Below are 54925 nucleotides of genomic sequence, written 5' to 3' on the forward strand. Positions count from 1 at the left end.
ATGGGGCGACAGGTCGCAGCAATAAGATTGTCGCGGATTTCTGCGTAAGAATAGCGGTGTAGAAGGGCAACCCGATTGATGGCATGGGCGTGATCGGGATGTTGTTTCGTGAATTCCGACACCGGCACCGCGCCATTCGTGAGATCGGCATAAAGCTGTGCAACCCGGCGGGCGATATCCAAAGGGGTTTCCAACTCAGCCCCCGGCTCGGCAAAACGATCGCCCAGTCGCGGTTCCAGCTTGGCCTCGCTCACATACCAGAACCGCCGACATTGATCGGCGTCCTCATAATCATGCGCAAGCGCCCAGCCCCATTTGGTTTCGATGGCCATCTTGAGTGCTTCGGTGTCCGCAAAAGGCACAATCAAAGGCCCGAACCGATCCCCCATATCTTGCGCCAGGTCATCCACATCTTCGGGGCAGATTTCGATCAGTATAGAGGCCAACAGTTCCTGCAGCGTTTCACTTTCATCTGCCGCCGCGTGCCACAGCGCTGCAAAGGGTCTGTTCGCGGGCACGGTATCAAAATGGGGTAGAAAAGACGCCCAGTCGGACTCCAGCTGCCGCAGGATGTCGTTGTGATCCTCAGCCGGTACAATCCAATCCGCCAAATGGTGCTGTGCCCGCCGTGCCAGCGTTCTCAATCGCGCGCCCTGCGCTTCGGTCATCGTCTCGCGCGCCAACACACGAGCCAGAGCCGTTTCGCGGGCCTGCATCCAATTGTGCAGCAGGACCGGGTGGTTGACCAGGAAAGGCGCCATGCCCAGCCCGGTCGCATTGCCAATGCCGATATGGCGCGCAAGGTCTGGATCAAGGGTGCCGCCGCCCACATGCTGCACCAGATCAAGCGTGAAGTGACGGATCAGGTACACAGTTAGCATCTCGGCAGCGAAGGGACCTTCAAGCCCGGGGCGATCTGCAATCAGCGAGCGATCTGCAATCCCGAACTTGCCATTTCCATAAACCGCAGTCGTTCGCATCAGGTAACCGATGTCGCAAACCATCCTGAGGTCGGGCTGCGCCCCTGCCCGCAGGGCTGCAACGATTGCGTCCCACATGCGTACGGATTTGTTGGCACGGCTGAGCACGAGGTCACGCGGACTGAACCTGCCTGCCTCCTGCTTTGGGGCCTGCCCTGCAATGCGGGCAATGTCATCCGGTGACGCAACCCCGTCAAACAGGACAAAGGCGGCGTCCCATGCGGTTGCGATCACCCGGTCACTGCGTTGGTCTGCAGGCAGATCATTCGAAATCGCGACCAGTGAATAGGTGTGCCCACCCAGATCCACGGCGTAGGCGGCCTGACCATGGCCTTCCGCCGACATGACCCAATGAATGCGTCGGACCTTGGCCCGTTCCGTGCACAAGCGGCGGACAAGCACGCGCAAAAAGCTCAGCCGTGTGGGCATCATTTGTCCCATACGCGCAAGGCGCATCACCGTTTCCGGCGGGCGCAACGGCTCTGTGCTTGGGACATGATCCTTCATGTCTTCACTAGGGCCAAGACTTGGCCTTGTGGCAAGTTATTTTGTGCAACTCGGCCTGTTCATGCAGACGACTGCACGACTTTGGCAATCACATTGGCTGTTGCGTGTATTTCTTCAGCTCGGCGCGAGCCACCTGACGGCGGTGCACGGCATCAGGCCCGTCAGCAAGGCGCAACGTGCGTTGATGGGTCCATGCAATGGCCAGAGGCGTATCCTGACTGATCCCCTGCCCGCCATGCATTTGCACAGCCTCGTCAATGACCTTGAGCGAGACACGCGGGGCGATCACCTTGATCTGGCTGATCCATGGGGCCGCGGCACGCGCATCGCCCTGGTCCATCATCCACGCGGCCTTAAGGCACAAAAGCCGCGCCATCTCGATTTCCATCCGGCATTCGGCGATGATGTCATAGTTTGCACCGAGTTGCGCCAGCGGCTTGCCAAAGGCTTCTTTGGACAGCGACCGTTTGCACATCAACTCCAATGCCGCTTCGGCCTGCCCGATGGCCCGCATGCAGTGGTGGATGCGGCCCGGCCCAAGGCGACCTTGGGCAATCTCGAACCCCCGTCCTTCGCCCAGAAGGATGTTTTCGGCAGGCACGCGGACGTTCGTAAAGCGGATGTGCATGTGCCCGTGCGGTGCATCGTCATGGCCGTAAACCATCATCGGGCGCAACACCTCGATCCCGTCTGTCCCCGCGGGGACAACGATCATCGACTGGCGCTTGTGCTTAGGCAGGTCGTCACCACCCGTTTTCACCATGACGATGTAAACCTTGCAGCGCGGGTCCCCCGCACCGGAGGCCCAATATTTTTCGCCGTTCAGTACGTAGTCGTCGCCATCACGCACGCAGGACATCGAAATGTTGGTGGCGTCTGACGAGGCCACATCGGGCTCCGTCATCAGATAGGCTGAGCGGATTTTCCCCTCGAGCAGAGGCGCCAGCCAGTCGGCTTTCATCTTGTCGGTGCCGTAGCGCTCGAATACCTCCATGTTTCCGGTGTCGGGGGCCGAGCAATTGAAGACCTCAGCTCCAAGAGGCGTCTTGCCCATCTCCTCGGCGAAATGGGCGTATTCCACGGTGGACAGGCCAAAGCCCTTGTCGCTGTCGGTCAGCCAGAAATTCCAAAGCCCCGCCGCTTTGGCCTTGGCCTTCAACCCTTCCAGAATTTCGGTCTGTCGATCCGTGTATTGCCACCGGTCGCCCTTGGCGACTTCACCGGCGTATTCCTCTTCGAGCGGCATGATCTCGTCCCGGATCATGGTGGCCACCCGGTCCAGAAGGTCGCGATTCTCGGGGCGTAGCGTGAATGACATGTCCATGATGATCTCCTCCTGATTAGAGGCAGGGTGGCGGATCAACCGGACCGTGTCCACCGGGTCACCGACGTGACGCTAGGGCAATTTGATCATGCGGCCCGCAAACCAAGGATTGCACGGGTCTGCGTTGGGGTCGCAACCGGGCGGTCATGCTCGGCGCAGACATCGACCAACCGCTCGACCAACGCCGCGTTCGAGGGTGCCAACGTGTGTTTGTCGAGACGCACATTATCCTCAAGCCCGGTGCGCGCATGCCCGCCAGCAGCCACCGCCCACTCGTTCAACACGATCTGGTTCGCCCCGATCCCCGCCGCGCACCACGGCGCATCTGGAAACAGGCGCTGAACGGTTTGCACATAGAAATCAAAGACATGCCGATCCGCAGGCATGGCATTCTTCACCCCCATCACGAACTGGATGTAGGGTGTATCCTTGATCTTGCCCTTTGCATGCATCTCGGCTGCGATGAGGATGTGGCTCAAATCGAACGCCTCGATCTCGGGCTTTACCTCATAGGTGATCATCTCGGCCGCAAGCCATTCGACAAGGTCCGGCGGATTCTCGTAAACCCGTGTCGGAAAATTGTTCGACCCCACGGATAGCGACGCCATGTCAGGGCGCAACGGCAGCATTCCGCCGCGCGCCTCACCTGCCCCGGACCGCCCTCCGGTAGACAATTGCACAATCATACCGGGGCAGTGCTTTTCCACGCCCTCTTTCAACAGCGCGAACTTGTCAGGATCAGATGTTGTCGATCCATCATCATTCCGGACATGGGCGTGGCAGATGCTTGCCCCGGCCTCGAACGCGGCATGGGTGCTTTCGACCTGTTCCGGCACCGAGATCGGCACTGCAGGGTTGTCCGATTTCTGGGGGACCGAGCCGGTGATCGCGACACAGATAATGCAGGGGTCAGACATAGGGCGCCTCGTTCTGAATACTTCGCAACATCGTCCCTGAAACCCGGCAAAACGTCCAGTGCACCTGCGCACGGAATCTGTGTGTCAATTGCGGCCCAATCTGACGTCAGTAACTCACGCAGCACAGCAAATGCCTGATTATGCGACGGGATTTCAGTCCATTCCCGGCTTTTGTCCCGTTTTAGTTGCGACATTGCGTGGAATATGCAGGCTAAAGAGTATGTCTGAAAGACCAACGTATTTCGACGAGATGTTTGGCCACGGCACGGCCGCACGTGCCCCCTATGCCGACTATTCCAAATGGTTCGCGGACGAAGACACCGCCCGCCTGCTCTCCAAATCAGAAGAAGCCGAAGCGCTGTTCCGATTGATCGGCGTGACCTTCAACGTCTACGGCGATCCGGACGCAACCGAACGGCTGATCCCTTTCGATCTGGTGCCTCGCATCATCGCTGCCCGCGAATGGGCCAAGGTGGCCAAGGGGATCGAGCAACGCGTGCGCGCCCTCAACGCCTTTCTACACGATATCTACCACCGACAAGAGATCGTGCGCGCCGGCCGCCTGCCGGCCGAGATGATTGCACGCAATGACGCCTTCCTGCCGGAGATGATCGGCGTCTCGCCCCCCGGCGACATCTATACCCATATCGTCGGCACCGATCTTGTACGCACCGGGGACGACGAGTTTTTCGTTTTGGAAGACAATGCGCGCACCCCATCGGGTGTGAGCTACATGCTCGAAAATCGCGAGACGATGCTGCACATGTTCCCCGAACTGTTCAGCAAGATCAAAGTGCAGTCTGTCGGCCAGTACCCTCGGTCGCTGCGCAAATCGCTTTCGGCCTGCGCACCGGATGCCTGCAACGGTCGCCCCACTATTGCGGTGCTGACACCGGGCATTCACAACTCGGCCTATTACGAGCATGCCTTCCTCGCCGATCAGATGAGCGCCGAGTTGGTCGAAGGGCATGATCTGCGCGTCGTGGACGGGCGTGTGGCGATGCGAACGACGCGGGGCTACAAGCCCATCGATGTGCTCTATCGCAGGGTGGACGATGAGTACCTTGACCCGCTGAACTTCAACCCGGACAGCGTTTTGGGTGTGCCGGGGATCATGGATGTTTATCGAGCTGGCGGGATCACAATCGCAAACGCGCCCGGCACAGGGATCGCGGATGACAAAGCAATCTACAGCTACATGCCGGACATCGTTGAATTCTACACCGGCGAAAAGGCGATCCTGCAAAATGTCCCAACGCATCGTTGCTCGGAACCGCAGGACCTCAAGTACGTGCTCGACAACCTCGCCGATCTGGTGGTGAAAGAGGTGCACGGCTCGGGCGGCTACGGAATGCTTGTGGGCCCTGCAGCATCGAAGAAAGAGATCGAAGATTTCCGCGCCAAGCTGGAGGCAGCGCCCGGCAACTACATTGCCCAACCCACGCTTGCGCTGTCTACGGTCCCTATCCTGACCGATGCGGGCCTTGCGCCGCGCCACGTGGATTTGCGCCCCTTCGTCCTTGTCTCACCTGACCGGATCGACATCACGCCCGGTGGCCTGACGCGCGTGGCCCTGACCGAAGGGTCGCTGGTCGTGAACTCGTCCCAGGGCGGCGGAACCAAAGACACTTGGGTGCTGGAGGAGTAGCGCGATGCTGGGCAAGACCGCAGGCGGGCTCTTTTGGATGTTCCGCTACCTTGAACGGGCCGAAAACACCGCGCGTATGATCGATGCGGGGCTGCGCATTTCCCTGACACGCTCAAGCGCGGCAGAAAGTGAATGGACGTCCATCCTGTCTTCGACCGGCCTTAGCCGCGCCTATGCGGATGTTCATGGCGCGCCCGATGGTCCAAAGGTCATCGATTTCCTACTGCGCGACCCGAACAACCCCGGCTCGATCATGGCCGGAATCGAGGCCGCGCGCATGAATGCGCGTGTCGTCCGTACGGCGCTGACGCGCGAGGTGTGGGAGGCCGTAAACGAGTGCTACATGGTCCTTAAAAGGCTCTTGGCCCAACAGGTCGAAGACCGCGATCTGCCGCGTGTGCTGCAAGTGATCCGACAACGCAGCGCCTTCGTGCGCGGTGCGCTGCACGGTACGATGGTGCGCAACGACATCTACAACTTTGCGCGCATCGGTACTTTTTTCGAACGCGCAGACAACACGGCCCGAATTCTTGATCAGAAGTATTACATTCTTTTGCCCTCGGTCCGGCTGGTGGGCAGCCCATCGGACAATGTGCAGTGGGACACGATTCTGCGCGCCACGTCTACGACGCGGGCTTACCAAACCCTGCACGATGGGGACGTGGACCCCAAAGCCATCGCCGAGTTCCTGATCCTCGACGGTCGCCTGCCGCGCAGCCTTGCCTTTTGCTATGGCAAGATCGGCGACAACTTGGGCTACCTTGAGCAGGAATATGCAACCCGGCACACCTGCCACTCCCTCTCTGACGCGCTCTGCTCGAAATTCAAAGCGCACGACATGAACGCCATCTTTGACTATGGTCTGCACGAATTCATCACGGACTTCCTGCGGGACAGCGCGGCATTGGGCCGTCAGATCGAGATTGATTACCGCTTTATTGAATGACCACATGCGCCTGAACGTTCTTCACAAAACTCACTACACCTATGACGCGCCTGTTCCATACGGGCTGCAGCAGGTTCGCCTGCGCCCCAAGTCACGCCCCGGCCAATTGGTCGAAGACTGGCGTATTGATGTGACCGGCGGACAGGTCGAGGTGTCCTTCGAGGACGAACACGCCAATGCCGTTGATTTGGTCAGCTTTGCCCCCGGCCAGACCGAGATTGAGATCACCTGTGCCGGTATCGTCGACGTTGAAGACAAGGCTGGTGTCGTTGGGCCGCAAGGTGGTTACGTTCCCCTGTGGCTGTTTCGCCGCAGCACCGCACTGACCAAGCCGGGAGAACGTGTTCAGAGACTTGTGGACAGCACACCGGGAAATGGCGGTGATCTGGACCGACTGCATGGCCTGTCCGCCCATGTTCTTGAACAGGTGCCCTATTCAACCGATCAGGCTTCCTCGGACCTAACGGCGGAAGACGTGATGGAGGCCGGTCACGGCGTATGCCAGGACCATGCCCATGTGTTCATCACGGCCGCCCGCATGCTCGGGTTTCCGGCACGGTATGTGTCGGGATACCTTATGATGGATGACCGGGTCGATCAGGACGCCAGCCATGCCTGGGCAGAAGCCCATGTCGAAGGCTTGGGTTGGGTGGGGTTCGACATCTCAAACGGTATCTCGCCCGACGCGCGTTATGTACGTGTCGCCACGGGCCTCGACTATCGCGGGGCAGCCCCGATTTCCGGTTTACGCTATGGTAACGCAGGGGAAGATATGTCTGTGACCTTGCAGGTACAGCAGCAATAGCGCAGATTTGCCGCGACTCGGGGCGGGGACACACAAAATATGACCTATTGCGTAGGGATGCGGTTGGATGCCGGACTGATCTTTATGTCCGACACGCGCACCAATGCGGGCGTCGACAACATCTCGACCGTGAAGAAGATGCACACCTGGGAGGTGCCGGGGGAACGCGTGATCGTGATTATGACCGCCGGGAACCTCGCAACCACGCAATCGGTGATCTCGCTTCTGGATGAGCGGTCAAAAGCTCCCGAAGATCGCAGCCCCTCGATCCTTGAAGCACCATCGATGTTTCAGGTGGCCCGTGAGGTCGGGCGCACTCTGAAAGAGGTGATCGCATCCAATGCCACGACGGGCATGGAGGCCGATGGCGCGTTTGGCGCGACCATGATCATTGGTGGGCAGATCAAAGGGTCGGACCCCCGCCTGTTCCTTGTCTATCCGGAGGGGAATTTTATCGAAGCGTCAGATGACACTCCGTTTTTCCAGATTGGGGAAGCCAAGTACGGCAAACCCATCATCGTGCGCGCGCATGATCCGGCGATGCGCTTCGAGGATGCGGTGAAGTTGCTGATGGTCAGTTTTGATTCGACCATTAAGTCGAACCTGTCCGTGGGCCTGCCGCTTGATTACGTGACCTATGATCGAGACAGCCTGTCCATCACCCATGCCGAACGGATCGAAGCTGATGACCCCTATTTCCAGACGGTATCGAATGGATGGGGGCAAGCATTGAAAGTGGCCTTCGATCAGTTGCCCGAATTTGCCTTCGAGTGATCCAGCGGACGCTGCGCGACAACATGTTTTAGGGGGCTCCGCCCCCGCCCTGCGGGCTCCCCCGCAGTATTTCCAGTCAGAAGAAACTTCTAGTGCATGTCCGGCGGCAAGTAGCTGCGGATCGAGCTGGTTTTGCGGCTGTGGTTTGGGTCGAGCTCTCGAAGCTCAAGCGACAGCATGAAAGGGTGATGCGCCATGTAATCTGCGGTGAAGGCCTTGGCCGCCTCAAAGACAGCATCTGTTGCCAGAGTTTTCTGCTCCTCAGTCCGCCCCTCAGCCAACCGGATCACGATATCGATGAAACCGTGTTTTGTATCGCCGTCGGCGATCACGCTGTATTGTGCAGCATGCGCGCGCACCCGAATGCCCGCGGCGGGGAACACACCAGTCGCCGCCGCCGCATTTTTCAAAGCAACGCAGAGGCCATGCATGTCCAACTGATCTTCGAGATTGGCAGAATAGTCGATCACGATATGAGGCATGTGCCAACTCTGTGCCTGCGCCCTATCGTGCGCAAGCCAAAAGCGCGTCGATGTCGAGATGGGTTTCGAGATGATCCGCCAATGCATCAAGCGTTGTTTCCACGGTATCGGCGTAGGACGCGTTGCCGTGGCTCACGCCAAAGCCCGCAAGCCAGGCCCGCCGAAAACCATCGTCGCGGAACATGCCGTGCAAGTAGCTGCCTGCAATCCGCCCATCCGCGCTGATGGCACCTTCGTCCTGCCCCGCTACCTGCGCGAAGGGGCGCGCGCGATCAGGTCCTTCGCTGCGTCCGATGTGAATTTCGTACCCTTGAAAGGCTTGTCCCGTGGGCACATGAACCGCCTCTACGGTGGTCAACCGCTTATCATCGGTCATCGTGGTCTGGACATCCAGCAGTCCGATCCCATCCGTGGCGCCGGCCGGCCCTTCAATGCCTTCAGGGTCATCCACCACGCGCCCCAGCATCTGGAACCCGCCGCAGATCCCCAGCACGGCCCCACCGCGCCGCGTGTGGGCACGGATATCCTCGTCCCATCCCTGGCCCTTGAGAAACTGCAGATCGCCCCGTGTTGACTTGCTACCCGGGATGATCACCACATCCGTATCCGCTGGCAACGCTTGGCCCGCATGCAACATGGTCAACCGCACACCCGGTTCCTGCGCAAGCGGATCAAGGTCATCGAAATTGGCGATGCGTGACAGTTTGAGGCAGACGATATGTAGGCCATCAGCCCGACGTGGTGTCGCGATATCCAGCGCATCCTCTGCTGGCAGTTTCCAGGCATCCGAAAACCAAGGCACCATGCCAAAGCCACGCCACCCTGTGTATTTTTCAATCAGGGCGTAGCCGTCGTCAAACAGGCGCGGATCACCACGAAAGCGGTTGATCAGGAAGCCCTTGATCAGCGCCTCGTCCTCCGGATCGATCACGGCCTGCGTTCCAACAACCTGTGCAATCACCCCGCCCCGATCGATGTCACCGGCCAAGACCACAGGGCAGTCAGCGGCGCGGGCAAAGCCCATATTTGCAATGTCGCCCGGGCGCAGGTTCACCTCAGCCGGGCTGCCCGCCCCTTCAACCAGCACCAGATCATGCGCCTGCTTCAACCGGCCAAAGCTGTCGAGGACATGTTCCATGAGCTGCGGCTTTAGCGCAGCGTATTCCCGCGCCTTCACCGTGGTCAGACGTTTGCCCTGCACGACGACCTGGCTGCCCACGTCTGTTTCGGGTTTCAGCAGCACGGGGTTCATGTCCGTATGGGGTTGTAACCCGGACGCCATGGCCTGCAGCGCCTGGGCGCGACCAATTTCGCCGCCGTCCGTTGTCACGGCGGCATTGTTCGACATGTTTTGCGGCTTGAACGGGGCCACTGAGAGGCCTCGGCGTTTTGCCGCGCGGCACAGTCCGGATACCAGCATCGACTTGCCGACATTGGAGCCAGTGCCTTGAAACATGAGGGCTTTCGCCATGATACCTCCATCCTGACATCGCAGAAATGCCAGATTCGTCGCGCAAGCTGATGCGACGATCACTTACATGACACCACGCAAAAGAAACGGAAAGATCATGTTGGATTTCACAAACACACCGGAACGCCGCAAGCGTGCGGCCAAGGCGCGGGCGCGCAAAACGATGATCCTTATGGGGCTGGCGATTGCAGTACCGGCTGCTGCTTGGGCAATTGACCTTGGAACAGTTGCAACACTGCTGAACTGAGCATCTAAGAATCAGGTTGGTAACGGCAATACTCAACGTACTTGCTAGCAGCGCCTTTAAAGCAGTTGCCTAAGCGACTTGAACACATGCGGGTTCAACACTTCGCAGATTTGGGAAACCGACCTGCCGCACCCAAAATCCGTCGGTACAACCAATTTTCCCACAGGCATTGTGAGGAAGCGTTTTGCGAAAACGCGACTGTCGCAGTCCGCGGCTGCGCGCCAAATGACTACGGATCGTGGTGTTTGGCTACAACATCGCTTGGAAGCATTGCGCTTGCATACTTCGCAGCCGTCGCAATTCGCCCGTAGTAGTCTCGCGCAATCCTTTGAAAATCCTGCAGCTCGTTGGACTCTTGGTGCATCAAATATCTCAAGTCGCTCAGCACCCGATAGATTTCCTCTAGTTTTTCTTGATCACTGGGGTCGCTCACAACACTTCCTTGCTTGACGCTTCTTCAAAAGGCGAACCATCTGCTTCGGTAGCAGAGGCTCCAAAACCGCCATCGTCTTACTACTCAACGGCCGAGATTGGCCCTTGCCTGTCAGAACTCAACGCCCTTCTGCGCTTTCACACCCAAATCTTTGAAAGGGTGCTTGACCAGCGTCATCTCGGTTACGAGATCCGCCGCCTCGATCAACTCGGGCTTGGCATTCCGACCCGTCAGCACCACGTGAGTCATCTCGGGTTTCTTCGTTAGAAGAAACTCAACCACTTCGTCGATATCCAAATAGTCGTAGCGCAGCGCGATGTTGATCTCGTCGAGCAGAACAAACTGGATTTCGGGATCGAGAATCTGTTCCTTGGCAATCTTCCAGCCGTTCTGTGCCGCCGCGATGTCCCGCTCGCGGTCCTGGGTTTCCCAAGTGAACCCTTCTCCGGACACAAAAAACCGGCACTCATCCGCGAACCGATCCCGCAGAAACGTCTTTTCCCCGGTGTCCCAGTTGCCCTTGATGAACTGCACCACCGCGCAAGGCATCCCGTGCGAGATACACCGCATGATCATCCCGAACCCGGAGGATGACTTTCCCTTGCCCGGCCCGGTATGGACCATGATCAGACCCTTCTCCTCGGTCTTGGTCTCCATCATCTTGTCGCGGGCGGCCTTGATCTTTTTCATCTTGGCATTGTGGCGTTCGGTGATGTCGTCCATGGCGTCCTCCGGTATATTTCGGCCAAGTCGTGCCACTATTTGCGCCGCGCGACCAGAGGCGTTTCTTGCAATCAACCCAAGCGGTCCAGAAACGCCCCAAGACCATCGCGTGTGTCATCCACAAAATGGTAGGCCAGCCAGCCGCGCGCCCGCACCGCCTCAACGTTTCGTTTCGTGTCGTCCACCAGCACGTGCATAGACGCAGGCGCACCTGTCCAATCCTCGATCTGCGCGAAATAGGCCTCCTCGGGTTTTGCGCACCCCATGCGTCCGGAGGCAAAGATCCGTTCGACCCGATCGGCAAACCCCATCTCCGTCTCGATGTAAGCTGCGCGACGCGCCTCGTTATTCGTGCCGATGACATGTCGGAATGCTGAACGCTCTAGGTGCGGCAGGACAGCCAGGTCAGGACGGGCATCCTTGGCAAACCAGTAGGCCAGAAAGGCGTCCACATCGATCTCTTGCTCCAACCCGGCGATCCACTCTGACACGGCGTCGCGCAAGTCCCGCTCGCCCCGGATGATGGGGCGAATGCGTTCGGGTCGGAACAGGTGCGATTGCAGGCTGTCCAAGTGCACACCCCAATCGTCAAACAGGTCATCCGCCCAGACAAATCGTCCATCCACGATGTTTCCGTTCAGAACACCGTCAAAATCCCAAACAATGACTCGTTCCGTCATGACAAGCTCCAGCCTCCTGAATTTGGCGCACCGTAACGCGACGCCCTGCTGTTCTCCATCGCGTTCCCGCTTGACTCTGTTTCCTCGCCCGCGCACTACGGTCGGGCTGGTGCCCGGGGTCCGCTTCGGGTGAAAAGGGAATGCCGCGCAAGATTTTTCGACGAAAAATCTCGCCAACGCAGCCGCCCCCGCGACCGTGACCGGAGAGGTCGCCCCACGCCACTGGCCAAAGGCCGGGAAGGCAGGGCAACCGCAGAGGCCAACAGCCTCGGAATCCGCAAGCCGGGAGACCTGCCAGCAGACGTGACGAAACCGGACGGGGTGTGCCGGGTGTCGGGAAGCCACGGCCCCCAATTGTCTTGGGCCGCCCGTCATCTGCCATGCTGTCCCTAACAGGGAAAGAACATGGCCAATTTGCCCCCCGTGGAACTCTTGGTCTGCGTGAAATGCCGCCGCGAAATGGACGTGCCCGAGGGCGGTACCCGCCCCGGCGAAGCGCTTCATGCAGAGCTTGCCAATCGCACCATGCCCGAAGGCGTAACGCTCAAGGCCGTGGAATGCTTGTCCAACTGCTCCTCCGGGTGCTCGGTCGCCGTGCGCGGTGGCGCGCAGCGCTGGACCTATGTCTACGGCAACCTGATGGAAGACCGGGACGCCGACATGGTCGTTGACGGCATCGGCAAATATGCCGCCACCACCGATGGCATCGTGCCTTGGCGCGAGCGCCCCGAACATTTCCGCAAAAACTGCATCGCCCGCATCCCCCCGCAGGAGTTTTGATCCATGACAAACCTGAACAAAGTCCCCGTCACCGTCATCACCGGCTTTCTCGGCTCGGGCAAGACGACCCTTGTGCGCCACCTGATGCAGAACCCGCAGGGCAAGCGCCTTGCCGTTGTCGTCAACGAATTTGGCGACGTGGGCGTTGATGGCGAAATCCTCAAGAGCTGCGCCATCCCTGATTGCCCTGCCGAAAACATCATGGAGCTTGCCAATGGCTGCATCTGCTGCACCGTTGCCGATGACTTCATCCCGACGATCGAGGCGCTTATGGCACTTGATCCGCAACCAGAACACATCCTGATCGAAACGTCGGGCCTCGCCCTGCCGAAACCGCTGCTCAAGGCGTTTGACTGGCCCGATATCCGCAGCCGCATCACCGTTGATGGCGTGATCGCGCTGGCTGACGCCGAAGCTGTCGCCTCGGGCCGTTTCGCCCCGGACGTGGCCGCCGTCGATGCCCAGCGCGAAGCCGACGACAGCCTTGATCACGAAACACCGCTGTCCGAGGTGTTCGAAGACCAGATCAGCTGCGCCGACATCATCCTGCTGACCAAACCCGACCTTGCGGGCCCGGACGGTATTGCGAAGGCTAAGGCAGTGATCGAAGCAGAAGCCCCTCGCACCCTGCCTGTTGTTGAAGTCGCCGAAGGTGTGGTTGATCCCCGCGTGATCCTCGGGCTTGAAGCCGCCGCTGAAGATGACATGGACGCGCGGCCCAGCCACCACGACGGGCATGACGACCACGAACATGACGACTTCGAAAGCGTCATCATCGACATCCCCGAAATCAGCGACCCCGCCGAACTGGTTGCCCGCATCGAAGCGATGGCCAAGACGCAGAACATCCTGCGCGTCAAAGGCTACGCCGCCGTCATAGGCAAACCCATGCGCCTGCTGGTCCAGGCCGTCGGTGCCCGAGTCCGTCACCAATTCGACCGCCCTTGGGCCGCGAATGAGGCGCGACAGGGTCGTTTGGTCGTGATTGCAGAACATGACGACGTGAACGAAGCAGCCATTCGCGCCGCTCTGGTCCAAGTCACCGAAGCTGCCGAGTAACAAAACCGCACCAGGCCAACGCCATGCACGTCGTCTTTCGCGAAAGCCACGGGCTCGAAGAGACCGAAACACCCACCGATCTGGGGCAGACGCCCGCAGATCTGGTGGTGCTGTCGTTCTCCGACAGCGACCTCGGGGCCTTCGCGGCGGCGTATCACCGGGCGGACGGCAAACTGCCGACGCTGCGGCTGGCCAACCTTGTCGGCCTTAAACACCCGCTTTCGGTCGACACCTATGTCGAACAGACGCTGGAGGGGGCCAAGGGCATCCTGATCCGCCTGATTGGCGGCGTGCCTTATTGGGCCTATGGCTTGCAACAGGTCGAGGCCCTGTGCCGCCAAAAGGGCATCGCGCTCGCCGTCCTGCCGGCTGATGGGCGGCCCGATCCACGGCTGGATGAAGTCTCTACCCTTCCAACCTCCACACTGCGGCGCCTTGCCCACCTGTGCGACACAGGCGGCGCCGTCGCCGCCCAAGCGGCACTGGCGCAAATGGCCCTCGCCTCCGGCCTCTATGCAGGCCCGGTCAAAGGCTGCAAAGCTTTACCGACGGTCGGTGCATGGACGCCCGAAAATGGCGTTGCCTGCCCCCTGATCCATGGCGCCGACAACAAACCGCTGATCCTCGTCACATTCTATCGCGCCTACCTCGCCGCCGCCGACCTGTCCCCGATCGAAGCGACCTTCCAAGCTCTGCGCGCTCGCGGCTTCCGCGTCCTCGGCCTCTTCGCCCCATCGCTCAAGGCGCCCGAGGCCGCCGCGTGGATGGCCCGCCAAGTCGCACATCTGAAACCTGCCGCCATCGTCAACGCCACCGCCTTCTCCGGCATCGGTGCAAATGGCGCGTCACCTTTGGACGCAGGCGATGTCCCGGTCTTCCAGATCGCCCTTGCCACCTCGACCCGTGAGGCGTGGGCTGAGGCTGAACGCGGCCTGTCACCCGCCGACCTTGCCATGCACGTCGTGCTTCCCGAGGTCGATGGCCGCCTCCTTGCTGGTGTCGCGTCCTTCAAGGAACCCCAACCGCAGGACAAGGCCCTGCAATTCGCGCGCTACGCCCATGCCGCAGACGCCCAGCGCATCGACATGGTGGCAGATCGGGTGAAGGCGTGGACCGACCTCGCTGCCACCCCCGCCGCCGACCGGTCACTTGCATTGGTGCTCAGCACCTACCCCGGCAAGGACTGGAACATGGCTCATGCCGTGGGACTGGACGCGCTTGCTTCGACCGAGGCCATACTGTCGGACCTCAAGGCGGCTGGTCACACCACCGATCCTACTCCTGTTACATCTGCGCTCGAAACCGAAACAATCGAATGGCCGCTTGAGGTCTACAAGGCTACATTGGTGCAGCTTCCCGCGAGCTTGCAGGATGATCTGCAAGCCGCTTGGGGAGATCCAGCCGCTGACACCATTGACGGGGTATTCCACTTCCCCGCCACACGGCGCGGCAAGGTTTTGGTGGCCCTGCAACCCGAGCGCGGCACACCGGACGCGCGGGATGACGACTACCACGACCTCAGCCGAGTGCCGCGCCACGCCTATGTCGCCTTCTACCTCTGGCTTCAGACCCAGACACAAGCGCTGATCCATATCGGTGCGCACGGCACGCTCGAATGGCTGCCGGGCAAGGCGGTTGCCCTGTCCGACACCTGTTGGCCCGAAGCGCTCACTGGCACACTGCCCGTCATCTACCCCTTCATCGTGAACGACCCGGGCGAAGCCGCGCAGGCCAAACGCCGCATCGGCGCTGTCACCCTCGGCCACCTGCCGCCCCCGATGAAGGACAGCGCCACGCCGGACCGCTTTGTCCGGCTTGAGTCGCTGCTCGACGAGTTTTCGAACGCCGATGGCCTCGACCCGAAACGCCGCGACCGGCTGCAAGAGGACATCCGCGCCGAAGCCCAAGCAATCGGCGTCGAAAACGACCTCGGCCTTGACCGCGCGGCGTGCAGCGCCGAGGCGATCACCCGGATCGACCGCTTTGTCTGTGACATCAAGGAAAGCCAGTTCGGCGACGGCCTGCACATCTGGGGCCAGGACGCCGACACCGAACGCACCGCCCTGATCGACGCTCTGAACGGCAAACGCATCGCCGGTGGCCCTTCCGGCTCTCCCCATCGCGGGCGGCGTGACGTACTGCCCACGGGCCGCAATCTCTACACCACCGATCCGCGCGGCGTTCCCACCCGTGCCGCCTACGCCCAAGGCTTCAAGCTGGCCGAGGAACTGGTGCGCCGCCATCTGCAAGAAGAAGGCGACTGGCCCCGCGGCCTGATCGTGGACCTCTGGGGATCGGCGACCATGCGCACGGCGGGCGAGGAATTCGCCATGGCGCTGCACCTTCTCGGCGTGAAGCCGGTCTGGGACCAAGGGTCAGAGCGGGTGTCAGGCATCGAAGTGTTGCCCATCACCGACCTCGACCGCCCGCGCATCGACGTGACACTGCGCGTGTCTGGCCTGTTCCGTGACGTGTTCCCAACGCTCTCAGCCCTGTTCGGTCAAGCTGTCCGTGCACTGTCCGCCCGCGACGAAGCACCGGATTGGAACCCTTATGCAGGCCAAGCGCCTGCCGCCCGCGTCTACGGCCCGGCCCCAGGCAGCTTTGGCCTTGGCATGGGTGCCGACATCGAAACCTTCACCGACGACGCCCGCGCAGCGGCGGGCGAGGCATGGCTTGCCGCCAGCGCATACGCCTTAGACGGAGACAAAACGGAAAAGGATGAGGCCGGTATCCGCGCCCGCGTGGCTGCAGCCGATAGCTTCGTTCACTTGCAAGACCTGCCGGAAACCGACGTCCTGCTGGCCTCTGACTACGCCGCGCACGAGGCAGGCTTCGCCGCAGCCCAAGCCGTGACAGGCGGCAAGGCCGCCCTCTACCATCTCGACAGCACGCAACCCGACCGCCCCCGCGCACGCACCCTACCCGAGGAAATCGCCCGTGTTGTTCAGGCGCGCGCCACCCAGCCCCACTGGCTGCGCGGCATGATGCGCCATGGTTTCCGTGGCGGGGCCGAGATTGCCGCGACGCTCGACCACATGGCCTCTTTCGCGCATCTGGCAGGCGTCGTCGGCCCGCACCTGTTCGACGCCTACCACGATGCGACATTGGGCGATCCGGAAGTCGCCGCCTTCCTCCAAGACGCCAACCCCGGCGCCTACCAAGCCATGCAAGACCAGTTCGCCGCCCTCGACGCTGCTGGTCTCTGGCACACCCGCCGCAACTCCATCCGCGCCTCACTTGAGGCGGCCCAATGACGGTCAAAGGCTGGTGCCCTGGCGCATGGCGCCCCATGATGTCAGGTGACGGGCTGATCATGCGTATCCGCCCCCGCCTTGGGCGGTTGGACCGCGCACAAATCCTGGGCCTCTGCGCGCTGTCACAGTCCGAGGGCAACGGCATTCTCGATCTTACTAGCCGCGCCAACCTGCAGATGCGCGGTGTGCAGGAAAGCCGTCACGAACAGGTCCTGAGCGCCCTCTTTGATCTTGGCCTGCTCGACGGCACGGCTGAGGAAGAAGCACGACGCAACATCGTCGTGACACCATCATGGGAAACCGGTGACCTCACAACTAGACTGCACGACACTCTCTTGTGCGCACTGCCAGAGATGCCAGATCTGCCCGCCAAGATGGGAATCGCGATCGACACCGGCCCCAATCCGCTTCTGTCCGACACATCAGCCGACTTCCGGTTCGAACGCACCACCGCTGGCACCCTCATCCTGCGGGCCGACGGCGCGGATAAAGGCAAAGAGATTACGGCAGCAAACGCGCCAGCCGCCCTTATCGCGCTTGCCAACTGGTTTGTTGCCTCAGACGGACGCACCGCCGGGCGCATGTCAAAGCACCTGAAAACAACCACCCTACCCCCGGAATGGACACAGCAGCCCCCCGCAGCGACAGCCCTGCGCGTTTCCCCCGGTCCAGTGGGTCAAGGCCACGTCTACGGCGCACCCTTCGGCAGCATGGATGCGAGCGCCCTGGCCGCGCTGATCCAAGACAGCCAAGCCACCGCCCTACGCGTCACACCATGGCGCCTGCTCCTGCTGGAAAACGCACAACACTGCGACGCCCGCGACTTCATCACCCAAGCAAGCGATCCGCTGCTGTACACCCACGCCTGCCCGGGCGCACCCGCCTGCGCTTCCGCCACCGTGGACACACGCAGCCTCGCCCGCGCCCTCGCCAAACCCGGTTTGCACGTCTCGGGCTGCGCCAAGGGATGCGCGCACCCCCGCCCCGCCACCACCACGCTTGTGGGCCGTGACGGCGCGTATGACCTTGTAGAAAACGGTCATCCATGGGATGCCCCGCGCGCGACCGGCCTCACAGCCACAGATCTCCTGACGCCAGCGAGCTAAAATGCCCTACGAATACGAAACCGATGGCGCGGCCATCTACCTGCAAAGCTTCGCCACGATCCGCGCGGAAGCCGACCTGAAACACTTCGACAAGGACGAAGAGCAAGTGGCCGTGCGCATGATCCACGCCGCTGGCATGGTCGGGCTTGAACAGCACTGCCGCTTCTCCCACGGCTTCGTCCCTGCCGCCCGCACTGCCCTCGAGAACGGCGCACCCATCCTTTGCGATGCGCGCATGGTCAGCGAAGGCATCACGCGGCCACGCCTGCCCGCAAACAACGAAGTGATCTGCACGTTGCACAATGACGGCGTGCGTGAACTGGCCGCCCAAATGAGCAACACCCGCTCCGCCGCCGCCCTCGAGCTTTGGCGGCCCCATCTCGAAGGTGCTGTCGTCGCCATCGGCAACGCCCCCACAGCACTCTTTCACCTTTTGAACATGCTCGAAGACCCCGTCTGCCCCCGCCCCGCCGCCATCATCGGCTGCCCTGTAGGTTTCGTGGGTGCTGTCGAAAGTAAGGACGCACTCTGGGCCGACCAACCCGTCCCCTGCTGCATCGTCCAAGGGCGGCTGGGCGGCAGCGCAATCACCGTTGCCGCCGTCAACGCCATCGCGAGCCGGAAAGAATAACTGCGATGCGCAGCTCAGATACCCCTGGAACCGTCCACGGCGTCGGCCTCGGCCCCGGCGCGCAGGACCTGCTCAGCGTCCGCGCAGACCGACTGGTGCGCAACGCCAAACACGTGGCCTTCTTCCGCAAGGCGGGCCGTCCGGGCCAGGCCCGGCGCATTATCGACGGGATGCTGGCGGATCACGCCGTCGAATTCCCCATGGAATACCCGGTCACCACGGAAATCCCGCTGACCGACCCGCGCTACAACGAAATCCTCAGCGCCTTCTACGCCGACTGTACCACCCACCTGCGCCAACTGGCCGAACAGGGCGAAGACGTGGTTGTGCTGTGCGAAGGCGACCCGTTCTTTTATGGCTCGTTCATGCACCTCTACACGCGGCTCGAACCACACGTTCCGGTGCAGGTTGTGCCTGCGATCACCGGCATGTCCGGCGCATGGACGGCGACAGGCGCACCGATCACATGGGGCGACGACATCCTCACCGTTCTGATGGGCACGCTGGACGAAGACACGCTTGTGCAGGGCATGGAGCAAGCCGACGCGCTTGTGGTGATGAAGATCGGACGCAATATCGACAAGGTGCGCAACGCCCTGCGCTGCGCCGGGAAATACGAAGACGCCTACCTGATCGAATTTGCCGCCATGCCAAACCAGAACGTGCAAAAACTGTGCGAGGCTGAAGGGAAAGTAACGCCCTACTTCTCGATCATCGTGGTGCACGGACAGGGCCGCCGCCCATGACCGGCTGGGTGCGCATCGCGGGCCTCGGGCCGGGCGATGACGCCCTGATCACGCCCGAGGTGTCGGATGTGCTGACCGAAGCCACGGACATCGTTGGCTACATTCCTTACGTCGCCCGCATCACGGAACGGCTCGGCCTGACACTGCACGCCAGCGAAAACCGCGTCGAAATCGACCGCTCCCGCCACGCCCTCGAAATGGCAAGCGACGGCAGACGCGTCGTCGTCGTGTCCTCCGGCGATCCCGGCGTCTTCGCCATGGCCGCTGCCGTGTTTGAAGCAGTCGAGGCCGGCCCCGATCACTGGCGCAATCTCGACATCTCCGTTTTGCCCGGCATCACCGCCATGCTCGCGGCCTCCGCCCGCTGCGGCGCACCACTGGGCCACGACTTCTGCGCCATCAACCTGAGCGACAATCTCAAACCGTGGAGCCTCATCGAAAAACGCCTGCGCCTCGCGGCCGAGGGTGACTTTGCCATGGCGTTCTACAATCCGCGCTCCAAGTCGCGGCCTGAAGGGTTTGTGCGGACTTTGGAGGTGCTCAAAGACGCATGTGGTGATGACCGCCCTGTCATCTTCGCCCGCAACGTCACGCGACCGGATGAAGAGATCAGAATTGTTCCCCTGCCCGACACGACGCCAGACATGGCCGACATGCGTACCATGGTCATCGTCGGCTCGTCCCGCACCCGGATCATCAAACGGGACGGCGCGCCAATTGTCTACACGCCAAGGTCGACGCCGGAATGACGCAACCAGTCCATCACCTCGGCCACGCTATGCGCCTCTTGCCGGTCCGGCACAGCCGGTCGGTCGATCATGATCACCGGCAGGCCCAATGCGCGGGCGGCGGCGATCTTGGCATAGGCTCCGGTGCCACCCGCATTTTTCGACACAACCAGATCAATGCGATGCTCTTGCATCAGCGCGCGGTCGTCCGCCTCGTTAAACGGCCCGCGCGACACCAGCACATGGTGATCGGGAAAGGGTGGCGGGTCCTTGGGCGGATCAACCAGACGCAACAGGTAAAAATGCTGCGGATTGGGCGCAAACTCTGCCAGATGCATGCGCCCGACGGCCAACATGACGCGTTTGGCCGGTTGGTCCAACGCATCCACGGCCCCCGCGATGTCGGGCACATGGGTCCAGCGATCTCCATCCTGCGCCGTCCACGGCTTTCGGGTCAGTGCCAGCAGCGGCACATCCGCCTCTGTGCAGGCTGCAACCGCATTCCGGCTCATCTGTGCGGCAAAGGGGTGGGTCGCGTCGATCACATGTGTGATTTGCTCGGCACGCAGATGCTCAACCAATCCATAAACACCGCCAAAGCCCCCGATGCGCTGCGGCAAGGGCTGACGCTTGGGCCGGTCCACGCGTCCGGCAAAGCTGACCGTGCCAGCCACACCCGCCTCTGCAGCAGCATTGGCAAAAGCCGTGGCCTCGGTCGTCCCGGCGAGGATCAGGAGGTTGGCGCGCATGTCTGACCCTTGGTTGACGATCATCGGAATAGGCGAGGACGGGGTTGCCGGTCTCAGTGCCGCAAGTCAAGCAGCCCTTTCCAAGGCAGAGGTCATCATGGGACCGCAACGCCACCTCGATCTTGTGGTTAACAACCCGTTAAGCACAAGTGTCCCCGCGGGGACAGATCTCATCCCATGGCCCGTTCCCTTCGCTGACGGCATCGCCATCCTCGCCTCCCTGCGGGGCCAAAGGGTTGCGGTGCTGGCCTCCGGCGACCCGTTCTGGTTCGGTGCCGGCTCAACGATTGCGCGCAGTTTCGGCAGGGACGAATGGACCGCTTTGCCTGGCCCATCGTCGTTCACATGCGCTGCCAATCGGTTGGGTTGGGCGCTGGAGCATGTCATCTGCCTCGGGCTGCACGCCGCCCCGTTTGCGCGGATATGCAAACACCTCGCACCAGCGCAACAATTGCTTGTCACGGTGCGCGACGGTGCGGCTGTTCTGGAACTTGCAAGATACTTGACTGAATTGGACTTAGGTCGTAGCGATGTACACGTGATGGAACGGCTTGGCGGCCCACTGGAACGTGTCTCGAGCTACCGCGCAGAAAGTATCGCCGGCACGTTCGAACACCCCGTGCTGGTTGGCCTGTATATTGCGGGTAATGGTCCAGTTCTCACGACGGCGACCGGGCAGTCTGATGACACGTTCGACCACGATGGCCAGATCACCAAACGTCCCATCCGTGCCATCACGCTGTCGACACTTGCGCCCCGACCTGGCGAGCACCTCTGGGATGTCGGCGCCGGGTCCGGTTCTGTCGCGCTGGAATGGCTGCTCAGTGCGCCCATGTCTACGGCGACATGTTTCGAAATTCGACGCGACCGGGCCGATCGCATTCGCGCAAATGCCGCGAAACTGGGGGTCGAAAACGCGTTGCGGGTGATCGAAGCACCGATCCCGGACGTGCCTGAGAACAGCGGTATAACGCCTCCTGATGCAGTCTTTATCGGCGGCGGCCTGACGTCGGAAACGCTCGACAGAGCGGTTGGAACCTTGGCACGGATCGTCGTCAACGCAGTAACGCTAGAAGGTGAAGCGCTTCTGGCGCAAGCCCATGCTAAACATGGCGGGAGCTTGACGCGCATTGCCTTGAGCCACGCCGCGCCATTGGGTCCGAAACGGGGATGGCAATCGTCCTACCCGGTGGTGCAGTGGAGCCTAGAGCAATGATCGTAGCCGGATTTGGATTTAGTAAGAGGGCCACGCAGGCCAGTCTTAAAGATGCGCTGGCACAACACAATGTGGAGCCAGATGCCGTGGCAACACTTGAAGGCAAGGTAACTACGTTGAAGCGCCTCGCTTTGTCCAACGGCGTCAGAGTGATCGTCGTCAGTGATGCCGATGCCAAGGCGCAGAAAACGCACACCCAATCGGTCCGCAGCAGCACCGAAAAAGGCACGCCAAGCGTGGCCGAGGCGACGGCCCTTGCCGCCGCAGGCCCCGGCGCGAGGTTGATCAGCACCCGCACCATATCCCAAGATCGCATGGCCACCTGTGCCATAGCCCAAGGACCCGACACATGACCGTTCACTTCATTGGCGCAGGCCCTGGTGCGCCCGACCTTCTGACCCTGCGGGGACGCGACCTGATCGCATCCTGCCCGGTGTGCCTCTATGCCGGGTCGCTGGTGCCCGAGGCGATCCTTGGTCACTGCCCGGAGGGGGCAAAGATCGTGAACACGGCGTCCATGGACCTCTACACGATCATGGGCGAGATCGAGGCGGCCCATGCGGCAGGGCAAGACATTGCGCGGCTACACTCGGGGGACTTGTCCGTATGGTCGGCCATGGGCGAACAGCTACGGCGGATCAAGGCGGCGGGCATCCCGTTCACCGTGACCCCCGGCGTGCCATCCTTCTCCGCTGCCGCCGCTGCACTGGGGGCAGAGCTGACCCTGCCCGGCGTTGCGCAATCCGTGGTGCTGACCCGAACACCGGGCCGAGCCACATCCATGCCGGACGGTGAGACCCTGACGAACTTTGCCGCCACCGGCGCAACACTGGCCATCCATCTCAGCATTGGCAATCTGGATCAGGTCATCACCGACTTGACGCCAGCGTATGGTGCGGACTGTCCTGTTGCCGTGGTCTATCGCGCCAGCTGGCCTGATGAGCAGATCATCCACGCCACCTTGTCGACACTGAAGGATGCCATGAACGAAGGCATCAGCCGCACGGCCCTGATCCTTGTGGGTCACGCCATCGGTGCCGAAAGGTTTGACGAAAGCTGTTTGTATTCAACAGACTATGACCGCCGGTACCGCCCACAAAGTGCGGACAGCCCATGGGCCAGCTGGAGCCACGGCGATGATTAAGGGCCTGATGATCTCCGCCCCGGCCTCTGGCACGGGCAAGACGACGGTGATGCTGGGCCTTCTGCGGGCCTTGCGGGATGACGGCATGGTCGTGCAGCCCTACAAAAGCGGGCCGGACTATATCGACCCCGCCTTTCACCTTGCCGCTGCCGGGCGCGCCTCGTTCAACTTTGACACCTGGGCAATGGATGGCAACCTGCTGGGTGGCATTGCGGCACAATCGCAGCGGGCCGATATCTGTGTGGCCGAGGGGTCCATGGGCCTGTTCGATGGGGTTGCCACACGCGGCCAGTCAGGCTTTGGGTCCAGCGCAGAAACCGCGCTCTCCATGGGTTGGCCGGTCATTCTGGTCATCGACGTGGGCGGACAGGCGCAATCGGCGGCGGCCACAGCGCTAGGATTCAAGAGCTACAATCCCGATCTGCCCTTTGCCGGGGTGATCCTGAACCGGGTCGCCAGCCCCCGACATGAGCGCCTGACCCGGCTGGGAATGGAACGCGCAGGCGTCAAGGTCTTGGGCAGCCTGCCCCGGCGCGGCGACCTGAAATTGCCCGAGCGGCATCTGGGCCTGATCCAGGCGGTTGAGCATCCTGATCTGGAAGCCGCCATTGCCGGATATGCAGAATTCCTGCGGGACAACGTTGATCTGGACGCGGTCAAGGCCGCGGCGCAAGCCGGACCATCCATGGTTCAGCATCCTTTGCCAACGCCGCCCGCGCAGCGGATCGCATTGGCGCGGGATGCCGCGTTTTCCTTTACCTACCCACACCTGCTGGAAGGCTGGCGCGCGGCGGGGGCGGAAATCCTGCCGTTCTCTCCGCTGGCCGATGAAGCACCGGCACCGGATGCCGATCTGGTTTGGCTGCCCGGCGGCTACCCCGAATTGCACGGCGGTACGTTGACAGCCGCCTCCAACTTCCTGTCAGGACTGCGCAAGCACGCCGAAACGCGTCCGGTACATGGCGAATGCGGTGGCTACATGGTGCTGGGCGCGGGGTTGACTGACAAAGAGGGCACGCGGCACGAAATGGCGGGCCTGTTTGGCCTCGAGACCAGCTTTGAAAAGCGGAAATTCCACCTTGGCTACCGGCGGGCGGTGCTGGATGCGCCCATGCCCGGCTTTGCGGCGGGAGCGGCTTTGCGCGGGCACGAATTCCACTACACCACCATTCTGGATGAACCCGATGAACCCCTCGCGCAGGTGTCTGATGCGGACGGAAATCCTGTGCCCGAAACAGGCTCGCGCCGTGGCCATGTCACTGGCACGTTCTTTCACCTGATTACCGGGGAAACGGTATGACCGGGTTTGTCAGCTTTGTGGGCTCAGGCCCTGGCGATCCAGAGCTTTTGACGCTGAAGGCGGTGGATCGGTTGAAGCGCGCGGATGCGGTTCTGTTCGATGATCTGAGTGCCGGCCTCATCCTCAGCCATGCGCGCAGCGGTGCGGACCTTGTGGGTGTGGGCAAGCGTGCGGGGCGGCCATCGCCCAAGCAGCATCATGTCAGCCAGCTTTTGGTCGACTATGCGCAGGAAGATCAACGCATTGTGCGCCTGAAGTCGGGCGACGGCGGCACATTCGGGCGGTTAGAAGAGGAAACCGATGCGCTCAAGGCCGCCGGTATCCCGTTCGAGATCATTCCCGGTGTGCCTTCGGCCTGTGCGGCTGCCGCTGCGGCGGGTATTCCGCTGACCCGCAGGCTGACCGCGCGCCGCGTGCAATTTGTCACCGGCCACGATGTGCGCGGCGCGCTGCCCGAGGACCTGAACATGGCGGCCCTCGCCGATGCGCAGGCCACCACGGTGGTGTTCATGGGACAGCGCACATTTCCTGCCTTCGCCGAGATGTTGATGCAGGCCGGACTGCCTGCCGGGACACCGGCGCTGCTGGCCGAGGGCGTGTCCACGGACGCGCAGCAACTGCACCGCACAACGGTAGACAAGCTTGCTGAAAAATTGAACCAGGGTGTCAGCGACGCGCCTGCCCTGATCCTCTATGGCGCGCTGGCCGAGGGGTGACCTTACCCCGCGCCCTTTCCGCGCCGTCAAATGCCGCATCCGGACTTGTCGGGCTTGGGAATCAATGTAAACGTGAGTTGACGATGGTGGCCCCGAAAGGGGTCTGAAAAGGGAACCGGGTGAAAATCCCGGACTGCCCCCGCAACTGTGACCGGCGAGCGGTGCCGGCAGACACCACTGGTGCGATGCACTGGGAAGGTCTGGCCCCGCAGCGACCCGGCAGTCAGGAGACCTGCCATCGGCAAATGAAACCTGCCGGGTCACCGGCCGCAATGCCGCCGGGGTGGTGGCGAGGAGACAAAAAGATGCATATCGAACCGGGCGTCGTGGATGGCGCAAAAATGGCATTGGCCTATGGCACAGCCACCGCTGCAGCAGGCTATTCCTTTAAACTAGCTTTCGACGATCTGAAGCAGCACAGCGTGCCGTCTTTCGTTCTGCGCACCGTCATGGCAACCGTTGGCACATTTGTCTTCTTCGAAGTGCTGCCTCATTTCGCGGTTGGCGTGTCAGAAGTGCACTTCATCCTTGGTACGACCTTGTTCCTGCTACTGGGACCTGCCACCGCCGCTTTTGGCCTTGTGTTTGGCTTGCTGATTCAAGGGGCTTTCTTTGCGCCGTCCGATATGCCCATGTTCTTCGTCAACGTGACAACCCTGCTGTTCCCGCTGTTTGCTGTGCACGCGCTGGCCAGGCGGATCGTTCCGCAGGCAACAGCCTATGTGGATCTCGACTACACTCAGGTGCTCAAGATGTCCGCTGTGTATCAAGGCGGTGTCGTGGCGTGGGTTGCATTCTGGGCCATTTACGGTCAGGGCGTTGGGGCCGAGAACATCCAATCCGTGCTGGCCTTTGGCGGTGCATATCTGCTGGTAATCCTGATCGAACCCATTGCCGATCTGGCCGTTTTGGCCGGGGCAAAGGCGTTGCGCGGTGCGCAGGGCAGCGGCATCTTCACCAACCGGCTTTATGAGGCCGCCTGATCGCGCGACACTGGAACAAGGAAGGGGCCGCCACTGCGCGGCCTTTTTACATTATGACTCAGCTTTTTCTGATTGGCATCGGCACCGGCAACCCTGACCACCTGACGGGAGAGGCGCAGCGCGTGATGGCTGAGGCCGACCTGTTTCTGGTTCCGCACAAGGGTGCTGGCAAATCCGATCTTGCCGATCTGCGGACCCGGATCATTGCCGAGCTGCGCGAGGATGTCCCCGTTGCACTTTTCGACATGCCGGTCCGAGACGACACCTTGCCCTACATTGCCCGTGTGGATGCCTGGCATGATGAGATTGCAGCGCTCTGGACCACTACAATGGCGCAACATCCCCACGCCCGAAAGGTGGCCCTTCTGGTGTGGGGCGACCCGTCGCTTTATGACAGCACCCTGCGCATTGCCGCCCGGCTGGATCCGATGCCAGAGGTCCGCGTGGTCGCCGGGATCACGTCGATACAGGCCCTGACAGCGGCCCATGCCATTCCGCTCAACACGTTAAACGCGCCCGTCACCATCTCAACCGGGCGGCGTCTGCGCGATCATGGTTGGCCTGAGGGGTGCGAGACGCTGGTGGTGATGCTGGACGGCGATTGCACATTCCAGCGTCTTAATGGCGACGCCTATGACATCTGGTGGGGGGCCTATCTGGGCATGCCGGAACAGATCCTTGAGCATGGGCGGCTCGCCGATGTCGCGGACCGTATCGTCCAACGCCGTGCCGAGGCGCGTGCCGACCACGGCTGGATCATGGACACGTACCTACTGCGAAAACTGCCTGAAATTTAGGCAACCCGCCCAGAAAGAGGACGCAGGTCGCGGCGATAGGCTGGCTGAATACGTTCGGGAATGGTCATATCCATCGGTATGAACCACCACGATGCTGCATGACTGCCCACCTGCCCCTGACCCCAGCGACACCCCTCGTGCAACCGCGCGCCATCGGGTCCGTCCGCTTGTCGACCAAGCCCGTTGCAGGGCAAACGCTCATTGACGGGCTGTACCAGCAAGGCGCGGCGAAAGCCGTCTTTCCGCGTGCCGCCCGCGGCATGACGGCCGTGCTTTTGAACACGTCCGGCGGCGTGACCGGGGGCGACCGGTTCGACTACGCGGCTACCGCCGGCGCCAGCACGCATTTGACGATGACGACACAAGCCTGCGAACGCGCCTATCGCGCGCAACCGGGCGAAGTTGGGCGGGTCGAGACCCGCCTTACCGTCAAAGACAACGCGACCCTATGGTGGTTGCCGCAGGAAACGCTGATCTTTGACGGCTGCGCGATGACCCGGCGGCTGTCCTGCGACCTTGCCCCAACCGCCCGCGCACTGATCGTGGAACCCATGTGCCTGGGCCGTATCGCCATGGGCGAAGACGCGGTGCAGGGCCATTTCGCGGACCGCATCTCGATCATCCGCGATGGTGCGCCTCTGGTGCTGGATGCGTGGACCCTATCCGGGGATATGACCGCGCAGATGTCCCGCTCGGCCATTGGTGACCAAGCGACTGCGATGGTCAGCCTGACCTATATCGCGCCAGATGCCGAGGCGCATCTGCCCCCCATCCGTGCCCTCCTGCCCGAAACGGGTGGTGCCAGCCTGCTGACCGACGACACGCTTGTTCTGCGCGCCCTCGCCCCCTCGGGCTATTACCTGCGCAAGGCGCTTCTGCCCATTCTCGACCACCTCACCGGTGGTCACCTGCCCATCTGCTGGAGACTTTGAGCCATGCAACTCACCCCGAGAGAGAAAGATAAGCTGCTGGTCGCTATGGCCGCCGAAGTGGCCCGCAAACGGCTAGCGCGGGGCGTCAAGCTGAACCACCCCGAAGCGATCGCACTGATCACCGACGCAGTGGTCGAAGGTGCCCGCGACGGACGCTCGGTCGCCGACATGATGGAGGCCGGTGCGCAAGTCATCACCCGCGACCAGTGTATGGAAGGCGTGCCCGAGATGATCCACGACGTACAAGTCGAAGCGACCTTTCCCGACGGCACCAAACTGGTCACAGTCCACAATCCCATCCGCTGACACTCCCGGAAGGAACATCCATGAAAACTCCACTTGTCACTCTCGTCGCCCTGTTTCCCATGGCTACCCCGGCCCTCGCGCACTCGGGCGCTCACGCGCACCCGCATGGATCAGAGCCTTGGATCGTTGCCATGGGCCTCGCGCTGGTTGTCGGGGCAGCACTGGTGGCATGGAGGCGCAAATGATCCCCGGCGAAGTGATCACGGCAGAGGGCGATATCGAGCTGAACACGGGCGCGCAGGCCATCACGCTGCATGTGGCCAACACGGGCGACCGTCCCGTGCAGGTCGGAAGCCACTACCATTTTGGCGAGGCCAACAGCGCACTGCAGTTCGACCGGGACGCCTCGCGCGGCATGCGCCTTGATATCGCTGCGGGCACCGCCGTGCGGTTCGAGCCGGGACAAGCACGAGATGTTCAGTTGATCCCGATTGGCGGCGCGCGCAAGGTATACGGGTTCAACCAGCAGGTTATGGGCGACCTTTGAGCAGGGCAAACCCTTAGGGAGGAAAGACGATGTGTGATGTATGTGTGATGAACGCGGTGAAAGAGCGGATGCTCTCACGCCGGGATTTTTTCAAAACCAGCGCCGCAGTGGGCGCGGCAGCCACGGTCGGTATGGCAACCGCCCCTGCGGCGATGGCGGCGGGGCACGGTGGTGTCGTGGACATGAGTCACAAGCTGAGCCCCGACTTCCCGACCTTTTTCGGCGTGCCCGGCATTTCGATGGAGCAGACGTTCAACTTTGCGGAACACGGTTTCAACCTGATGAACCTGGCCGTCAATGAACACACGGCGACCCATATCGACGCGCCGTTGCACTTTTCGGCGGATGGCAACTCGGTGGACGAGATCCCGGTAAGCGATCTGGTCATCCCACTGTGTGTCGTCGACATCGCGGCCAAGGCGGCCGAGGATGCGGATGCCCAAGTGACACCGGATGATCTGAAGGCGTGGATCGCAGCCAATGGGGACATCCCCGACAAGGCGTGCATCGCTATGCATTCCGGTTGGGCGGCCAAGTCCGGCGATGCGGCGGCCTATGTTGGGAACGACGCGGACGACGTCAAACACTTCCCTGGCTTCCATATCGAGGCCACGCAAATGCTGCTCGAGGAAACCACGGCTGTTGCCATGGCCGTAGACACCCTGTCGCTCGATCATGGGCCGTCTCCTGATTTCGCCACTCATTACGCGTGGTTGCCGTCGGGCCGCTATGGGATCGAAAACCTAGCTGGGCTAGATAATGTGCCGGCTGCCGGAGCGACGCTTGTGGTGGGTGCGCCCAACCATGTCGGCGGCACCGGTGGTCCGGCCCGCATCTTTGCGATGGTCTGATGGCGACCCTGCCACTCATATCGGACGAGGAGGCCAGCGCCGAGGTGCTGGCCGTCTTCGACGACATCCGCGCAACCCGTGGGACGGACTTCATCAACAACTTCTGGCGGGCGTTGGCGAATGATCCGGCCTTGCTGGCGTCGACATGGGGGCGGTTGAAAGAGGTGATGGGCCCGGGCGAGCTCGATCCGCTGGTCAAGGAGATGCTCTATATCGCTGTGTCCGTGGCGAACGGGTGTGAATATTGCATCCACTCCCACACGGCGGCAGCAAATGCAAAGGGGATGACGCTGGCGCAACATAGCGAGTTGATGAGCGTCATCGGCATGGCGATGCAGACCAACGGGCTGGTGACCGCGATGCAGGTGCCGGTGGATGAGGTGTTCCAAGCATGATCTCAACCACGCCCAACACAGGATCGCGCCCGGCCCGAGGGTGGGCGTATCACGCCCGCCCTGGGGGGCGGGTCGGGCGTGATTCGGTCCGCTGCGCGACCCGGTGTGGTTTGGCAATCGGCATCGTCGCGCTTTCATCCTGCGCGCCAACAATCGAGGTTCGCTCGCCGGATGCCATGCTCTTGATGACAGGCAAACGCGGTTTTTGTTTCGTGGGGTGCAGTGTCAACTTCACGCTATTCGATGGATCTAAATGCCGAGGCTACGCACCCGGCCTTGATGAAGGGTTTGGCCTTGGCGCATCAGTCTACTGCGACGGACGGCCCGAAAAGCTTCTGGGAGCAGAACCTCTCAGGAAACGAATTGCGGTTTCGGGAACGCTAGATGGCGAACCTGTCACTGTTACGCTGAAGTAAGGAAGTTCACCATGCCCACATCCATCTCCCGCCGCGACTATGCCGCCATGTTCGGCCCCACCACGGGCGACAAGGTGCGGCTCGCTGACACCGACCTGATCATCGAAGTTGAGCGAGACCTGACCGCCGAGGCTGCGGGCCAAGCGGCCACTGGCGGCAGCGGTGACAATGCCATGCTCTACGGCGAAGAGGTCAAGTTCGGCGGCGGCAAGGTCATTCGCGACGGGATGGGACAGTCTCAGGTCACGCGCGCCGACGGGGCGGTTGATACCGTCATCACCAATGCGCTGATTGTGGACTGGACGGGCATCTACAAGGCCGATGTGGGTCTAACGGACGGGCGGATTGCGGCCATCGGCAAGGCGGGCAACCCCGACACGCAGCCGGGCGTCAACATCATCATCGGACCGGGGACGGAGGCCATCGCGGGCGAGGGCAAGATCCTGACCGCGGGCGGGTTTGACAGCCACATCCACTTCATCTGCCCGCAACAGATCGAGGATGCACTGCACTCCGGCCTCACCACCATGCTGGGCGGCGGCACCGGGCCTGCACACGGGACACTTGCCACGACCGTGACCCCCGGGCCGTGGCATCTGGGCCGGATGCTGCAAGCCGCCGACGCCTTCCCGATGAACCTCGCCTTTGCGGGCAAAGGCAACGCCTCCCTCCCCGCCGCCTTGGAAGAACAGGTCAAGGCAGGCGCCTGCGCGATGAAGCTGCACGAAGATTGGGGCACGACACCGGGGGCCATTGATTGCTGCCTGTCCGTGGCCGATGACATGGACGTGCAGGTGATGATCCACACTGACACGCTCAACGAATCCGGTTTTGTCGAGAACACGGTCGCCGCCATGAAGGGGCGCACCATCCACGCCTTCCACACTGAAGGTGCGGGCGGCGGCCACGCCCCGGATATCATCAAGATCTGCGGGGAAGAGCATGTGCTGCCCTCCTCCACCAACCCAACACGCCCCTTCACCGTGAACACGCTCGAAGAGCACCTCGACATGCTGATGGTCTGCCACCACCTCGACAAATCGATCCCCGAGGACGTGGCATTCGCCGAAAGCCGCATCCGGCGCGAGACCATCGCGGCCGAGGATATCCTGCACGACATGGGTGCATTCTCGATCATCGCGTCCGACAGCCAAGCCATGGGCCGCGTGGGCGAGGTGCTGATCCGCACATGGCAAACCGCCGACAAGATGAAGAAACAGCGCGGCACCCTACCCGAGGAAACCGGTGACAACGACAATGTACGCGTGCGCCGCTACATCGCAAAGTACACGATAAACCCGGCCATCGCCCATGGGATCAGCCACGAGATTGGCAGCATCGAAGTCGGCAAACGCGCCGACCTGTGCCTGTGGAACACGGCCTTCTTCGGGGTGAAGCCCGAGATGGTCTTGCTAGGCGGCACTATCGCCTGCGCGCAGATGGGCGATCCGAATGCCTCTATCCCGACACCGCAGCCGGTCTATACCCGTCCGATGTTCGGGGCCTATGGCCGGTCAGTGGAACGCTCCGCTGTGACCTTCGTGTCGGCGGCGGCGCAGGCCGAGGGGATTGGGGCGTCACTGGGGCTCGCCAAAGACACGGTGGCGGTTCAGAACACCCGCAACATCGGCAAGAAAGACCTCAAGCTGAACGACGCCACGCCAGAGGTCGAGGTTCACCCGGAAACTTACGAGGTGCGGGCGGATGGAGAACTGCTGACCTGTCAACCGGCAGAGGTTTTGCCGATGGCGCAGCGGTACTTTCTGTTTTGAGGCGCACCAGCCCTTATCCCTCACGCCCGGCCCGAGGCCGGGCAGCCCCCCACCGCCCCCATGGGCGGGGGCTACTCCCCCGCCCGCGGTCGAGTGCTGCCCTTCGCGCAATGCACCGATTTTCAGACTTGCAAGACGCGCAAAGCGGCAATGCAAAACCTCGCCTGACTGGCCCAACTGAAAAACACTACCTGTCGAGAGGAGAAACAAAACAGGTGTCCCATGACCCTTTTCCAGCGGCTCGCCGCGTTCCTCAGTTCCATCAGCCTGCCGCACGGCGCGCTGGCGCAAACACAGGCGGTCTACGCCCTCACGGATGCGGAACTGAAAGCTCGTGGATTGAAGCGACGCGATGCGGCGCATCAGATCATGATCAACGGGGATTGGTCGTAAGCACGGGGGCCACCCCATGCTGACAGCCCAACACTACCACAGTCACACTCACGGTCAGGTGAGCGACCACGTGTCGCTCACCTACGAAGACCGCTTTTTGCGGCGCAAAGTCCTAACACTCGCCTCCGGTGCCCAGCTTTTGGTGGACCTGCCCCAGACGACATCGCTCGATCACGGCGGAGCCCTCATCGCCACGGACAAGTCCGAGATCAGGATCGAGGCCGCCCCCGAACCCCTTCTCGAAGTCACCGGCGAAAGCCTGCACCGTATCGCGTGGCATATCGGCAACCGCCACACCCCCTGCCAGATCGAAGCGGACCGCCTGCTGATCCAACGCGATCACGTGATGGCAGACATGCTGGCCAAGATCGGAGCGACCACGCACGAAGTGGTGGAACCATTCACCCCCGAAGGCGGCGCTTATGGCCATGGGCGCACCCACGGGCACGATCATTCGCACGTGCATGATCACGGGCACACATGAGCCACGCGTTGACCCTCATGCAATGGCTGTCGCCTGCCTTTCCGGTGGGCGCCTTTGCCTATTCGCATGGGTTGGAACAGGTCATCGCGGATGGGACGGTCACGGACGCCGATACGCTGCAAGACTGGTTGGAGGTGCTGCTGACCCATGGTTCGGGTCGTGCAGACGCTATCCTGCTAGCCGCCGCTCACGGCACCGATGATCCGGCACGTGTTGATGCGACAGCCCGTGCCTTTGCCGCCGGTGCAGAACGGCTCAAGGAAACCGACTTGCAAGGTGCGGCATTCTGCAACACCGCGCACAGCGTCTGGGGGATTGAGATCGCGAACCTCACCTACCCCGTTGCCGTCGGCACAGCCGCCCGCGCCATGACCATACCGCTTGCCGAGGCTCTGCCGCTCTACCTGCACGCCTTCGTGTCAAACCTTGTCTCGGTCGCCCAACGCGCCCTGCCCCTTGGCCAAACCGACGGCCAGCGGGTGCTGGCGGCCCTTGCCCCCACCATCGCTGCCACCGCAAAAGACGCGCAAGTGACCCCGCTTGATGCGCTCACCTCCACCAGCTTTGCCGCCGACATCGCGGCCATGCGCCACGAAACCCTCCAGCCAAGGATCTTTCGCACATGACACAGCTCAACGGCCCCCTTCGCATCGGCATCGGCGGTCCCGTGGGCGCGGGCAAGACAACGCTGACTGCCGCCCTCGCCGCTGCCCTCAAGGACCAACACTCCATTGGTGTGATCACCAACGATATCTACACGCAGGAGGATGCCGAGGAACTGATGCGCCGTCAGATCCTGCCGCAGGACCGGATCATCGGTGTGGAAACCGGCGGCTGTCCGCATACGGCCATCCGCGAGGATGCCTCAATCAACCTCGCCGCCGTGGCCGAGATGCGAGACCGGCACCCGGATGTCGAAGCCATCCTTATTGAATCCGGCGGCGACAACCTGTCGGCCACCTTCTCGCCGGAGCTTGCGGACATCACGCTCTATGTCATCGACACAGCAGCGGGCGAGGAAATCCCGCGCAAGGGCGGACCGGCGATCACGAAATCCGACTTACTGATCATCAACAAGACGGACCTCGCCCCCCATGTGGGCGCGTCGCTTGAGGTTATGGAGCGGGATGCAAAGCGGATGCGGGGCACGCGGCCTTTCGTCTTCGCCGCGCTACGGCATGGCAAAGGGGTGGAGGATATCATTGGGCATATCCGCGCTCTGTCCGGCTTGGGACTGACGCCAGCATGACGCGGCTGTTTCTCCTGCGCCGCTTACACTGACAACGCATCACTGCTCGCCTAGGTGAACTGTCGAAGGCACTGACACTTCGCGGCAGTCAGTGCCTTCGGGTATCAGGACAGCTTCGACAGTTTGTCCTGCAATTCGGCCAGTTGTTTCTTGATGGCGTCAAGGTCCTCGCCATCGTCTTTGTCGTCGGCGTCCGGGGCAGGTCCGGATGCGCCCCAGGCGGTCCCCAACCCACCGGTCATAGCCTTCATGAACGCTTCCTGCTGCGCCTGCATCAAATCGAAGCCGGGCATCTTGGCCATGGGGTTCATGGCATTCATGTTTTCCATGACCTTGCTCTGCCCATCGCGCAGCATTTCAAATGAGGCTTGCAGGAACTGCGGCACCACGGACGCCCCACCGCCCATGTAGCTGCGCACCAGGTCGTTCAAAACATCCACCGGCAGAACGCTCTCGCCCCGGCTCTCATGTTCGGCGATGATCTGCAGCAGGTACTGGCGGGTCAGGTCATCCCCTGTCTTGAGGTCCACAATCTGTACCTCGCGCCCATCGCGGATGAATCCAGAGATATCCTCAAGCGTTACATAGTCGCTTGTTTCGGTGTTGTAGAGCCGCCGACTGGCATAGCGCTTGATCAACAATGGTGCTGGTTTGTCTGTCACGTGCGTGATCTCCCCGGTGCCGCGTGCTGCAACGCAGCTTAGGCGTGACATCACAAAAAAGAAAGGGTGTGTGCACTTGCGGCAATTCAGGCGGTTTTAGGCACCCTTACATACGCACCCGTATTTTTAGTTAAGTAAACGGCAAGGGCCTTCTCAGCAGGCGTCGCATGGAACCCCGGCAATGCTGCGCGCAGCTTGGACCCGTCAATCGCATGCGGCCTTCGCCACAGGTATCTCATTTCAAACACCTCTCGCATCAACGGCGACCACAGCCCCATCAGCCAGACCCCGATCCACGGCAATCGCGACACACGCATAGGCTTGCCAACAATCCGTTCCACATGGGCGATCAGTTCGTCTCCGGTCAGGGCATATCCTTCAAAGGAAAACTCCTCGAACGGGCTGAACTGATCCCGCTTCTCTGCCAGCCCCACCATGGCGCGTGCCATGTCCGGCAAGTAGGCCCAGGCATGTACGCGGTCGCGGGGGCCGGGATAGGTCAGCTTGCCCTGTGACGCTTTGGGCGCGATGTAGCTTTCGAACCAATTGCCTGACTGCACGGTGTCAATAAAATCGCCGCCGCGCAGCACGATGGTCCGCACGCCGCTGTCACGATAGGCCCGCTCCATACGAATGCGAATGTGGCCCTTGCGCGTGTTCGCAACCCATGGCGTGTCCTCGCGCAGCACAGGCGGCAAGAGACGTCCGTAGTTGTAGATATTGCCCGGGATCATCACGGTCGCCCCGGTGGCGCGCGCGACGGCAATCACTGCATCGGTCAGTTTGGGAATGGTCCGCTGCCACTGATCATAGGGCGGGTTCACGGCATTCACGATCACATCCTGCTCCGTGCAGACCGCCTGCAGTGCCTGTGCATCCGTCGCATACACCTCAACGCAATCCGCACCGCTGAGCCCACGACCCGCCCGTGTCACGGTCCAACCCGCTTCGGTAAAGGCCTGCACGGCTGCGCATCCGAACCGGCCCTTTGCGCCCAAAACAATGACTGACGCCATGAATCCATCCTCTCGATTGTGAAGTGGGCCCTATCTAGACGAACGAAATTCGAATATGATCCACGTCAATTCGAAACAACCCATCCAAATATGAATAGATGAACCAACCAGACTGGTCCCAGATCCAATCCTTCGCCGCTGTCGCGGAACATGGCTCTCTCTCGGCCGCCGCCCGGGCGCAGAACAGCAGCCAACCAACACTCAGCCGCCATATCGCACAACTCGAGGCGACGCTGGGCACCCGGCTTTTCGACCGCTCAAGCGGCGGCATGGTCCTGACGGATGAGGGCGCCGACCTGCTGGCACATGCCACAACGATGGTCGATGCCGCCGCCCGGTTTGGCACAGACCGCGATGGTCACGGTAAAGAAATTGCGGGCACCGTCCGACTGACAGCCAGCCACGTGGTTGCGAACTTCATCCTGCCCCCGATCCTGTGCGATCTGCACGCGACCTATCCGGGGATCGAAATCGAGGTGATGGCCTCGGACACAACCGAGAACCTGCTGCGACGCGAGGCGGATATCGCGCTCCGCATGTACCGCCCCACCCAGCCTGACGTAATCGCCAAACATATCGCGGACCTGCCGCTTGGGGCATATGCCGCCCCCAGCTACATCGAAAAACACGGCGCGCCGGACACGCTCGACGACCTGATGGACCACAGCATCATTGGATATGATCGCAGCCAACTGATCATCGACGGCTTTGCCCAGCGCGGGTTCAAGGTCGGCCGCGACTTCTTTGCCTTCCGCAGCGATGACCAGGTGCTGTGCTGGCACATGGTGGTCGCCGGGTACGGCATCGGCTTTGGTCAACGGCGCGTGGGGGATGCGGATTCACGTGTGATCCGGGTCTCAAAGGATATGGATGTGGGCAGCATGCCGCTTTGGCTCACCGCCCATCCGGACTTGCGACGCATCCCGCGCGTGCGCAGGGTCTATGACTGGCTGGCCAAACACTTGGCCTGACCAAAAAGAAAAAGGCGGGCCACGTAGGACCCGCCGTAGTCACCGCGCCTTTCAGGGAGGAAAGTTGGCGCGATATGTCGTGTGCGACTTACTTCGCAGCAGCAGCTTTCTTGGCAGCGGCGGTCATGTCACCGGTCGCTTTTTTGACGGCTGCTTGCGCGTCTTCGCTCATGTCCTTGCCTGCGGCCATCATCAGTTCGACGGTGTCCATTTGGACTTTCTTGGCAACCTCAGCGAAAGCGGCCATGTGCTCGGCTGTAACTTCAGCATAGGACGACGCGAAGTCTGTCATCGCTTTGGCGTAGTCGGCGGGCTCTGCCTTGGCTTTGGACATGTCGCCCAGTTTCGCCAGAGTTTCTTTGGTCCACTTCGAGGAGATTTCGGTGGACTTCTCAGCCGCGTCGATTGCGACGTGGCTCAGTTTTTCGTTCAGCGTGGTCGCTGTCTTGAATGCGTCTTCCATTGCCGCTGTGTCGACGGGGAATGCACCCATCATGTCTTTGAACATTGCGGTCATGTCTTGTGCTTGCTTGGCCATTGTCTTCGATCCTTGTGAGCGCTGCGGGCCCATCCCCACGTTTCTGCGTCTGCACAAGATATACATGCTGCACTGCAGCAAATCAACCCTTTTGCTGCAGTGCAGCAAAAATAGCTTTCCGTTGCGGAAAGGGTGTGAGAAATCAGGGCCTTGCCTTGACGGTCACATAGGATCCGGGGGCATCTTCAAGCACGGGATGGGCAGAATCACCCGGTTTACGTGCATTCACCATCGCCCCACCCTGCTTTTTCAGCCAGGCACCCCAGCGCGGCCACCACGACCCTTCATGGAAATCGGCAGCCTTCAACCACGCTTCGTGATCAAGGCTCAGATCTTCATTGGTGTAGTGACCGTATTTGTTCTTGCTGGGCGGGTTCACGATCCCGGCGATATGGCCCGATTGGGTCATGATGAAGGTCTTGTCCTTGGACCCCATCTGCTGCACGCCGCGATAACTGTCTTTCCACGGGGCGATGTGATCCGTCTCGCAGGCGATTGCGCAGAGCGGCACGTCGATATCGCCCAGTTGAAGGTGATGCCCCATCAGGTCGAACCCACCCTCTGCCAGCTCATTGCGCTGACACAGACCGCGCAAATACTGCATCGCCATCTTAGCTGGCAGATTGGCCCCGTCCCCATTCCAATAAAGCAGATCAAAGGCAGGTGGCGTCTCGCCCATCATATAGCTCTTGATTGCGGGCGTATAGACAAGGTCGGTGGACCGCAGGAACGTGAAAGTTCGCGCCATGATGACCGAGGGCAAAATCCCTTTGTCGGCGCATTCCGCTTCGATCCCGTCAATGAAGTCATCCGTCAAGAACGGCGTGAACTCTCCCTGATCGCTGAAATCTGTCAGCGCGGTAAAGAACGTGGCGGACTTGATCGACTTGTCCTTGCGCTGCTTCAGCAGGCTGAGGGTCAGGGACAGCGTGGTGCCAGCGATGCAATAGCCGATGGCGTTGACCTGCTTCTGGCCGGCGATGGCCTTGGCCTCGCGGATCGCGGCCAGGTATCCGTCCTCGATGTAGTCTTCCATCCCGACCCCGGCATAGGTGGCATCGGGGTTCACCCAGGACACCACAAACAGAGTGTGCCCCTGTTCGACCAGCCACTTCACCAGCGAATTCTGCTGCTTGAGATCAAGGATGTAGAACTTGTTGATCCACGGCGGGAACAGCACGATCGGGGTCTTGTGCACCTTTTCGGTAGTGGGCGTGTACTGGATCAGCTCCATCATCCGGTTGCGGTAGATGACCTTGCCTGGCGTCGTGGCGATGTTGTCGCCAAGTTTGAATGCTTTGTCGTCGGCCAGCTTTACAATCAGCTCGCCATTGTTTGCCTCGAGATCGGAAATCAGGTTCTCAAGCCCGTCGATCAGGCTTTGTCCTTCTGTCGCGACTGCCTTTTCCAACGCATCAGGGTTCGTCGCCAGAAAATTCGTCGGCGCCATCATGTCCACGATCTGGCGCGAGAAATAAGCGAGGCGCTGCTTTTCTTTCGGCTCAAGGTCAGACACGGACTCGACTGCCTGCTCAACTGCATCAGCGTTTATTAGGTACTGCTGCTTGACGTAATTGAAGTAAGGATGCGTGTCCCACAGCGGGTTGGCAAAGCGGCGATCCTTCGGCCCGGGATTGGCAGGCGCCTGCAACTTACCCTGCGCCAGCGCCTGCTGCGCTTCAACAAAATGGGTCACGGATTTCGACCAGAATTGCAGCTGGTGTTCCATCACTTTGGCCGGATCACGGAACGCTTCGTGCCAATAAGCCGTGGCCGCCTTGGTGAACAGTTCCTGATTCGGGCCGTCGAGTGCAGCATTATGCGTGCTGCGGTGCGTCAAAACCTGAGTGAGTCGTTGCGTCAACTCCTCAACCTTACGGAGATTCGTATTCAATTTATCGAGGTTTTCCCCCGAGACAGCACCACCGGTTGTGTCGTTGGTTGTCATGTTAAGGTCTTCCCCGTAGTGTTCGCATGTGCAGCAATGTTTGCGCGCGGCAATCGCCGCCTATCTATGGTCGCATGTTTCAGGGGGCAAAGCGACAAACCGTCCGACGCGGGACTGTGCGTACCCGCCCCTAAAGAGTGAAGGAGAGCGCGATGCGCTACATGATCAGCTACGACTTCATGGAAACCATGCGAAACACCAACCAATGGCTCGGCGCGACCGCCCGCGCAATCGGGGCCTACCCCGCCTTTGCCGCCCTGCCCAACCCGGCGCTGCAAATGATGTCTGCCTGGGGCGAGGTGACGGAGCGCACTTTCGAACGGATGGTGGCCAAACCCGATTGGGGCATTCGCACCTTCACCTGCGAGGATGGCCGCGACCACCTCGTCAGTATCGACAAAGTGGTTGAAAAACCTTTTGGTGACCTGATCCACTTCAATGTCTCGGGCCGCGAAACGCAGCCGCGGAAAATCCTGCTCGTGGCGCCGATGTCCGGCCACTACGCCACGCTCCTCCGCTCGACCGTCAAATCGCTATTGGTAAATTGCGAGGTCTACATCACCGACTGGCACAACGCCCGCGACATCCCCGTCAGCGCCGGCAAGTTCGATGTGGAGGATTACACCCTTTACCTTGTCGACTTCATGCGTGAATTGGGTCCCGACACCCACGTGATCGCCGTCTGCCAGCCCGCCCCACTGACACTCGCCGCGACCGCCTATCTGGCCGAGGAAGACCCCAAGGCGCAGCCCCGTTCGCTCACCCTGATCGGTGGACCCATCGACCCGGACGCGACACCAACCGAAGTCACCGACTTTGGCCGTCGCGTGACCATGGGGCAACTTGAGGAAACAATGATCCAACGCGTGGGTTTCAAATATCCCGGCGTCGGTCGCCTCGTCTATCCAGGCCTGCTGCAACTGGCCTCGTTCATGTCGATGAACGCCGAAAAACACTCCAAGGCCTTCAGCGACCAGATCGGGCGCGCGGCGCGTGGAGAGTCCAGTGATCACGACAAGCACAACCGCTTCTACGACGAATACCTCGCCGTGATGGACATGACAGCCGAATTTTACCTGTCGACCGTCGATCGCATCTTCAAACGCTGTGAGATTGCCAAGAACATCTTTTCCGTGAACGGCAAACAGATCGACATCGGCAAGATCACGACCGTCGCGGTCAAAACCGTCGAAGGTGCGAATGACGACATCTCGGCCCCCGGCCAATGCGTGGCTGCGCTTGATCTTTGCACGGGCCTGCCGGACGAGAAAAAGGCAAGCCACGTCGAACCCGGCGCGGGCCACTACGGCATCTTTGCCGGGAAAAGCTGGCGCAACAACATCCGCCCCCTTGTGCTTGAGTTCATTGATGCGAACTCGCCGAAGACACCTCCGAAGAAGGCCGCCAACAAGAACAAGGCGGCGTAAGCCTTGGCAGGCGTGGATCTCCCCTTCGCCTGTGACTGCGGAAAGCTGCGGGGGACACTTCTGGGCGTGTCCCCGACAAATGGCACCCGTGCCGAATGCTATTGCCATGATTGCCGCGCAGCTGAACTTTATGCCGGACAACCCGACCCGGCACCTGGGGGCGTACAAGTCTATCAATCCGTGCCTGACCGCGTCCGGTTCGACTTGGGCGAAGATCAACTTGCGGCCTTCTCCCTCTCCGAAAAGGGCCTGTTGCAATGGCAGGCAAGCTGCTGCGGTGCCCTTCTTTTCAAAACCGCCCGCACCCCCAAATTGCCATTTGTCTCGTTCCGTACGGACAGACTCGAGGATGACAACCCGCTCGGCCCGATCGTCGCCCGCGCGTTTGTCCGCAAACCAAACGGCAAACGAGGGCACGAAGGTGGCCTGAAATTCATGTTCGGTTTTGCCGTTCGGGCGCTGTCACGGCGGATGACCGGGCTTTGGAAACAAACGCCCTTCTTCCATGCCGACGGCACACCCGTCCGGGATATCCACATTGTCCCGGAAAATGATCGAAAAAAGTTCTACCCCGCCCGGAGCTAGACAACGCCAACTCGGAAGAAGCCCGGATGTTAAGGCATTTCTGAGCAGGTTCGGTTGTCCAGATGTGCCCATGTCACATCATCCTTTCTGGTCAAAGTGTCAGCCCGGCAAGCCACCCCTTTGATGCCGCTGTCACGCACCGTTGCGCTCAGACCCCAGCGCCGCTGACAATCCCCGCGCAGCTTCCATGACCGCCTGTGCAAGAGCAGGAATATCACCGTCTCCGATCCGTGCCACAGGGCCAGAGATGGATATCCCGGCAACCGTGTCCCCGGTCCAGTTCAAAACCGGTGCTGCAATGCAGCGCATACCGATGTTCTTTTCCTGATCGTCAATGGCAAAGCCGCGCGTCCGGGTACGCTTCAACTCCGTCATCAACATGTCTCGATCCGCCATGGTGTGTTCAGTGAATCGTTCAAGCGTGCCATCACCCAAAACACGCTCGAGCATGGCCGCTGGCATTTCAGCAAGAAGCGCCTTGCCGACTCCGGACGCATGCATGGGTGATGCAGACCCGGGTGGAAAGAATGCGCGAATGGAGTGATGACATTCGACCTGGCTGACAAACACAACCGATCCATCCCGAGGGACCGCGAGGTTCGCCGTTTCTCCTGTCTTGGCCATGAGCTGACGCAGGACAGACGCCGCCCGGTCGACCAGCGATGTGCGCCGCAGGTAACGCGCGCCGATGACAAAGGCCTGCGATCCAACATGCCAAAGCTGCGCCTCTGCATCGAACTCCACCAGCCCCCGTCCTTCCAGAGTGACCAGCACACGGTAGACGGTCGCGGGTGACTGATCGAGATTGCTTGCCAACTCCGACAGCGTCACCCCGGGCAGCGTCGAAAGATGCTCAAGCACGTCCATTGCGCGATCCAATGACTTAATGGTGTTCTGCTCGGTTTTGTCGGCCCAGGCCTTGGGTCTGCCCCGACTGCGGCGGGGTTGAGAGTCTTGCATAATTTTGCTCTTCCTGAAATTTTGAAAATCAATTTCAACATATGAAAAATTCTACATCACTGTAAACAAGTAATTTTTCATGCTCCGCCCATTTTTGAAAAACGATTTCAAAAAAATTGCATCCGTATCGCATGGCGTCCTACACCTAAGCAACCCAAACGGAGGCGAAACGATGAGTTTGCAAAACCCAGTGTTTATTCCCGGTCCAACCAACATGCCCGAAGCATTGCGGCGGGCCTGCGACCTGCCGACGATTGACCACCGTTCCGCAACGTTCCCCAACCTCCTCAACGCCGCGCGATCCGGCGTCCGCGATGTCCTCAAATCCCAGGTGGCTGACGTCTTTATCTTCCCGTCCACTGGAACCGGTGGTTGGGAAACCGCCATCGCAAACACTCTGCGACCCGGTGACACCGTTCTCGCCGCCCGAAACGGTATGTTCAGTCACAAATGGATCAAGATGTGCCAGGATTTCGGCCTCAGACCCATCTTCAAGGACGTCACCTGGGGGGAAGGCTTTCCCACCGATTGGGCGGAAGACCAGCTTGCAAAGGACACCGGACACCGGATCAAGGCCGTCCTGATCACCCACAATGAAACCGCGACCGGTGTGACTTCGAACGTGGCCGCACTGCGCAAAGCGCTCAGCGACACCAACCACCCCGCACTGCTCTTTGTCGATGGCGTCAGCTCCATCGGGTCCATGGATTTCCGTTTTGACGATTGGGGCGTCGACGTCGCCGTCACAGGGTCGCAAAAAGGGTTCATGCTGCCAGCGGGGCTGGGCATCGCGGCCTTTTCTCCAAAGGCGATGCGCGCCACGGAACAAGGCGGGTTGCCACGCGGGTATTTCAACATTCAGGACATGGCCGCCAGCTACAAGACGGGTGGGTATCCATACACCCCCTCTGTCGGCATGCTGAACGGCTTAAAAGAATCCTGCGACATGTTGATGGGCGAGGGATTGGAAGCGGTTTTCGCGCGCCATCGCCGCATCGCGGACGGGGTACGCGCCGCCGTCCGGGCCTGGGGGCTCGACATCTGTGCTGCGCATCCGGACCTGTATTCCGATACGGTGACCGCCATCAAAACACCCGCGGGCTTTGACGCGGGGCAGATCGTTGCCCATGCCGAGCACGCCTATGGCGTATCTTTCGGTGCTGGCCTTGGGGACGTTGCGGGCAAAGTGTTCCGCATCGGTCACCTCGGCAGTTTGACCGATGTGATGACATTAAGCGGGATTGCCACGGCTGAAATGGCCATGGTTGATCTGGGCCTCGACATCACGCCGGGCTCAGGCGTGGCCGCAGCCCAAAACGTATACCGAAAAGGAAAATCATCCACACTGTCGGAGGCCGCGTAATGAAAGACCTGATCACCGATATTCCCACCTACGACGACATGCTCAAGGCGCATGACCGCATCAAGCCGCACATCCGGCGCACGCCTGTGCGGACGTCGGACTACTTGAACGAGCTGTCCAGCGCCCAACTGTTTTTCAAATGCGAGAACTTTCAGGAACCCGGTGCCTTCAAGGTGCGCGGTGCGTGCAATGCGGTGTTTGGGCTGGACGATGCCCAGGCGAAACGGGGCGTCGCCACGCATTCGTCAGGCAACCACGCGTCTTGCCTGAGTTACGCGGCAATGAAACGCGGCATCCCCTGCAATGTCGTAATGCCCAGAACCGCGCCACAGGCCAAGAAAGACACCGTACGTCGTTATGGTGGCGTGATTACCGAATGCGACCCGTCGACAACCAGCCGCGAGGCAACATTTGCCAAAGTGCAGGGCGCGACCGGAGGGGATTTTGTCCATCCCTACAACGATCCTCGCGTGATCGCCGGTCAAGGCACCTGTTCCAGGGAATTCATCGAGCAGACCGATGGGCTTGACGTTGTTGTTGCGCCGATTGGCGGTGGCGGGATGGTGTCTGGCACCTGCCTGACCCTGTCTACGTTGGCGCCTGAAACACAAATCGTGGCGGCCGAACCCGAACAGGCGGATGATGCCTATCGCAGCTTCAAGGCAGGACACATCATTGCCGATGACGCTCCCAAGACCATTGCCGACGGGCTGTTGGTGCCACTCAAAGAACGCACCTGGCATTTCGTGTCGAACCACGTCACCGAGATGTTCACCGCCTCCGAGCAAGAGATCATCGACGCGATGAAGCTGACCTGGAAGCACCTGCGCATCGTGATGGAACCGTCCAGCGCCGTGCCACTGGCCTGTGTTCTCAAGAACCCCGACTTTTTTGCCGGCAAGCGTGTCGGCCTGATCATCACCGGCGGCAATGTTGACCTTGACCGCCTGCCCTGGACCACCTGAGTGAGGAGACCCGAGATGAAAGACACGACCCAATTGAGCGACCTGGAAGTTGGTTTTGACGTCCCGGCCCTGCCGGGTATGGACGAAACGGACATCCAGACCCCATGTCTGGTGCTGGATCTCGATGCACTGGAATACAACGTCAAGAAGATGGGCGATTACGCCAAGGCCCACGGCATGCGACACCGCGTGCACGGCAAGATGCACAAATCCGTGGACGTGGCCAAGCTGCAGGTTGAGCTGGGCGGCGCCTGTGGCGTGTGTTGTCAGAAAGTGTCGGAAGCAGAGGTGTTTGCACGCGGCGGTATCTCTGATGTCCTGGTGTCCAATCAGGTCCGCGATCCAGCCAAGATTGACCGGCTTGCCCGGATGCCAAAGCTGGGCGCGCGCACGATCTGCTGTGTGGATGACATCTCGAATGTCGCAGATTTGTCTGCGGGTGCGCAGCGGCACGGCACCGAAATCGAATGCCTGGTCGAAATTGATTGCGGCGCAGGGCGTTGTGGGGTGACGACCACGCCCGACGTTGTGGCCATCGCCAAGGCCATCGACGCAGCGCCCGGTCTGAAATTTGCTGGCATTCAAGCCTACCAGGGTGCGATGCAGCATCTGGACAGCTTCGAGGATCGCAAGGCCAAGATCGACATTGCCGTTGCCCAGGTCCAAGACGCTGTGGCCGGGCTCAGCGCCGAAGGACTGGAATGCGACATCGTCGGCGGGGGCGGCACCGGCTCCTATTACTTCGAGTCCAATTCCGGCGTCTACAACGAGCTGCAATGCGGGTCATATGCCTTCATGGACGCGGATTACGGCCGCATCCTCGATCAGGATGGCAAGCGGATCGACCAGGGTGAATGGATGAACGCACTTTTCATTCTGACCAGTGTCATGAGCCACGCCAAGGCAGACAAAGCTATCGTGGATGCCGGGCTCAAGGCGCAATCCGTTGACAGCGGCCTGCCATTCATTTTCGGGCGCACCGACGTGGAATACGTCAAATGCTCGGACGAGCACGGTGTTGTAGCAGATCCTGACGGTGTGCTTGCCATCAACGACAAGCTCAAGCTGGTGCCGGGTCACTGTGACCCGACCTGCAATGTGCACGATTGGTATGTCGGCGTGCGCGGCGGCAAAGTAGAAACCCTTTGGCCCGTTTCTGCCCGCGGAAAGGCATATTGATGGACGGCGCTCAGATGACACAACACGAACTGGTGATCGTCCCCGAGGGGATGATCGCCGACATGCTCACCCGCAAATCCGCATTCGACGCCGTCGAGAATGTCTTTGCCGCCATGGCGGCTGGCGACGCCTACAACTTCCCCGTGGTGCGCGAAGCAATCGGCCACGAGGATGCGCTATACGGCTTCAAGGGCGGCTTTGATCGCGCAGGCGGTGTGTTGGGATTGAAAGCCGGAGGGTACTGGCCACACAACCTGGAACGGCGTGGCCTGATCAATCACCAGTCCACGGTGTTCCTGTTCGATCCCGATAGCGGACGGGTCAAGGCCATGGTGGGCGGCAACCTTTTGACCGCGCTGCGCACAGCCGCTGCGTCTTCGGTGTCGATCCGGCATCTGGCGCGCAAGGACGCAAGGGTTCTCGGCATGATTGGCGCGGGCCACCAGGCCACGTTCCAACTGCGCGCGGCCCTTGAAACCCATGGCTTCGAAAAGGTGATCGGTTGGAATTACCACCCCGAAATGCTGTCGAACCTTGCCAGTGTCGCAGAAGAGATGGATGTGCCTTTCGAGGCCGTCGACCTGCCTGACATGATCCGGGCCGACGCGATCATCACGATCACGTCGTCCTTCGCACCAACGCTACTGGCAGAGCATGTCAGCCCAGGCACACATATTGCCTGCATGGGCACGGACACGACTGGCAAGCAGGAGGTCTCGGCAGACCTGCTGGCAGGGGCAACAGTCTTTGCCGACGAAGTCGCGCAGTCGGTCTCGATCGGCGAAGCCCAGCACGCGATCAAGGACGGGCTTCTGGCAGACACCGACATTCACCAACTGGGCAGCGTCATAAACAGCGCACATCCCGGCCGCATCTCGGACGAACAGATCACCGTATTCGACGGCACCGGCGTTGGCTTGCAGGACCTCGCCGTGGCGGCATCCATCGTGGATGCGGCGGTCTCGTCCGGGCAAGCAACTGTCGTTCCGATTTGAGGCACATCACACTGACCTGACCCTCCCAAGCAGGCCAGAGGCCCGTCGCGCCGAACACGCTCCGGCGCGGCGGGCAGTGTTTTTTAGTGGCCGGTTCGACCATTGTCGTCATCACCTCACCGTCCCCACGCATCGAAATCACATTGGTCAGGGAAGGACCAATTCCCCCGCCCATCTGGCAAAGTGCAAAAACCCAGAATAGACGCCCGATCACAGGCGGCATGCCTTTCTGCGTGTGATATCAAGCGGCCATGCTCTTCGATTTGCCAGACCACGACACCCTGTACAGGGCACTGATAAACCGCGATGCCGCCTTTGACGGACGCGCTTATGTCTGCGTGTCGAGCACAGGCGTGTTCTGCCGACTGACCTGCCCCGCACGCAAACCCAAACCAGAGAATTGCAGCTTCTTCGGCACGGTGGGCGAATGTATCGAAGCCGGGTATCGCGCCTGCAAACGGTGCCATCCCCTTGCCCCGATGGCCATGGCCGACCCAGCCATTGCAAGCCTGCTGGCCGCGCTCGATGAACGCCCCGACTACCGCTGGCGGGAAAGCGATGTCGAAAAACTGGGGTTTGACCTGTCCACCGTGCGCCGCAGTTTCAAACGACAATTCGGAATGACATTTCTTGAAATGGCCCGCCAACGTCGGCTCCGAGACGGGTTCGAAACCATGGCCCAAGGGGGCGCGGTGATCGAGGGTCAGCTCGATGCCGGTTTTGAGTCCGCAAGCGCCTTTCGCACCGCGTTTTCGAACCTGGTTGGCAAGGCCCCCGGCACCCTGTCGCGCAAACCGCTTTTGTTTGCAGACTGGATCACCACTCCGCTCGGCGACATGATCTCGATCACCAGCCAGTCCCAGCTTCACCTGCTGGAATTTTTCGACCGCAAGGCGCTGCACGGTGAAATCGCGAAACTGGATACATTCGCGAAAGGAAAGATTGGCATTGGCCGCACCAACCTCTCTGACCAGATCAGAGAGGAACTGGCCGCCTTCTTTGCCGGCACATCTGACGCATTCAAAACGCCCGTCGCCCTGCGCGGTTCAGAATTCACCAAACAGGTCTGGGACGCCCTGCGCGAGATTCCGGCCGGACAAATCCGCAGCTACTCTGACATCGCCAGACGCATCGGCCGACCCGCCGCCGTCCGTGCAGTGGCGCGGGCAAATGGTGCCAACCAAATCGCGCTGGTCATCCCATGCCATCGCGTCATTGGCGTCGATGGGTCCCTGACCGGTTATGGCGGCGGCCTCTGGCGCAAACAGAAGCTCTTGGAAATCGAACGGCAGTTTCTGCCATCCGCACTGCAAGGAAACAACCATGTCTCAGACTGACAAAGCCAAGCACTTTCACGCACTGCACCGAAGAGATGATCCGCTCGTTCTTTACAACATATGGGATGCGGCGGGCGCCAAGACCATCGCCAAGGCGGGCGCGCCAGCTGTGGCAACAGGAAGTTGGTCGGTGGCAGCGGCCCATGGGTTTGACGACGGGCAGGCCATCCCCCTCGACCTTGTGCTCACCATCGTCTCCCGTATCTGCGCCAGCGTCGACCTGCCGGTCAGTGTCGATTTCGAAGGCGGCTATGCGATCGCTCCGAAGGATGTCGCGGAAAACGTTCGACGCGTCATTCGGGCAGGCGCAATCGGCATAAACTTTGAAGACAGAGTGGTGAACGGCACCGGTCTGCATCCCATCTCCGAGCAAGCAGAACGCATTGCAGCAATCCGGACCATGGCAAATGAAGAAGGCGTGCCGATCTTTATCAACGCACGCACGGATCTGTTTCTGGGAACAGACCCCGGAATACATGAGGGCCAGATATCCGAAGCCTTGGAACGCGAAGCGGCCTACGCGGACGCCGGTGCAAGTGGCTTTTTTGTCCCCGGTCTGACCGACCTTGGCCTTTTGAGCAAAATCACGACCGCGGCCAGCCTGCCGGTCAACGCAATGATGCTGGGTGATCTTGCTTCGGTCGACGACTGTAAGGGCTGCAATGTGTCCCGCTTCAGTTTTGGGCCCGCACCGTTCGCCCGTGCCATGTTAGACTTGCAAACCCGGTTCAGCAAAATTTCTGGGTCCGGCAGCCACTAAGCGATTCCGTCGCTGTCGGGGATGTGTCGCGCGTATGCGCGATGCGGGGCGTTGCGTACGGGCGAACGTTCAATTTTCGCTGGTACGCACGCTGTCGGGGGTCGAGGCCGCCAGCAAACGCTCTTTCAAAACATTGATAACATCCTGCGCCGTTTCAATATCGGCGGGGGATAAACCCTTAGACAAATCGTTCACCCAATGGGTCTGTATTGCGATCGCGTCGTCATACAGGTGTTTGCCTTTTACTGTGACGCCGACAAGATGCGCCTGCTTGTGATGCGGGTTTTGGGTGGACTTCAACGATCCCCTCTTTCTTGAGTTCGCTGACGATGCGGTGAACGCCCATCGTACGCGCATGCCATGCAAAGGTCTGTTGATCCTGTTGCCAGCGGCATGATTTCTCGCTGGCAAGGCTTCAGCCGCCGCATTTGACGGGACATTCTGCATCGTTCAGGCAGTTGAATTGGTCGCCGGTTCCGTAAGCCTGACCATGATGGGATTGAACATCCGCGATGGTCTGAAAATGACTGGCAAGATCAAGCGCTACACCTGACAACTTGTCTTGAGGCGCATTCCTTAAAGAAACCGAACTCCTTCGAGGCTCAGCCTATCTTTCCACCGGTTAAAATTCACACAAGGCAACGCGCGCAGGGTCAGTCCGTTGATATCATGGGACATTGTCAAAATCCTTGAAATGTCATCACCGCATCGCACCCGTTGTCCCCGCGGGGACAAACCCGGTCTCAGCGCAATACCAACGGCTGTTTCAGCCAGTCTCGCAGCGCTTGTGTCGTCTCCGCCGGTGCTTCAAGCGTCGGCAGGTGCCCGGCATCGTCCAAGACTTTCAGTTCGGCCCCCGGGATTAATTCCGCCATGAATGTATGGCGTTTGACCGGACATAATTCATCATGCGCCCCGCACAGAACAAGCGTTGGAACCTTGCACTTCCGCAGTGTCCCCTGCTGGTCCCGGCGGCGTTGCAGCGCACGGGACTGGCGGACGAATACCTCTGGCCCAAGGGCCTCTGCCATGTCCATCACCAGATCCAGGATCTCGTTCACGTAGGGACCGGGCGCGAGGTAGTTCGGCTTCATCTCGTCCCGCATCACGTCATGCATCCGCCCCGTCCGGACCTTCACGATCTGCGGTTCACGAGCAGCCGCGACCTGCGGCGTTTCAGCCAGCGGGTTCGTATCCATCAACGCCAACCGGGTCACACGGTCGGGCGCACGGCGCAGGATTTCCATCGCAACGATCCCGCCCATCGACAACCCCGCCAACGCAAAGCGCTGGGGAAGTTCATCCAGCAGACCGCTTGCGATCTCTTCGATCCGTTCCCCGCGGGTAACGGGCGACACCATCACCGAAAACTCGGAGGACAATTCGGCGATCTGCGGGCCAAAGAGCCGCGCGTCACACATCATTCCGGGAAGAAAAACAAGGGGCTCAGCCATGCCCCTGCCCTGCCATTCGCGCCATCTGCTGCCTGCTGATTAACGTTTTGTTTACCATGGCCTGCCACGCGAGCGGCGGCAAGCCCTGCCGGTCCGTCAACTCTTGATTTGGTCCCAAAAGAGCGCGAGGTGGCGGCTGACAATCTCGTTGTAGCGGTCGCTTTGTTTGAGTTTCGCAAGCCCCGCGTTGAACCGGTATAGATGCGCGGTCCCGCGCCAGTGTTTCTTGGAAATCAGCACATGCAGCCCCTCGATGGACACGGGCCGGGACAAGGGCGCGACCTTGTCCGTCAGTCCCATCTCGAACATCTTTTGCACGCCCAAAAACTCATTCAAGGCCACGGCATCCACCTCACCCGCAACAAGCATGTCGAAGCAATCATCCGGTGTGGCAGGTTGCTCCAACGTCACCAGCCCATCGCTCAGCCAGCGGCGATCGGCGCGATCCAAGTCGTGGGTGAAATACCCGGCAGGCCGGCACAGGGTTTTTCCGTGCAAGTCCGCGTCCTGCGCGAAGGTGAACCTGTCGTCGGCACGGGCAAACAGAAGGATGACCAGATCAACAAGCGGTTCGGAGAAATGGAAATTCGCGCACCGTTCATTGGACGGATTCCCTGCGCAGTCCGGCTTGAACCACGGGAACCCCATGTCAAACTCCTTGCTGTCGAGCATCGGAAAGAGGTGTTTGGACCAGTCATTTTCCCACTCAATGGAATAGGTGAGCGGGTTCGGCGTCTCCTCAAACGCGGCATTGACCAGCTCGGTCAACATCCCCTGCCCCGGCCAATCCAGATCGGTGAAAGGGGCGTAGTTCGAGGCGGTGACCAGCTTGATCTCGGCCTCGTCTTTTTGCTGTAGGGGTTTGGGGTCCGCCTGAACTGTTGGCGCTGGCGCCTGAGGTTGTGCGGCACCTTCGGGGCACGGGATCGTCAGCACCGTGCCTGCGGGCAGATCCAGCAGGCTGCCGCCCTGAATGTCCGGGTTGTTATAGAAGATCAGCGACCAGCGTGACAGATCGCCAAGCTGCTCTTCGGCAATCGAAAAAAGCGTATCCCCCGGCGCCACGACCAGAGACGGCTGGCACGCCATGGCCGCCGAGCCAAATCCCAAAAACGCGACTGTCGAGACAGCGAGACGACCCGACATCAGAAATCAGCCCAAATCTTTGACATGTGCCGGTCAATGACCTGCTGGTACTCACCTGAGAGCTTGATCGCATCCAGCCCACCGTTGATCGTGGACAAGAGCGCATCAGCATTTGGGTGATCCTTGTGTACGAGGACGTGTAGCCCTTCGATAGACACCGGGCGGCCCTGCACCACTTCAACCTGATCCTTCAGGCCCAGATCCTTGATCGCGGCGCGGCCCGTGAATTCGTTCATCGCAACGGCGTCCACTTCACCTGCGACCAGCATGTCAAAGCAGCCTTTCACCGTTTGAGGCTGCTTCAGGGTGATCTTGCCATCTGTGATCCAGCGCCGGTCGGCGCGGTCCAGATCGTGGGTGAAGTATCCTGCGGGACGACACAGCGTGCGCCCTTCGATATCGCTATCCTGCGCAAAGGGGATGGGCCGCGTTTTGTCCACGAAGAGCAGGATCAGCATCTCGAACATCGGGTCCGAGAAGTGGAAATTCGTGCAGCGGTAATTGTCCGGAGAACCTGCGCAATCGGGTTTGTACCAGGGAAAGGCCATGTCCATCATGGCGCTGCTCATCAGCGGGTCCAGATGCGAAGACCAATCATTGACCCAGTGCACACGGAAATTGTCATTTGATTGCGAACTGCGCATCGCTGTGTGGACGACATCCGTAATGAGCCCTTCGTTTTCAAGGGCTTGGTCGGTGAAAGGGGCAAAGTCACCGGCCGTGACGATATTGATCGACTGTTCGAGTTTACGCCGCGTGGGTGCTGCCGCCGCCTGTGCGACCGGGGCGGCGGTTGCCGTCGCCCCCGGAAGACCGACCGGCAGACCGTCGATACAGCCCAGCCGCAACTCCATTCCCACCCGTAGGGCGTCTGGGTTCTCACCGATGACAGACAGGTTGTTGCGGTGCACCTCGGTCCACTTGGTCGCGTTCTTGTACTGCTGATCCGCGATCACAGACAGGCTGTCGCCCCGTTCCACTGTGTAGACGCCGCCGCATGCCTGTGCAGCAACCGTTGTGGCCGTCGCTGCAAATGCCAGCGCCGCCGCCCCCAAGAATCGTTTCATTGCCTGTTCCCCCAGGTGTATTAGGGCGCAAAATCCCTTATTTTGCTGGGCTCCGTCAACTCACAAACCAGATATTGGGCCAAAGTATACAGGTTGACAGTCTGGGCGTGGTGCCCACCGCATCAGGGGTAAGCGATTCCGCGGAATGGTGGGAAGTCGGCATAGCGGCGCTGCCTTTGCTCCAGCGGCTCTGCCGGGTCGTTCCCGCGCCGCAGAAGCAGACCCTTGGGCGCGATATAGCTGCCAATCATGCGGTGTGGCGTTGGGCGCCAATCGAGATTGAAGGCGCAGAGTTTTGGAAAGAACCACATGCCGGAATAGGGCAAATAGTCATGAACCCACCATGCCAGATCGCGCCAGTCACGCCCCTGTTCGTATTGGTCGGTGAACCATGGTATCACCAGTGATGTGCCCGCGATGGCCGCATCCCCCTGCCCCCAATCCCAGATGTGGCATTCGATCGGGTTGTCGTTGCGGGCGCAGTTCAGCCTGTTTTCATTGCCGTACTGGTTGAGTTCCGGCGAGCGGTAGCCGGAGCGGATGGCAAGCCTGCCAAAGGTTTCTTCGAGCGGGTCGAGCAATTGGGTGCAGAGCTGTTTGCCATGGGCGATTGCAAGGTCCGGGTCCCGGGGCAGGTTCTGGATTTCGTGGTAGTTGCCGATTTCCGAGTAGAGGAAGTCGCGCATGTAGAAGTGTTTGGACAGCCGCACGCGGCCAAGGCTTTCAAGGCTCCACATGCTGCCGGGGCGGCGCATTCAGGCGGCCCCGTTCCATTGGAATTCGCCGTTTGGCCCAAGCGGGGAGAACGGGTTGTAGGCGATTTCCCAGATGTGCCCTTCGGGATCAGCGAAGTAGCCGTGGTGGCCGCCCCAGAACACGTCCTGGGTCGGTTTGAGGATCTTGGCCCCTGCTGCCTCGGCCCGCGCGAGGAGCGGTGCAACGTCGGTCTTTTCCGGTACGTTGTGTGCAAGGGTTATGGCGCCGCGCCCAAGTTGATCGATGGGCAGTCCGATCTCGTCTGCCAGAGCTTGCAGCGGGTATAGGCCGAGCGTCTGTCCGATCAGGTTGAAAGCGATAACCCCATCGGGGCTGTCGACCCTTTGCCAGCCCAGCGCCTCGTAAAACGCCGCCAGCTTTTCCATGTCGCGGGCACCGAGTGTGATGAGCGAGACGCGTTGGTCCATATCAGTTCTCCAATGTGGCAATCCAGTCGAGCATACCCTCCACTGTTGCCATGGTCTGGCCAGAGGACATGATATCGCCCGCTATCACATGGCTCTGCGGGTCGTCCTGCGCGCCCATGGTTGGGTTGACCGTGTGGGTGGGTGCGCCCCATGCGTTTGCCACTTGCGCCGTCAGGTCCGGGCGGACGACTTCGTCGGCTTCCGAGTACCAGAAGAGCGCAGGAATCGTTTGGGTGCTATGGTCCATGTCGGCGACCGCGTCGATCAGAGCTGCCATCGGCATGACGGCGACGCTTGGATATTCGGTTGTCCAGTATAGCGCATGTTCTTCGTTGCGCGGCGTGAAGCTGCGCCGCTCACCTGCCAGCGGGGGTAGCCAGTGGCGCGCGGCAGGCCAGCTGAGCAGTTTGGCGAGCGGGTTGCTGAGCCCGAAATTGGGCGAGACGAGGATGAGGCCCGCGACGTTTTCCATGAGGTCCGCGTTTTGGGCTGTGGCCGTGACGAGGGTGCCGCCGGTGGAGGTCGACAGGATCAGCACCTTGGCCCCGGCTTGTCGGGCGGCGGCGAGCCCTTCGGCCAGATCGTTGACCCAGCCTTGGACGGTGCCTTCGGCAAGCGCGTCGCTGCTGCGCCCGTGGCCTTGGAGCCTTGTGTAGATCAGGTTTGCGCCCAGCGCCTCGGCGATGCGGTCGGGGACGGGGCGGATTTCTTCGGAGGTGGCGGAGAAGCCGTGGACGTAGAGGATGGACCAGTCGGTTTTGGTCTCCGCTTCACCAGCCCAGACGATCCGCTTTTCCGTGCCGGGGGTGATGTCGTCGAACCGGCTTTCGACGTTTGCGAAATGTGCGTCGAGGTCCGCGCCTATCTCGGTGATCGTGGGGGTCAGTAGCGCCTTTTCGTGGGGGCCGAAAAGCCACAGGCCTGCGATCAGTAG

60 protein-coding genes and 2 riboswitches (2 of these 62 running past the window's edge) are annotated in these 54925 nt (G+C 60.9%); of the genes, 39 read left to right on the forward strand and 21 right to left on the reverse strand.

Translation table 11 applies throughout. The features are described from left to right. From IE087_RS08695 to IE087_RS08705, 3 genes are all read right to left on the reverse strand, one after another. Positions 1-1487 carry the 5' portion of a hypothetical protein gene (locus IE087_RS08695; protein ID WP_189368918.1) on the reverse strand. It extends 157 nt beyond the left edge of the window, so only the first 1487 of its 1644 coding nucleotides appear in the window; it begins with the start codon at positions 1485-1487; its stop codon lies off the left edge, out of view. Positions 1488-1575: 88 nt separating this feature from the next. Then, the gene (locus tag IE087_RS08700) at positions 1576-2811 is read right to left on the reverse strand and encodes an acyl-CoA dehydrogenase family protein (protein ID WP_189368919.1); all 1236 of its coding nucleotides are present in this window, start codon (positions 2809-2811) and stop codon (positions 1576-1578) included. Positions 2812-2897: 86 nt separating this feature from the next. Then, positions 2898-3728 (reverse strand): 3-oxoadipate:acetyl-CoA acetyltransferase, encoded by an 831-nt coding sequence (locus tag IE087_RS08705; RefSeq protein WP_189368920.1) that lies wholly within the window; start codon positions 3726-3728, stop codon positions 2898-2900. Between the two features lie 220 nt (positions 3729-3948). On the opposite strand from IE087_RS08705, the gene IE087_RS08710 reads away from it, so the two are divergent. The 4 genes from IE087_RS08710 to IE087_RS08725 are packed head-to-tail and all read left to right on the forward strand — an operon-like array spanning position 3949 to position 7901. Further along, positions 3949-5376: a circularly permuted type 2 ATP-grasp protein gene (locus tag IE087_RS08710; RefSeq protein WP_189368921.1), complete on the forward strand. Its 1428-nt coding sequence runs from the start codon at positions 3949-3951 to the stop codon at positions 5374-5376. A 4-nt stretch (positions 5377-5380) separates the two neighbouring features. Then, entirely contained in the window at positions 5381-6322 is a 942-nt protein-coding gene (locus IE087_RS08715; RefSeq protein ID WP_189368922.1) for an alpha-E domain-containing protein, read from the forward strand. 4 nt (positions 6323-6326) lie between these two features. Next, on the forward strand, positions 6327-7127 hold the full coding sequence (locus IE087_RS08720) for a transglutaminase family protein (protein ID WP_189368923.1): 801 nt from the start codon (positions 6327-6329) through the stop codon (positions 7125-7127). Positions 7128-7166: 39 nt separating this feature from the next. Continuing rightward, on the forward strand, positions 7167-7901 hold the full coding sequence (locus IE087_RS08725; RefSeq protein WP_189368924.1) for a proteasome-type protease: 735 nt from the start codon (positions 7167-7169) through the stop codon (positions 7899-7901). Positions 7902-7990: 89 nt separating this feature from the next. On the opposite strand, the gene IE087_RS08730 is transcribed toward IE087_RS08725, so the two are convergent. After that, a complete protein-coding gene (locus IE087_RS08730) occupies positions 7991-8383 on the reverse strand; it encodes a 5-carboxymethyl-2-hydroxymuconate isomerase (protein ID WP_189368925.1) in 393 nt (130 codons plus the stop codon). Positions 8384-8405: 22 nt separating this feature from the next. Next, positions 8406-9854, reverse strand: coding sequence for a cobyric acid synthase (locus IE087_RS08735; RefSeq protein ID WP_189368926.1), 1449 nt, complete (start codon positions 9852-9854; stop codon positions 8406-8408). Positions 9855-9951: 97 nt separating this feature from the next. Between IE087_RS08735 and IE087_RS08740 the strand changes: the two genes are divergently transcribed. Further along, the gene (locus IE087_RS08740; RefSeq protein ID WP_189368927.1) at positions 9952-10101 is read left to right on the forward strand and encodes a hypothetical protein; all 150 of its coding nucleotides are present in this window, start codon (positions 9952-9954) and stop codon (positions 10099-10101) included. Between the two features lie 229 nt (positions 10102-10330). On the opposite strand, the gene IE087_RS23510 is transcribed toward IE087_RS08740, so the two are convergent. The 3 genes from IE087_RS23510 to IE087_RS08750 all read right to left on the reverse strand — a co-directional run bounded on the left by IE087_RS23510 (position 10331) and on the right by IE087_RS08750 (position 11937). Further along, complete coding sequence (locus tag IE087_RS23510; protein ID WP_229801313.1) at positions 10331-10534, reverse strand: hypothetical protein; 204 nt, start codon at positions 10532-10534, stop codon at positions 10331-10333. A gap of 111 nt (positions 10535-10645) precedes the next feature. Then, entirely contained in the window at positions 10646-11257 is a 612-nt protein-coding gene (gene cobO, locus IE087_RS08745) for a cob(I)yrinic acid a,c-diamide adenosyltransferase (RefSeq protein WP_189368928.1), read from the reverse strand. 71 nt (positions 11258-11328) lie between these two features. Then, entirely contained in the window at positions 11329-11937 is a 609-nt protein-coding gene (locus tag IE087_RS08750) for an HAD family hydrolase (protein ID WP_189368929.1), read from the reverse strand. Positions 11938-12027: 90 nt separating this feature from the next. Next, positions 12028-12250, forward strand: a riboswitch (cobalamin riboswitch). A gap of 92 nt (positions 12251-12342) precedes the next feature. On the opposite strand from IE087_RS08750, the gene IE087_RS08755 reads away from it, so the two are divergent. From IE087_RS08755 to cobJ, 7 genes are read left to right on the forward strand one after another with little or no spacing between them, the layout of a single operon-like run. Further along, positions 12343-12717, forward strand: a complete 375-nt coding sequence (locus IE087_RS08755) for a DUF1636 family protein (RefSeq protein ID WP_189368930.1) — start codon at positions 12343-12345, stop codon at positions 12715-12717. A gap of 3 nt (positions 12718-12720) precedes the next feature. Then, the gene (gene cobW, locus IE087_RS08760; protein ID WP_189368931.1) at positions 12721-13776 is read left to right on the forward strand and encodes a cobalamin biosynthesis protein CobW; all 1056 of its coding nucleotides are present in this window, start codon (positions 12721-12723) and stop codon (positions 13774-13776) included. 23 nt (positions 13777-13799) lie between these two features. After that, the gene (cobN, locus tag IE087_RS08765; RefSeq protein WP_189368932.1) at positions 13800-17033 is read left to right on the forward strand and encodes a cobaltochelatase subunit CobN; all 3234 of its coding nucleotides are present in this window, start codon (positions 13800-13802) and stop codon (positions 17031-17033) included. After that, positions 17030-18139, forward strand: coding sequence for a ferredoxin-like domain-containing protein (locus IE087_RS08770; RefSeq protein WP_189368933.1), 1110 nt, complete (start codon positions 17030-17032; stop codon positions 18137-18139). The genes cobN and IE087_RS08770 overlap by 4 nt, the downstream gene beginning before the upstream one ends. Position 18140: 1 nt before the next feature. Further along, on the forward strand, positions 18141-18770 hold the full coding sequence (locus IE087_RS08775; protein WP_189368934.1) for a precorrin-8X methylmutase: 630 nt from the start codon (positions 18141-18143) through the stop codon (positions 18768-18770). Between the two features lie 5 nt (positions 18771-18775). Beyond that, positions 18776-19516: a precorrin-2 C(20)-methyltransferase gene (gene cobI / locus IE087_RS08780; protein ID WP_189368935.1), complete on the forward strand. Its 741-nt coding sequence runs from the start codon at positions 18776-18778 to the stop codon at positions 19514-19516. Next, complete coding sequence (gene cobJ, locus IE087_RS08785; RefSeq protein ID WP_189368936.1) at positions 19513-20265, forward strand: precorrin-3B C(17)-methyltransferase; 753 nt, start codon at positions 19513-19515, stop codon at positions 20263-20265. The genes cobI and cobJ overlap by 4 nt, the downstream gene beginning before the upstream one ends. Here the strand turns inward: cobJ and IE087_RS08790 are convergent. Next, positions 20238-20993, reverse strand: a complete 756-nt coding sequence (locus tag IE087_RS08790) for a cobalt-precorrin-6A reductase (RefSeq protein ID WP_189368937.1) — start codon at positions 20991-20993, stop codon at positions 20238-20240. The genes cobJ and IE087_RS08790 overlap by 28 nt on opposite strands. On the opposite strand from IE087_RS08790, the gene cbiE reads away from it, so the two are divergent. The 18 genes from cbiE (at position 20992) to ureG (ending at position 34434) form a co-directional block, all read left to right on the forward strand. Further along, positions 20992-22209 (forward strand): precorrin-6y C5,15-methyltransferase (decarboxylating) subunit CbiE, encoded by a 1218-nt coding sequence (cbiE, locus tag IE087_RS08795; protein WP_189368938.1) that lies wholly within the window; start codon positions 20992-20994, stop codon positions 22207-22209. The two genes, IE087_RS08790 and cbiE, sit on opposite strands and share 2 nt — an antisense overlap. Then, positions 22206-22562: a cobalamin biosynthesis protein gene (locus IE087_RS08800; RefSeq protein ID WP_189368939.1), complete on the forward strand. Its 357-nt coding sequence runs from the start codon at positions 22206-22208 to the stop codon at positions 22560-22562. Before cbiE ends, IE087_RS08800 begins: the two co-directional genes overlap by 4 nt. Continuing rightward, positions 22559-23353: a precorrin-4 C(11)-methyltransferase gene (gene cobM, locus IE087_RS08805; RefSeq protein WP_189368940.1), complete on the forward strand. Its 795-nt coding sequence runs from the start codon at positions 22559-22561 to the stop codon at positions 23351-23353. The genes IE087_RS08800 and cobM overlap by 4 nt, the downstream gene beginning before the upstream one ends. Beyond that, positions 23346-24653, forward strand: coding sequence for a cobyrinic acid a,c-diamide synthase CobB (locus IE087_RS08810; RefSeq protein ID WP_189369304.1), 1308 nt, complete (start codon positions 23346-23348; stop codon positions 24651-24653). The genes cobM and IE087_RS08810 overlap by 8 nt, the downstream gene beginning before the upstream one ends. Further along, positions 24650-25369, forward strand: a complete 720-nt coding sequence (gene cobA / locus IE087_RS08815; protein ID WP_189368941.1) for a uroporphyrinogen-III C-methyltransferase — start codon at positions 24650-24652, stop codon at positions 25367-25369. Before IE087_RS08810 ends, cobA begins: the two co-directional genes overlap by 4 nt. A 67-nt stretch (positions 25370-25436) precedes the next feature. Beyond that, positions 25437-25623: riboswitch (cobalamin riboswitch) on the forward strand. Positions 25624-25674: 51 nt separating this feature from the next. Further along, positions 25675-26352: an energy-coupling factor ABC transporter permease gene (locus IE087_RS08820; RefSeq protein WP_189368942.1), complete on the forward strand. Its 678-nt coding sequence runs from the start codon at positions 25675-25677 to the stop codon at positions 26350-26352. A 53-nt stretch (positions 26353-26405) separates the two neighbouring features. Next, a complete protein-coding gene (gene cobF / locus IE087_RS08825) occupies positions 26406-27149 on the forward strand; it encodes a precorrin-6A synthase (deacetylating) (protein WP_189368943.1) in 744 nt (247 codons plus the stop codon). Positions 27150-27247: 98 nt separating this feature from the next. Then, entirely contained in the window at positions 27248-28081 is an 834-nt protein-coding gene (locus IE087_RS08830; protein WP_189368944.1) for an urease accessory protein UreD, read from the forward strand. Positions 28082-28084: 3 nt separating this feature from the next. Further along, positions 28085-28387: an urease subunit gamma gene (locus tag IE087_RS08835; RefSeq protein ID WP_076628231.1), complete on the forward strand. Its 303-nt coding sequence runs from the start codon at positions 28085-28087 to the stop codon at positions 28385-28387. Positions 28388-28407: 20 nt separating this feature from the next. Then, positions 28408-28572, forward strand: a complete 165-nt coding sequence (locus tag IE087_RS08840) for an LPXTG cell wall anchor domain-containing protein (protein ID WP_189368945.1) — start codon at positions 28408-28410, stop codon at positions 28570-28572. Next, a complete protein-coding gene (locus tag IE087_RS08845) occupies positions 28569-28874 on the forward strand; it encodes an urease subunit beta (protein ID WP_189368946.1) in 306 nt (101 codons plus the stop codon). The genes IE087_RS08840 and IE087_RS08845 overlap by 4 nt, the downstream gene beginning before the upstream one ends. A gap of 29 nt (positions 28875-28903) precedes the next feature. Continuing rightward, positions 28904-29725, forward strand: coding sequence for a cyclase family protein (locus IE087_RS08850; RefSeq protein WP_189368947.1), 822 nt, complete (start codon positions 28904-28906; stop codon positions 29723-29725). Further along, positions 29725-30120 (forward strand): carboxymuconolactone decarboxylase family protein, encoded by a 396-nt coding sequence (locus IE087_RS08855; RefSeq protein ID WP_189368948.1) that lies wholly within the window; start codon positions 29725-29727, stop codon positions 30118-30120. Before IE087_RS08850 ends, IE087_RS08855 begins: the two co-directional genes overlap by 1 nt. Before the next feature lie 427 nt (positions 30121-30547). Continuing rightward, positions 30548-32308 carry an urease subunit alpha gene (ureC, locus tag IE087_RS08860; RefSeq protein ID WP_189368949.1) on the forward strand — a complete coding sequence of 587 codons (1761 nt, stop codon included), beginning with the start codon at positions 30548-30550 and terminating at the stop codon, positions 32306-32308. Between the two features lie 222 nt (positions 32309-32530). Next, the gene (locus IE087_RS08865) at positions 32531-32701 is read left to right on the forward strand and encodes a hypothetical protein (RefSeq protein ID WP_189368950.1); all 171 of its coding nucleotides are present in this window, start codon (positions 32531-32533) and stop codon (positions 32699-32701) included. Positions 32702-32717: 16 nt separating this feature from the next. Continuing rightward, the gene (ureE, locus tag IE087_RS08870) at positions 32718-33185 is read left to right on the forward strand and encodes an urease accessory protein UreE (RefSeq protein ID WP_189368951.1); all 468 of its coding nucleotides are present in this window, start codon (positions 32718-32720) and stop codon (positions 33183-33185) included. Further along, positions 33182-33811, forward strand: coding sequence for an urease accessory protein UreF (locus tag IE087_RS08875; RefSeq protein ID WP_189368952.1), 630 nt, complete (start codon positions 33182-33184; stop codon positions 33809-33811). Before ureE ends, IE087_RS08875 begins: the two co-directional genes overlap by 4 nt. Continuing rightward, a complete protein-coding gene (ureG, locus tag IE087_RS08880) occupies positions 33808-34434 on the forward strand; it encodes an urease accessory protein UreG (RefSeq protein WP_189368953.1) in 627 nt (208 codons plus the stop codon). Before IE087_RS08875 ends, ureG begins: the two co-directional genes overlap by 4 nt. 104 nt (positions 34435-34538) lie before the next feature. Here ureG and phaR read toward each other — a convergent pair whose 3' ends face one another. Together phaR and IE087_RS08890 are read right to left on the reverse strand one after the other, a co-directional pair. Continuing rightward, the gene (gene phaR / locus IE087_RS08885) at positions 34539-35147 is read right to left on the reverse strand and encodes a polyhydroxyalkanoate synthesis repressor PhaR (protein WP_373296495.1); all 609 of its coding nucleotides are present in this window, start codon (positions 35145-35147) and stop codon (positions 34539-34541) included. Positions 35148-35182: 35 nt separating this feature from the next. After that, complete coding sequence (locus IE087_RS08890) at positions 35183-36112, reverse strand: NAD-dependent epimerase/dehydratase family protein (protein WP_189368954.1); 930 nt, start codon at positions 36110-36112, stop codon at positions 35183-35185. Positions 36113-36210: 98 nt separating this feature from the next. Here IE087_RS08890 and IE087_RS08895 point away from each other — a divergent pair, with 98 nt between their 5' ends. Further along, positions 36211-37083 (forward strand): LysR family transcriptional regulator, encoded by an 873-nt coding sequence (locus IE087_RS08895; RefSeq protein WP_189368955.1) that lies wholly within the window; start codon positions 36211-36213, stop codon positions 37081-37083. A gap of 88 nt (positions 37084-37171) precedes the next feature. On the opposite strand, the gene IE087_RS08900 is transcribed toward IE087_RS08895, so the two are convergent. Continuing rightward, positions 37172-37621 carry a phasin family protein gene (locus IE087_RS08900; protein WP_189368956.1) on the reverse strand — a complete coding sequence of 150 codons (450 nt, stop codon included), beginning with the start codon at positions 37619-37621 and terminating at the stop codon, positions 37172-37174. A 142-nt stretch (positions 37622-37763) separates the two neighbouring features. After that, entirely contained in the window at positions 37764-39569 is a 1806-nt protein-coding gene (locus IE087_RS08905) for a PHA/PHB synthase family protein (protein ID WP_189368957.1), read from the reverse strand. 152 nt (positions 39570-39721) lie between these two features. On the opposite strand from IE087_RS08905, the gene phaZ reads away from it, so the two are divergent. Together phaZ and IE087_RS08915 are read left to right on the forward strand one after the other, a co-directional pair. Then, entirely contained in the window at positions 39722-40996 is a 1275-nt protein-coding gene (gene phaZ / locus IE087_RS08910) for a polyhydroxyalkanoate depolymerase (RefSeq protein ID WP_189368958.1), read from the forward strand. 12 nt (positions 40997-41008) lie between these two features. Further along, positions 41009-41581 carry a DUF6151 family protein gene (locus tag IE087_RS08915; protein ID WP_268244638.1) on the forward strand — a complete coding sequence of 191 codons (573 nt, stop codon included), beginning with the start codon at positions 41009-41011 and terminating at the stop codon, positions 41579-41581. Positions 41582-41713: 132 nt separating this feature from the next. Here the strand turns inward: IE087_RS08915 and bhcR are convergent, their stop codons facing one another. Then, positions 41714-42541: an HTH-type transcriptional regulator BhcR gene (gene bhcR, locus IE087_RS08920; protein WP_189368960.1), complete on the reverse strand. Its 828-nt coding sequence runs from the start codon at positions 42539-42541 to the stop codon at positions 41714-41716. A gap of 172 nt (positions 42542-42713) precedes the next feature. Between bhcR and bhcA the strand changes: the two genes are divergently transcribed. The 6 genes from bhcA (at position 42714) to IE087_RS08950 (ending at position 49140) form a co-directional block, all read left to right on the forward strand. Further along, entirely contained in the window at positions 42714-43904 is a 1191-nt protein-coding gene (gene bhcA / locus IE087_RS08925; protein ID WP_189368961.1) for an L-aspartate--glyoxylate aminotransferase BhcA, read from the forward strand. Further along, complete coding sequence (bhcB, locus tag IE087_RS08930; protein WP_189368962.1) at positions 43904-44869, forward strand: beta-hydroxyaspartate dehydratase BhcB; 966 nt, start codon at positions 43904-43906, stop codon at positions 44867-44869. Before bhcA ends, bhcB begins: the two co-directional genes overlap by 1 nt. 15 nt (positions 44870-44884) lie before the next feature. Then, positions 44885-46048 carry a 3-hydroxy-D-aspartate aldolase BhcC gene (bhcC, locus tag IE087_RS08935; RefSeq protein WP_189368963.1) on the forward strand — a complete coding sequence of 388 codons (1164 nt, stop codon included), beginning with the start codon at positions 44885-44887 and terminating at the stop codon, positions 46046-46048. A 29-nt stretch (positions 46049-46077) separates the two neighbouring features. Continuing rightward, a complete protein-coding gene (gene bhcD / locus IE087_RS08940; protein ID WP_189369306.1) occupies positions 46078-47043 on the forward strand; it encodes an iminosuccinate reductase BhcD in 966 nt (321 codons plus the stop codon). Between the two features lie 251 nt (positions 47044-47294). Continuing rightward, positions 47295-48380: a bifunctional transcriptional activator/DNA repair enzyme AdaA gene (locus tag IE087_RS08945; protein WP_189368964.1), complete on the forward strand. Its 1086-nt coding sequence runs from the start codon at positions 47295-47297 to the stop codon at positions 48378-48380. Then, positions 48367-49140: an isocitrate lyase/PEP mutase family protein gene (locus tag IE087_RS08950; RefSeq protein WP_189368965.1), complete on the forward strand. Its 774-nt coding sequence runs from the start codon at positions 48367-48369 to the stop codon at positions 49138-49140. Before IE087_RS08945 ends, IE087_RS08950 begins: the two co-directional genes overlap by 14 nt. A gap of 69 nt (positions 49141-49209) precedes the next feature. Here the strand turns inward: IE087_RS08950 and IE087_RS08955 are convergent, their stop codons facing one another. The 7 genes from IE087_RS08955 to IE087_RS08985 form a co-directional block, all read right to left on the reverse strand. Next, positions 49210-49440: a winged helix DNA-binding protein gene (locus tag IE087_RS08955; protein WP_189368966.1), complete on the reverse strand. Its 231-nt coding sequence runs from the start codon at positions 49438-49440 to the stop codon at positions 49210-49212. Positions 49441-49883: 443 nt separating this feature from the next. Then, positions 49884-50594: an alpha/beta fold hydrolase gene (locus IE087_RS08960; protein ID WP_189368967.1), complete on the reverse strand. Its 711-nt coding sequence runs from the start codon at positions 50592-50594 to the stop codon at positions 49884-49886. A gap of 96 nt (positions 50595-50690) precedes the next feature. Beyond that, positions 50691-51740 carry a transporter substrate-binding domain-containing protein gene (locus IE087_RS08965; RefSeq protein ID WP_189368968.1) on the reverse strand — a complete coding sequence of 350 codons (1050 nt, stop codon included), beginning with the start codon at positions 51738-51740 and terminating at the stop codon, positions 50691-50693. Then, positions 51740-52807 carry a transporter substrate-binding domain-containing protein gene (locus tag IE087_RS08970; protein WP_189368969.1) on the reverse strand — a complete coding sequence of 356 codons (1068 nt, stop codon included), beginning with the start codon at positions 52805-52807 and terminating at the stop codon, positions 51740-51742. Before IE087_RS08970 ends, IE087_RS08965 begins: the two co-directional genes overlap by 1 nt. Before the next feature lie 122 nt (positions 52808-52929). Continuing rightward, positions 52930-53544: a hypothetical protein gene (locus tag IE087_RS08975; protein ID WP_189369307.1), complete on the reverse strand. Its 615-nt coding sequence runs from the start codon at positions 53542-53544 to the stop codon at positions 52930-52932. Positions 53545-53562: 18 nt separating this feature from the next. Beyond that, a complete protein-coding gene (locus tag IE087_RS08980) occupies positions 53563-53991 on the reverse strand; it encodes a VOC family protein (RefSeq protein WP_189368970.1) in 429 nt (142 codons plus the stop codon). 1 nt (position 53992) lies between these two features. Next, positions 53993-54925: the 3' portion of an alpha/beta hydrolase gene (locus IE087_RS08985; protein WP_189368971.1), read on the reverse strand. It continues 48 nt past the right edge of the window; 933 of the gene's 981 nt are visible here — the last part of the coding sequence; its start codon lies off the right edge, out of view; the stop codon is at positions 53993-53995.

This window comes from Tateyamaria omphalii, assembly GCF_014651375.1.
Classification (GTDB): Bacteria; Pseudomonadota; Alphaproteobacteria; order Rhodobacterales; family Rhodobacteraceae; genus Tateyamaria; species Tateyamaria omphalii.

Coding starts and splice junctions, on each gene's coding strand:
- IE087_RS08950 (WP_189368965.1), top strand. CDS start 48,367: ATGTCTCAGACTGACAAAGCCAAGCACTTTCACGCACTGCACCGAAGA.
- IE087_RS08845 (WP_189368946.1), top strand. CDS start 28,569: ATGATCCCCGGCGAAGTGATCACGGCAGAGGGCGATATCGAGCTGAAC.
- bhcC (WP_189368963.1), top strand. CDS start 44,885: ATGAAAGACACGACCCAATTGAGCGACCTGGAAGTTGGTTTTGACGTC.
- bhcA (WP_189368961.1), top strand. CDS start 42,714: ATGAGTTTGCAAAACCCAGTGTTTATTCCCGGTCCAACCAACATGCCC.
- IE087_RS08895 (WP_189368955.1), top strand. CDS start 36,211: ATGAACCAACCAGACTGGTCCCAGATCCAATCCTTCGCCGCTGTCGCG.
- bhcB (WP_189368962.1), top strand. CDS start 43,904: ATGAAAGACCTGATCACCGATATTCCCACCTACGACGACATGCTCAAG.
- IE087_RS08830 (WP_189368944.1), top strand. CDS start 27,248: ATGACTGCCCACCTGCCCCTGACCCCAGCGACACCCCTCGTGCAACCG.
- cobF (WP_189368943.1), top strand. CDS start 26,406: ATGACTCAGCTTTTTCTGATTGGCATCGGCACCGGCAACCCTGACCAC.
- IE087_RS08945 (WP_189368964.1), top strand. CDS start 47,295: ATGCTCTTCGATTTGCCAGACCACGACACCCTGTACAGGGCACTGATA.
- ureC (WP_189368949.1), top strand. CDS start 30,548: ATGCCCACATCCATCTCCCGCCGCGACTATGCCGCCATGTTCGGCCCC.
- IE087_RS08850 (WP_189368947.1), top strand. CDS start 28,904: ATGTGTGATGTATGTGTGATGAACGCGGTGAAAGAGCGGATGCTCTCA.
- IE087_RS08705 (WP_189368920.1), bottom strand. CDS start 3,728: ATGTCTGACCCCTGCATTATCTGTGTCGCGATCACCGGCTCGGTCCCC.
- cobM (WP_189368940.1), top strand. CDS start 22,559: ATGACCGTTCACTTCATTGGCGCAGGCCCTGGTGCGCCCGACCTTCTG.
- IE087_RS08750 (WP_189368929.1), bottom strand. CDS start 11,937: ATGACGGAACGAGTCATTGTTTGGGATTTTGACGGTGTTCTGAACGGA.
- IE087_RS08710 (WP_189368921.1), top strand. CDS start 3,949: ATGTCTGAAAGACCAACGTATTTCGACGAGATGTTTGGCCACGGCACG.
- IE087_RS08715 (WP_189368922.1), top strand. CDS start 5,381: ATGCTGGGCAAGACCGCAGGCGGGCTCTTTTGGATGTTCCGCTACCTT.
- IE087_RS08905 (WP_189368957.1), bottom strand. CDS start 39,569: ATGACAACCAACGACACAACCGGTGGTGCTGTCTCGGGGGAAAACCTC.
- IE087_RS08725 (WP_189368924.1), top strand. CDS start 7,167: ATGACCTATTGCGTAGGGATGCGGTTGGATGCCGGACTGATCTTTATG.
- cobA (WP_189368941.1), top strand. CDS start 24,650: ATGACCGGGTTTGTCAGCTTTGTGGGCTCAGGCCCTGGCGATCCAGAG.
- IE087_RS08970 (WP_189368969.1), bottom strand. CDS start 52,807: ATGAAACGATTCTTGGGGGCGGCGGCGCTGGCATTTGCAGCGACGGCC.
- bhcR (WP_189368960.1), bottom strand. CDS start 42,541: ATGCAAGACTCTCAACCCCGCCGCAGTCGGGGCAGACCCAAGGCCTGG.
- IE087_RS08900 (WP_189368956.1), bottom strand. CDS start 37,621: ATGGCCAAGCAAGCACAAGACATGACCGCAATGTTCAAAGACATGATG.
- phaR (WP_373296495.1), bottom strand. CDS start 35,147: ATGTCACGCCTAAGCTGCGTTGCAGCACGCGGCACCGGGGAGATCACG.
- IE087_RS08840 (WP_189368945.1), top strand. CDS start 28,408: ATGAAAACTCCACTTGTCACTCTCGTCGCCCTGTTTCCCATGGCTACC.
- cobO (WP_189368928.1), bottom strand. CDS start 11,257: ATGGACGACATCACCGAACGCCACAATGCCAAGATGAAAAAGATCAAG.
- IE087_RS08740 (WP_189368927.1), top strand. CDS start 9,952: ATGTTGGATTTCACAAACACACCGGAACGCCGCAAGCGTGCGGCCAAG.
- IE087_RS08865 (WP_189368950.1), top strand. CDS start 32,531: ATGACCCTTTTCCAGCGGCTCGCCGCGTTCCTCAGTTCCATCAGCCTG.
- IE087_RS08800 (WP_189368939.1), top strand. CDS start 22,206: ATGATCGTAGCCGGATTTGGATTTAGTAAGAGGGCCACGCAGGCCAGT.
- IE087_RS08735 (WP_189368926.1), bottom strand. CDS start 9,854: ATGGCGAAAGCCCTCATGTTTCAAGGCACTGGCTCCAATGTCGGCAAG.
- IE087_RS08875 (WP_189368952.1), top strand. CDS start 33,182: ATGAGCCACGCGTTGACCCTCATGCAATGGCTGTCGCCTGCCTTTCCG.
- IE087_RS08975 (WP_189369307.1), bottom strand. CDS start 53,544: ATGTGGAGCCTTGAAAGCCTTGGCCGCGTGCGGCTGTCCAAACACTTC.
- IE087_RS08730 (WP_189368925.1), bottom strand. CDS start 8,383: ATGCCTCATATCGTGATCGACTATTCTGCCAATCTCGAAGATCAGTTG.
- cobN (WP_189368932.1), top strand. CDS start 13,800: ATGCACGTCGTCTTTCGCGAAAGCCACGGGCTCGAAGAGACCGAAACA.
- IE087_RS08770 (WP_189368933.1), top strand. CDS start 17,030: ATGACGGTCAAAGGCTGGTGCCCTGGCGCATGGCGCCCCATGATGTCA.
- ureE (WP_189368951.1), top strand. CDS start 32,718: ATGCTGACAGCCCAACACTACCACAGTCACACTCACGGTCAGGTGAGC.
- IE087_RS08835 (WP_076628231.1), top strand. CDS start 28,085: ATGCAACTCACCCCGAGAGAGAAAGATAAGCTGCTGGTCGCTATGGCC.
- IE087_RS08720 (WP_189368923.1), top strand. CDS start 6,327: ATGCGCCTGAACGTTCTTCACAAAACTCACTACACCTATGACGCGCCT.
- IE087_RS08980 (WP_189368970.1), bottom strand. CDS start 53,991: ATGGACCAACGCGTCTCGCTCATCACACTCGGTGCCCGCGACATGGAA.
- cobI (WP_189368935.1), top strand. CDS start 18,776: ATGCGCAGCTCAGATACCCCTGGAACCGTCCACGGCGTCGGCCTCGGC.
- IE087_RS08965 (WP_189368968.1), bottom strand. CDS start 51,740: ATGTCGGGTCGTCTCGCTGTCTCGACAGTCGCGTTTTTGGGATTTGGC.
- IE087_RS08790 (WP_189368937.1), bottom strand. CDS start 20,993: ATGCGCGCCAACCTCCTGATCCTCGCCGGGACGACCGAGGCCACGGCT.
- IE087_RS08960 (WP_189368967.1), bottom strand. CDS start 50,594: ATGGCTGAGCCCCTTGTTTTTCTTCCCGGAATGATGTGTGACGCGCGG.
- cbiE (WP_189368938.1), top strand. CDS start 20,992: ATGTCTGACCCTTGGTTGACGATCATCGGAATAGGCGAGGACGGGGTT.
- IE087_RS08820 (WP_189368942.1), top strand. CDS start 25,675: ATGCATATCGAACCGGGCGTCGTGGATGGCGCAAAAATGGCATTGGCC.
- IE087_RS08700 (WP_189368919.1), bottom strand. CDS start 2,811: ATGGACATGTCATTCACGCTACGCCCCGAGAATCGCGACCTTCTGGAC.
- IE087_RS08855 (WP_189368948.1), top strand. CDS start 29,725: ATGGCGACCCTGCCACTCATATCGGACGAGGAGGCCAGCGCCGAGGTG.
- IE087_RS08890 (WP_189368954.1), bottom strand. CDS start 36,112: ATGGCGTCAGTCATTGTTTTGGGCGCAAAGGGCCGGTTCGGATGCGCA.
- IE087_RS08810 (WP_189369304.1), top strand. CDS start 23,346: ATGATTAAGGGCCTGATGATCTCCGCCCCGGCCTCTGGCACGGGCAAG.
- phaZ (WP_189368958.1), top strand. CDS start 39,722: ATGCGCTACATGATCAGCTACGACTTCATGGAAACCATGCGAAACACC.
- ureG (WP_189368953.1), top strand. CDS start 33,808: ATGACACAGCTCAACGGCCCCCTTCGCATCGGCATCGGCGGTCCCGTG.
- cobW (WP_189368931.1), top strand. CDS start 12,721: ATGACAAACCTGAACAAAGTCCCCGTCACCGTCATCACCGGCTTTCTC.
- cobJ (WP_189368936.1), top strand. CDS start 19,513: ATGACCGGCTGGGTGCGCATCGCGGGCCTCGGGCCGGGCGATGACGCC.
- IE087_RS08775 (WP_189368934.1), top strand. CDS start 18,141: ATGCCCTACGAATACGAAACCGATGGCGCGGCCATCTACCTGCAAAGC.
- IE087_RS08755 (WP_189368930.1), top strand. CDS start 12,343: ATGGCCAATTTGCCCCCCGTGGAACTCTTGGTCTGCGTGAAATGCCGC.